At 60.7% G+C, this 40,823-nt stretch carries 39 protein-coding genes; 32 read left to right on the top strand and 7 right to left on the bottom strand.

Features of this window, described 5'->3' with window-relative positions:
- Positions 1-385 precede the first annotated feature (385 nt).
- Genes I2E45_RS07305 through I2E45_RS07295 form a run of 3 tightly spaced genes read right to left on the bottom strand, consistent with a single transcriptional unit; the run spans position 386 to position 4,608 of the window.
- The gene (locus I2E45_RS07305; RefSeq protein ID WP_195445319.1) at positions 386-2,305 is read right to left on the bottom strand and encodes an ABC transporter ATP-binding protein; all 1,920 of its coding nucleotides are present in this window, start codon (positions 2,303-2,305) and stop codon (positions 386-388) included.
- Complete coding sequence (locus I2E45_RS07300; RefSeq protein WP_229058880.1) at positions 2,298-4,112, bottom strand: ABC transporter ATP-binding protein; 1,815 nt, start codon at positions 4,110-4,112, stop codon at positions 2,298-2,300. The genes I2E45_RS07305 and I2E45_RS07300 overlap by 8 nt, the downstream gene beginning before the upstream one ends.
- Entirely contained in the window at positions 4,105-4,608 is a 504-nt protein-coding gene (locus I2E45_RS07295) for a MarR family winged helix-turn-helix transcriptional regulator (RefSeq protein ID WP_195445318.1), read from the bottom strand. Before I2E45_RS07295 ends, I2E45_RS07300 begins: the two co-directional genes overlap by 8 nt.
- Positions 4,609-4,822: 214 nt before the next feature.
- Between I2E45_RS07295 and I2E45_RS07290 the strand changes: the two genes are divergently transcribed.
- From I2E45_RS07290 to I2E45_RS07280, 3 genes are all read left to right on the top strand, one after another.
- The gene (locus I2E45_RS07290) at positions 4,823-5,647 is read left to right on the top strand and encodes a PfkB family carbohydrate kinase (protein WP_195445317.1); all 825 of its coding nucleotides are present in this window, start codon (positions 4,823-4,825) and stop codon (positions 5,645-5,647) included.
- Positions 5,640-5,969 (top strand): TIGR04076 family protein, encoded by a 330-nt coding sequence (locus I2E45_RS07285; protein WP_229058879.1) that lies wholly within the window; start codon positions 5,640-5,642, stop codon positions 5,967-5,969. The genes I2E45_RS07290 and I2E45_RS07285 overlap by 8 nt, the downstream gene beginning before the upstream one ends.
- Positions 5,970-6,153: 184 nt before the next feature.
- Positions 6,154-7,515 carry an ATP-binding protein gene (locus tag I2E45_RS07280; protein ID WP_195445316.1) on the top strand — a complete coding sequence of 454 codons (1,362 nt, stop codon included), beginning with the start codon at positions 6,154-6,156 and terminating at the stop codon, positions 7,513-7,515.
- 186 nt (positions 7,516-7,701) lie between these two features.
- Here I2E45_RS07280 and I2E45_RS07275 read toward each other — a convergent pair whose 3' ends face one another.
- From I2E45_RS07275 to I2E45_RS07265, 3 genes are all read right to left on the bottom strand, one after another.
- Positions 7,702-8,148 carry a low molecular weight protein-tyrosine-phosphatase gene (locus I2E45_RS07275; RefSeq protein ID WP_195445314.1) on the bottom strand — a complete coding sequence of 149 codons (447 nt, stop codon included), beginning with the start codon at positions 8,146-8,148 and terminating at the stop codon, positions 7,702-7,704.
- A 33-nt stretch (positions 8,149-8,181) separates the two neighbouring features.
- On the bottom strand, positions 8,182-9,552 hold the full coding sequence (locus I2E45_RS07270; protein ID WP_055286306.1) for an ATP-binding protein: 1,371 nt from the start codon (positions 9,550-9,552) through the stop codon (positions 8,182-8,184).
- A 195-nt stretch (positions 9,553-9,747) separates the two neighbouring features.
- Positions 9,748-11,010, bottom strand: coding sequence for an MFS transporter (locus tag I2E45_RS07265; protein ID WP_271742273.1), 1,263 nt, complete (start codon positions 11,008-11,010; stop codon positions 9,748-9,750).
- A gap of 158 nt (positions 11,011-11,168) precedes the next feature.
- Between I2E45_RS07265 and I2E45_RS07260 the strand changes: the two genes are divergently transcribed.
- The 12 genes from I2E45_RS07260 to prfA all read left to right on the top strand — a co-directional run bounded on the left by I2E45_RS07260 (position 11,169) and on the right by prfA (position 25,019).
- Positions 11,169-12,110, top strand: coding sequence for an isopentenyl-diphosphate Delta-isomerase (locus tag I2E45_RS07260; RefSeq protein ID WP_195445312.1), 942 nt, complete (start codon positions 11,169-11,171; stop codon positions 12,108-12,110).
- Positions 12,111-12,351: 241 nt separating this feature from the next.
- On the top strand, positions 12,352-13,809 hold the full coding sequence (locus tag I2E45_RS07255) for an SLC13 family permease (RefSeq protein ID WP_229058877.1): 1,458 nt from the start codon (positions 12,352-12,354) through the stop codon (positions 13,807-13,809).
- A gap of 142 nt (positions 13,810-13,951) precedes the next feature.
- On the top strand, positions 13,952-15,439 hold the full coding sequence (locus tag I2E45_RS07250) for a UbiD family decarboxylase (RefSeq protein ID WP_195445310.1): 1,488 nt from the start codon (positions 13,952-13,954) through the stop codon (positions 15,437-15,439).
- A gap of 33 nt (positions 15,440-15,472) precedes the next feature.
- Complete coding sequence (locus I2E45_RS07245) at positions 15,473-16,051, top strand: UbiX family flavin prenyltransferase (RefSeq protein WP_055286312.1); 579 nt, start codon at positions 15,473-15,475, stop codon at positions 16,049-16,051.
- A 91-nt stretch (positions 16,052-16,142) separates the two neighbouring features.
- Entirely contained in the window at positions 16,143-17,009 is an 867-nt protein-coding gene (locus I2E45_RS07240) for a MerR family transcriptional regulator (protein ID WP_195445308.1), read from the top strand.
- Between the two features lie 176 nt (positions 17,010-17,185).
- On the top strand, positions 17,186-18,052 hold the full coding sequence (locus I2E45_RS07235) for a hypothetical protein (protein WP_195445306.1): 867 nt from the start codon (positions 17,186-17,188) through the stop codon (positions 18,050-18,052).
- 113 nt (positions 18,053-18,165) lie between these two features.
- On the top strand, positions 18,166-19,059 hold the full coding sequence (locus I2E45_RS07230) for an aldose 1-epimerase family protein (protein ID WP_195445304.1): 894 nt from the start codon (positions 18,166-18,168) through the stop codon (positions 19,057-19,059).
- 263 nt (positions 19,060-19,322) lie between these two features.
- The gene (locus tag I2E45_RS07225) at positions 19,323-20,249 is read left to right on the top strand and encodes a transporter substrate-binding domain-containing protein (protein ID WP_195445302.1); all 927 of its coding nucleotides are present in this window, start codon (positions 19,323-19,325) and stop codon (positions 20,247-20,249) included.
- Positions 20,250-20,258: 9 nt separating this feature from the next.
- Entirely contained in the window at positions 20,259-21,407 is a 1,149-nt protein-coding gene (locus I2E45_RS07220; RefSeq protein ID WP_195234863.1) for an amino acid ABC transporter permease, read from the top strand.
- A 22-nt stretch (positions 21,408-21,429) separates the two neighbouring features.
- Positions 21,430-22,215, top strand: coding sequence for an amino acid ABC transporter ATP-binding protein (locus I2E45_RS07215; protein ID WP_195445300.1), 786 nt, complete (start codon positions 21,430-21,432; stop codon positions 22,213-22,215).
- Positions 22,216-22,287: 72 nt separating this feature from the next.
- Entirely contained in the window at positions 22,288-23,703 is a 1,416-nt protein-coding gene (locus I2E45_RS07210) for a M20/M25/M40 family metallo-hydrolase (protein WP_195445297.1), read from the top strand.
- Between the two features lie 248 nt (positions 23,704-23,951).
- On the top strand, positions 23,952-25,019 hold the full coding sequence (gene prfA, locus I2E45_RS07205) for a peptide chain release factor 1 (RefSeq protein WP_035138783.1): 1,068 nt from the start codon (positions 23,952-23,954) through the stop codon (positions 25,017-25,019).
- A 332-nt stretch (positions 25,020-25,351) separates the two neighbouring features.
- Here prfA and I2E45_RS07200 read toward each other — a convergent pair whose 3' ends face one another.
- Positions 25,352-25,615, bottom strand: a complete 264-nt coding sequence (locus I2E45_RS07200) for a hypothetical protein (RefSeq protein WP_195445324.1) — start codon at positions 25,613-25,615, stop codon at positions 25,352-25,354.
- Positions 25,616-25,651: 36 nt separating this feature from the next.
- Between I2E45_RS07200 and I2E45_RS07195 the strand changes: the two genes are divergently transcribed.
- From I2E45_RS07195 to I2E45_RS07115, 17 genes are all read left to right on the top strand, one after another.
- Entirely contained in the window at positions 25,652-26,902 is a 1,251-nt protein-coding gene (locus I2E45_RS07195) for a N5-glutamine methyltransferase family protein (protein WP_195445295.1), read from the top strand.
- A gap of 68 nt (positions 26,903-26,970) precedes the next feature.
- Positions 26,971-27,156 carry a type II toxin-antitoxin system HicA family toxin gene (locus I2E45_RS07190; RefSeq protein WP_152067890.1) on the top strand — a complete coding sequence of 62 codons (186 nt, stop codon included), beginning with the start codon at positions 26,971-26,973 and terminating at the stop codon, positions 27,154-27,156.
- A gap of 11 nt (positions 27,157-27,167) precedes the next feature.
- Entirely contained in the window at positions 27,168-27,614 is a 447-nt protein-coding gene (locus I2E45_RS07185; RefSeq protein WP_118260181.1) for a type II toxin-antitoxin system HicB family antitoxin, read from the top strand.
- Positions 27,615-27,748: 134 nt separating this feature from the next.
- Positions 27,749-28,492 carry an L-threonylcarbamoyladenylate synthase gene (locus tag I2E45_RS07180; RefSeq protein WP_117630040.1) on the top strand — a complete coding sequence of 248 codons (744 nt, stop codon included), beginning with the start codon at positions 27,749-27,751 and terminating at the stop codon, positions 28,490-28,492.
- Between the two features lie 13 nt (positions 28,493-28,505).
- Entirely contained in the window at positions 28,506-30,047 is a 1,542-nt protein-coding gene (gene glpK / locus I2E45_RS07175) for a glycerol kinase GlpK (RefSeq protein ID WP_195445293.1), read from the top strand.
- Between the two features lie 123 nt (positions 30,048-30,170).
- The gene (upp, locus tag I2E45_RS07170) at positions 30,171-30,818 is read left to right on the top strand and encodes a uracil phosphoribosyltransferase (RefSeq protein WP_040359658.1); all 648 of its coding nucleotides are present in this window, start codon (positions 30,171-30,173) and stop codon (positions 30,816-30,818) included.
- Between the two features lie 281 nt (positions 30,819-31,099).
- Positions 31,100-31,411 (top strand): hypothetical protein, encoded by a 312-nt coding sequence (locus tag I2E45_RS07165; RefSeq protein ID WP_022094264.1) that lies wholly within the window; start codon positions 31,100-31,102, stop codon positions 31,409-31,411.
- A gap of 3 nt (positions 31,412-31,414) precedes the next feature.
- The gene (gene atpB / locus I2E45_RS07160) at positions 31,415-32,218 is read left to right on the top strand and encodes a F0F1 ATP synthase subunit A (protein ID WP_022094263.1); all 804 of its coding nucleotides are present in this window, start codon (positions 31,415-31,417) and stop codon (positions 32,216-32,218) included.
- 124 nt (positions 32,219-32,342) lie between these two features.
- Positions 32,343-32,537 (top strand): ATP synthase subunit c family protein, encoded by a 195-nt coding sequence (locus tag I2E45_RS07155; protein WP_022094262.1) that lies wholly within the window; start codon positions 32,343-32,345, stop codon positions 32,535-32,537.
- Positions 32,538-32,552: 15 nt separating this feature from the next.
- On the top strand, positions 32,553-33,155 hold the full coding sequence (gene atpF, locus I2E45_RS07150) for a F0F1 ATP synthase subunit B (protein ID WP_195445290.1): 603 nt from the start codon (positions 32,553-32,555) through the stop codon (positions 33,153-33,155).
- Complete coding sequence (locus tag I2E45_RS07145) at positions 33,145-33,621, top strand: F0F1 ATP synthase subunit delta (protein WP_006235713.1); 477 nt, start codon at positions 33,145-33,147, stop codon at positions 33,619-33,621. The genes atpF and I2E45_RS07145 overlap by 11 nt, the downstream gene beginning before the upstream one ends.
- Complete coding sequence (gene atpA, locus I2E45_RS07140; protein ID WP_035138794.1) at positions 33,621-35,219, top strand: F0F1 ATP synthase subunit alpha; 1,599 nt, start codon at positions 33,621-33,623, stop codon at positions 35,217-35,219. The genes I2E45_RS07145 and atpA overlap by 1 nt, the downstream gene beginning before the upstream one ends.
- A gap of 5 nt (positions 35,220-35,224) precedes the next feature.
- Positions 35,225-36,133, top strand: a complete 909-nt coding sequence (gene atpG, locus I2E45_RS07135) for an ATP synthase F1 subunit gamma (protein WP_055310126.1) — start codon at positions 35,225-35,227, stop codon at positions 36,131-36,133.
- Positions 36,133-37,587 carry a F0F1 ATP synthase subunit beta gene (atpD, locus tag I2E45_RS07130; protein ID WP_006235717.1) on the top strand — a complete coding sequence of 485 codons (1,455 nt, stop codon included), beginning with the start codon at positions 36,133-36,135 and terminating at the stop codon, positions 37,585-37,587. Before atpG ends, atpD begins: the two co-directional genes overlap by 1 nt.
- Before the next feature lie 3 nt (positions 37,588-37,590).
- Positions 37,591-37,983 carry an ATP synthase F1 subunit epsilon gene (gene atpC, locus I2E45_RS07125; RefSeq protein ID WP_195445288.1) on the top strand — a complete coding sequence of 131 codons (393 nt, stop codon included), beginning with the start codon at positions 37,591-37,593 and terminating at the stop codon, positions 37,981-37,983.
- Positions 37,984-38,071: 88 nt separating this feature from the next.
- The gene (gene murA / locus I2E45_RS07120) at positions 38,072-39,355 is read left to right on the top strand and encodes a UDP-N-acetylglucosamine 1-carboxyvinyltransferase (RefSeq protein ID WP_035138796.1); all 1,284 of its coding nucleotides are present in this window, start codon (positions 38,072-38,074) and stop codon (positions 39,353-39,355) included.
- Positions 39,356-39,367: 12 nt separating this feature from the next.
- Entirely contained in the window at positions 39,368-40,603 is a 1,236-nt protein-coding gene (locus tag I2E45_RS07115; protein WP_195445286.1) for an LCP family protein, read from the top strand.
- Positions 40,604-40,823 lie beyond the last annotated feature (220 nt).

Here is a 40,823-nt window from a genome sequence, read left to right as displayed (position 1 = left end):
GTCTCAAGAAGGAGTAACATCGGGACTTGCAGCGACGGACCTCAGGACACTCTTACACCACGTCTGCGCGCGCGACCGGATGCGGCTTCCCAAAGGTGCCGTTAGGGGAAATCACATCCCGGTTTACCCCCTTGAAATGGGATGCCGTTTCCCGGAGGGGGTCCAGCGGGAAACGGCATCCCATTTTGGGCCCGAAAAGTGGGATACGGTTTCCGGCCGGCATGAAAAAGCCTCCGCAGCTCGTGTGGCTGCGGAGGCTTTATTCGTTGCGGCGCATTGTGTTTGGGTCGCTGAGATGAGTCGATTTGCCCCGAAAGAGGAGGGCATTGACCTTAGGGTCATGCCCGACGAATGAGCGGCAAATCGGCCGTCTCGGCGGGCCGAACTACTCCAGCTCAAACGCTCCGGTGTAGAGCTGGTAGTAATACCCGCGCTTGGCTATCAGCTCGTCGTGGTTACCGCGCTCGATAATGCGGCCGTGGTCCAGGCAGATGATCGCGTCGGAGTTGCGCACGGTGGAGAGACGGTGCGCGATGACAAACGTCGTGCGGCCCTCCATGAGCTTATCCATGCCTGCCTGCACGATGGCCTCGGTGCGGGTGTCGATGGAGCTCGTGGCCTCGTCCAGAATCATTGCCGGCGGATCGGCGACGGCAGCACGTGCGATCGAAATCAGCTGGCGCTGGCCCTGCGACAGCTGTGCGCCGTTGCCGGTGAGCATCGTGTCGTAGCCGTCGGGCAGGCGGGTGATAAAGTCGTCCGCGCCGGCGAGCTTTGCCGCCGCGATGCACTCCTCGTCGGTGGCGTCTAGGTTGCCGTAGCGGATGTTGTCCATCACGGTGCCGGTGAACAGGTTCACGTCCTGCAGTACCACGCCCAGCGAGCGGCGCAGATCGGCCTTGCGGATCTTGTTGACGTTGATGCCGTCGTAGCGAATCTTGCCGTCGGCGATGTCATAGAAGCGGTTGATGAGGTTGGTGATGGTCGTCTTGCCCGCACCGGTGGCGCCGACAAACGCGACCTTCTGGCCCGGCTTGGCAAACACGGACACGCCGTGCAGCACCTCGTGGTCGGGCGTGTAGCCAAAGTCGACGTTGTCCATGACCAGGTCGCCGCGCAGCGGTACGTACTCGATCTCGCCGGTTGCGCGGTGCGGGTGTTTCCATGCCCACATGCCGGTGTGGTGGTCGGCCTCCTCGAACTCCCAAGTCTCGGGGTTCACCTGCGCGTTGACGAGCGTCACGTAGCCTTCGTCGGCCTCGGGCTCCTCGTCGATGAGCTCAAAGATGCGGTCGGCGCCGGCGAGGCCCATGACCACGGCGTTGATCTGCTGCGAGATCTGACCGATCTGTCCGCAGAACTGCTTGGTCATGTTGAGGAACGGCACCACGACGGCGATGGACAGCGTCATGCCCGAGATGCTCAGGTTGGGCACGCCCAGCGCCAGGAAAATGCCGCCGGCAAGGGCCACCAACACGTAGAGCAGGTTGCCCAGGTTCATAAGGATAGGCATGAGGATGTTGGCGTACATGTTGGCCTTCTGCGAGACCTCGAAGAGCTTTTCGTTGCGCTCGTCAAAATCGGCCTCGGCGGCAGACTCGTGGCAGAATGCCTTGACGACCTTCTGGCCGTTCATGACTTCCTCGATATGGCCCTCGACCACGCCGAGCTCGGACTGCTGCGCAATAAAGAAACGCGCGGAGTTGGAGCCGAGCAGCTTGGTCATAAAGGTCATAAAGACGACGCCGGCCACAATGACCAGGCACATCCACACGCTGTAGTACAGCATGATAAAGAATACCGTGACGATGACGATGACCGTCATGAGCAGGTTGGGCAGCGACTGGCTGATCATCTGGCGCAGCGTGTCGATGTCGTTGGTGTAGTGGCTCATGATGTCGCCGCGCTGGTGCGTGTCGAAGTAGCGAATCGGCAGGTCCTGCATGCGGTTGAACATCTTCTCGCGCAGCTTCTCGAGCGAGCCCTGCGTGACGATGGCCATGGCGCGGTTCCAGAAGAGCGAAGACAGGATGCCGACGCCGTAGATGCAGGCGAGGGTGGTCACGAGCTGTGCGATCTTGGGCTGTGCGGCTTCCCAATCGCCCGACTGCCACGATTCGCTAATAATCTGCAGAGCGCTCTGAAGGAAGGTCGCGCCGATGGAGTTGATGATGGCGCAGAGCACCACGCCGACAACGACGAGGGGCAAAAGCACGGGGTAGAAGCCAAAGAGCGTCTTGATGAGGCGCGACATGGTGCCGCCCTTGCGGTTGAGCGCGCGCTCGGCGGTCGTTGCCTTACTCATGTGCCTCGCCTCCTTCCTGGGTCTGAGCTTGCGTTACGGATGCCTCGGTGTCGGCCTCGACGGCTTCTCCGCCCTCGGCAGACATCTTGTTTTGCGAGGTGAAGGTCTCGCGGTAGATCTCGCTTGTCTTGAGCAGCTCGTCATGGTTGCCGATCTGCGCGATACGGCCACCCTCCATGACGATGATGCGGTCTGCGTCCTGCACGGAGCTGATGCGCTGGGCGATGATGAGCTTGGTTGTGTTGGGCAGATAGCTTGCCAACCCTGCGCGGATCTTGGCGTCGGTCTTGGTGTCGACGGCGCTGGTGGAGTCGTCCAGGATCAAGATCTTGGGGCGACGCAGCAGAGCGCGCGCAATGCACAGGCGCTGCTTCTGACCGCCGGAAACATTGGAGCCGCCCTGCTCGATCCAGGTGTCGTAACCCTTGGGGAAGCCGTCGACAAACTCATCGGCGCAGGCCAGATGTGCCGCCTCGCGGACCTCTTCGTCGGTGGCGTTCGGGTCGCCCCAGCGCAGGTTCTCGGCGATGGTGCCGCTAAACAGCACGTTTTTCTGCAGCACCATGGCCACTTGGTGACGCAGTGCGTCCAGGTCGTAGTCGCGCACGTCCATGCCGCCCACGCGCACGGTGCCTTCGGTGGCGTCGTACAGGCGGGCGATGAGGTTTACGAGCGTGGACTTGGCCGAGCCGGTGCCGCCGATGATGCCGATGGTCTCGCCGCTCTTAATGTGCAGGTCGATATCGTCGAGCGCCTGGCGCTTCGCATGCGCGGAATACTTAAAGCTCACGTGGTCAAAGTCGATGGAGCCGTCGGCAACCTCGAGCACGGGCTCGGCGGGATCGGCGATCGTGGGCTCGGCGGCCAGCACCTCGGTAATGCGGTGCGCCGATTCGTCGGCCATGGTCACCATGACAAAGATCATCGACAGCTGCATCAGGCTCATGAGGATCTGAAAACCGTAGGTAAAGATCGAGGAGAGCTGGCCCACGTCGAACAGCGTGCCCTGGCTCGTGATGATGAGCTTGGAGCCCAGGTAGATGATGACGACAAACGCGCCGTTGACGCAGATGTTCATCATGGGGTTGTTAAAGGCGAGCAGCTTCTCGGCGCGGGTGAAGTCCATCTGGACGTCGCGCGCGGCGGTGGCGAACTTCTCCTTCTCAAAGTCTTCGCGCACGTAGCTCTTGACCACGCGCATGCCGGTGACGTTTTCCTCGACGGACTCGTTAAGGGCGTCGTACTTGTGGAACACGCGCGAGAAGATGGGGCGTACCTTAAAGATGATAAAGAACAGTCCAAAGCCCAGCAGCGGAATGATGACCAGGTAGACCATGGCGACGCTGCCGCCCATGATAAATGCCATGGTAAAGGCGAAGATCAAGACCAGCGGCGCGCGCACGGCGATACGGATGATCATCATAAAGGCCTGCTGCACGTTGTTGATATCGGTGGTCAGACGCGTGACGAGCGAGGAGCTCGAGAACTCATCGATGTTGGCAAAGCTGAACGTCTGGATCTTGTAGAACAGGTCGTGACGCAGGTTCTTGGCGAAGCCGCAACTCGCATGGCTGCAGGTGACGCCGGCAGCGGCACCAAAAGCAAGCGACGTCAGCGCGATGAGCACCAAAAAGCCTGCGGTGGGAAGCATCTCGGCTACGGTGGTACCGTCTTTGATGGCGTCGATCAGGTTGGCGGTGATAAATGGAATCAGCATCTCGCAGAGCACCTCGCCAAGCACGAGCAATGGCGTGGCAACGGTGACTTTTATATAGTCGCGGATGCTGCCCATGAGGGTTTTAATCATCCAGTTCCTCCCAGGTTACACGGATTTTCTCGAGCATTTCGGCGAGCTGCTCGCGCTCGTCGTGAGTGAGGGCACTAAAGGCCCGTTCTCTAAAGCGGATGCGGGCCGCCTGGTCGATGCGGGCGTTTTCCCGGCCGGTTTCGGTCAGGCGAATGGTGAGTTGCCGTCGATCCTTGGGGTTACGGCTGCGCTCGATGAGACCGTTGACCTCGAGCTTGGACAGGATCTCGGAAAGCGACCCCGGCTTGAGGTCAAAGTGCATGCCGAGTTCCTGCTGCGACATCTCGCCGCCGGGCTGCTTGGCCAGCAGGCAGATGATGGGCGCCTTACCAGATATGCCGCCGCCGTGAAAATGCATGTAATGGCCGCAAAACCCCAGCCCATGGAGGATTCTCTTGGCGAGACGGTCCTCCTTGGACTGAGTCTCGGGCTCGTCTGCCGGCCGTGAGGGGTCGCCGCCGGGTTCATGCGGATGGGCGTGTGGTTCAACACACATAATCGAAGCTTCGCTCCTTTCTTTAGTTAGGTAGAGTAATTGTTTTGTGCCTAACTAATTTAGGAGCGTGAGAAATAAATGTCAAGGTACCAAACTTATTAAGTTACGGCGTTTTGCCAAACGCCGTAACCGCTCGACGCTGCAAACGCTCCCTGCGCTACACTTAGTCGCACTGTGGCGCTGCTGCGCCGTGCCCGAACCAAGGGAGACCCTCATGAAGAACACTCAGCTGCTGCTGATCAACGATATGTGCGGCTACGGCAAGGTTGCGCTTTCCGCCATGCTGCCGGTGCTGTCGCACATGGGCTACCGTATCCATAACCTGCCGACGGCACTTGTGTCCGATACGCTCAACTATCCCAAGTTCTACATCCACGACACCACGGAGTACGTGCGCCAAAGCCTCGCTATCTGGGAGGAGCTCGGCTTTGAGTTCGACGCCATCTCGACCGGCTTTATCGTGACCGAGGAAGAGACGCGCATCATTTCGGACTTCTGCCACCGCCGCGCGCAAAAGGGCACTAAGGTTTTCGTCGATCCCATCATGGGCGACAACGGCAAGCTCTACGCCGGCGTGCCCGAGTCCACGATCGGTCTCATGCGCAGCCTGCTCGAGTGCGCCGACTATGCGGTGCCAAACTACACCGAGGCGTGCCTGCTTACCGATGCGCCCATTGCCGAGCAAATCACGCCCGATGAGGGCCGCGCTCTTGTGGATGCCGTGCGTGCCCTGGGCGCCAAGTCGGTGGTCATTACGAGCGCTGTGGTCGACGGTGCGAATGTCGTCATCGGTTACGACCATGTGGCGGGGGAGTACTTCACGATTCCCTTCGACCTGATCCCGGTTTACTTCCCGGGCACGGGCGACACGTTCTCGGCGGTGCTTGTCGGCCGCGTTATGGCTGGTTGGAGCCTGCAGCGCGCGACGAGCGATGCCATGCGCGTGGTAGCCGAGCTTATCGAGCGCAATGCCGACCAGGAGGATAAGTCTGCCGGCCTTCCCATCGAGGCCTGCCTGGATGTGATTGACCATGAGTAACGCCGACGAGAGCGGCACCGAGGCCACGGGCGAGAACAAGCCGCTCGGCGCACCGCGTGGCAAGCGCCCGCGTATTCGCATTAGCTATGTTGACCAGCTGGGCACATGCCGCTGCCACCACGGTCACAAGCCGGGTGACGTCTTCGACTTCGACCGCGACCGCGGCAAGATGTGCGCCATGGCCTGCCATGTGGGCTTTCCCTATATCGATATCCTGCGCTATGGCGGAACCGTGCCTGGCAACGAGCCCGGTACGGCAAAGTTCTGCTGCCCCGAAGTCGATACGTTGAACGTTTGGCTCGCCGAGATCGTCGACGAGTAGTTGAGCGCAATGTGACAAAGGGACAGTTCTTTTGTCACATTCGCCGGTGGTGCCCCTTCTACTATGCTTGTAATCTCAAATCTCTGCATTTCATCCGATTTTAGGTTCTAAAAATTCTGCGTTTCATTGATAATCAAGCGTATAAAACTTTGCATTTCATTTGATGACACCGAGGGGAGAGCCTATGCTGCGCAGGAAAATAGCGGCAGAGCTGGAGCGTTGGCTGAAGTCTGCCGAGCAAAAGGCCTTATTCATTACGGGTTCTCGCCAGATCGGCAAAAGCTATTCGATTCGCGCATTTGGCAAAGCCAGCCATGCAACCTACATCGAGCTTAACCTCATGGAAAATCGCCAGGCAAAAGATGCTCTTCTCGAGGCGCGGGATGCCGATGATTTCATCAGCAGGGTGACGCTTCTTTCGGGAAAGTCGATTGCACCAGGCAAAACGCTCGTGTTTATCGATGAGGTCCAAGAGGCCCCCGACATCATGACGATGGCAAAGTTCCTTGTTGAGGACGGGAGGTGCCGCTGGGCGTTTTCGGGGTCAATGCTCGGGACCCAGTTCAAGGGCGTCAGGTCCTATCCCGTGGGGTATGTCCACGAGCTTAGGATGTTCCCGCTCGATTTTGAGGAGTTTTGCTGGGCAACCGGGGTGAGCGAGGGGGCTCGCCAAACGATACGTGACGCGTGTATCAGCGAGAGGCCCATTCCTGATTACATTCATGACGCGATGATGGCAAACTTCAGGACCTATACCGTTGTCGGCGGAATGCCGGAGGTCGTGCAGCGTTTCCTTGACACGCAGGGCGACCTTGCCTCTGTTCGTCAGCTACAGTCAGAGCTCAACGAACAGTACCGGCGGGATATCTCCAAGTATGCAAGCGGGCGAGCCCTGCAGGTGCAGAGCATCTACGATCAGCTCCCTATTATGCTCGAGGGCGAACACAAGCGTTTCGTGCTCAATTCCATTGACCCCAAGGCGCATTATGAGAAGTACCAGCGAGATTTTGTCTGGCTTGTCGATGCCGGCGTTGCTCTCAAAGCCGATATCGTAACCGAGCCAAAGTCGCCCCTGCTCAAGACGGCACGGCCATCGCAGTTCAAGCTATACCAATCGGATACGGGCATGTTGATGGCGCGCTACCCCGTTGGAGTCGCCCAAGCGGCGTATCTTGATAGCAAGGAGCCCAATCTGGGCGGCATTTACGAAAACGTGGTGGCCCAGCAGCTGGCTGCCCAAAATCGCCAGCTTTACTACTATCAGACAAAAAAGCGCGGTGAAGTGGACTTTGTGGTCGACGGACCGGATGGGACGGCTGTTCCGATCGAGGTTAAATCGGGCTCCTATTACCACGCGCACGCTGCGCTCGGTCATGTGCTTGATACGGCTGAATATGGCGTAAGGCTCGGGATTGTTTTCTCGAGAGGCAACGTTGAGCGCAACGGAGCGGTTCTCTATTTGCCGCTATATGCGACCTGGGCCCTTTCGGATGTTTTGGGCGACTCCTGCGCCGAGGGGATAAAGCTGGAGGTCAAGCCGGTCTAGGGCCAGTCCCGGATGTGACAAAGGGACAGTCCCTTTGTCACATTCATGAGTGTGGATTTTCTCCCACCGAGATAACGAGCGTGGATTTTCTCCCGTTTAGAGCGCACTCGAACGCTCAAAGTGGGAGAAAATCCACGCTCGTTTTATGCCGACGGCGTGGCCCGTGTGCCCGCGCCGCCCGAGCGCCTACAGCTGCTCGAGCATGGCGGTGCAACCGGCGAGTACATCGCGGTAGGTGGCGTCGAAATTGCCGGTGTACCAGGGGTCGGCCACGTCGCCGGGGCGATCGGTCCAATCGAGCAGGCGCGAGATCTTGCCATCGGGGTCCTTCCCAAAAATTCGGTACAGGGCGCGGGCGTTCTCGTCGTCCATATAGACAATGTGGTCCCAGTCGCCATACTCCGCGCGACGTACCTGACGTGCGCGATGTGCGACGACGGGAATCCCGACCTCGCGTAGCTTGGCAACGGTACTGTGGTGTGGCGGGTTGCCGATCTCCTCGGTCGAGGTCGCCGCGGAATCGATGGCAAACTCCGCCTCGCGCCCAGCGCGGCGCACGAGCTCGGTAAACACCGACTCGGCCATCGTCGAGCGGCAGATGTTTCCATAGCAGATAAAAAGAATGCGTTGCATGAGCGGCTTCCTTTCTAGGCGGTCGCGCAGGGCTTACAGACTGCTCTTGAGGCAGTTTGCTCCAATAAAGCCCGCTGCGTACAAGGGGAGGTGGCGCAGCTCGCGCCCGTCATCGGTTTCGCTGCGGGAAAAATTGTTCTCGGACAAAATGTAGGCATATGGCGATCGGGCTTTGTCCATAAACGACCCGAGGGTTCTCGCGCGCACGTTACGTGCGGACTTTACTTCGACGGGCACAATTTCCATACGGTCGGTCTGAAGTAAAAAATCGAGCTCGCCGGTCGTCTTCCAAGACGACGGCGGCACCCAGTAATACGTCTGCAAGCTATTGCCCGAAAATGCTTGCATGACCGAGTTTTCCGCCAGGGCGCCTCGGAAGTCGGAAGATAGCGCTATGGCGGAATCCTCTTTGAGGTCGAGCCAGAGCCGCGGGTTGATGCCGAGTTTGTAGAACATGAGGCCGGTATCGAGAAGATAGACCTTAAAGAAACTTCCATCTTCGTCGTCGAAGGGAACGAGGGGAGGCTCGATGCCTTCGGTCAGGTTGTTGACCGATATGATGCCGGCGCCTTCGAGCCAGTCGAGCGGCTCGATAAGCTTGGCGCGACGGCCTCCGCGTTCGACCTCGGAGTACTTGAATTTTTTTGTGGACGATCTCAGCAGCTGGGACGGAATGGAGCGCCAGACCTTGCGCGCCGCCACGCCGCTGATCCCGTTTTCGGGGTCGGTCATATCGGCGGTATAGGTCTCGTCGATTTCGCGCTGCTCGACGCGCGCATCCTCGATGGATAACGTCTTGCGATATGCGTTGACGGCGGCGGGCATGCCGCCCACGATCTGGTATCGATGAAACAGGCTGAGCGCGGCTTGGTGCGCGGCGTAGGTCTCGAGCGTGCCGGCGTGGGTACGAATGGCATTGGCCATCTGCTCCTCGTCGAGCGCCCAGAGAAACTCCTCGAACGACATAGGATGCATGGTCTCTTGACGAACGCCGCTGGGAAAAGGCAACTTGCGCTTGCGCGTGGCGACGCCGAGCTGACTGCCGGTCGCGCATATGCGCCAGCCCGAACCCGAAAAAAAGCGAAGCGAGTTGAGCGCCCGTTCGCAGAGCTGCACCTCGTCAAACAGGATGAAGGCGGTTTCTTTGCGAATGGGGGTGCGTTTATAGTCTGAGATTCGCGCCACGATGGCGTTAACGTCGTCGGTGGGACAGTCGAACAGCGGAGCGATCAGCTCAAGATCGGTCTGAAAGTCGAGTTTGACAAACGCATCGCCGGCGATTCGTCTGCCGATTTCCTCGGCAACGTACGTTTTGCCTACGCGTCGCGCACCACGGATGAGGAGGGGGCGCGACGCGTCCTTTGTCGCCCATGATTCGATAACGGATTCGATTGATCTGCGCATGGGGCCGCCTTTCCAATTTCGTGTACTTCAGATACATAGTTTAGTACGATTTCATGTACTTGGAATACACGAAATAGTAGAAAAGTGTGTATCTGAAGTACACGAAATTGCACTGCTGGAGCTTGCAGGCGGATAAACACTACTCGTATGGGACGGTTTTCACCGGTTGCTCGCCACCTTGGGCTATGTTCGCCCCTATGCCTGCATCCGGGGCTGTGCAGATTGACGACGGCGCTCCCAGCGAGCCAACTTAATCGTCACCAGCGTGAGCGCCCAGGCCACAAGCGAGAACGCGGCGCCCACTGCACCCACGTACGCAATGCCAATGCTGCTTACCACGGCGCCGCCCACTGCGGTGCCAAACGAGATGCCGACGTTAAACGCCATGGGCTCAACCGAACTTGCGAGTACCATCGACTTGGGATGGCGGCTGCGTGCCACGTCCATAAAGTGCGTGATGCATGAGACCGAGAACAGGTACATGAGCATCGCCAGGCTAAAGACAAAGACCAGCGCGAGCGGCGTGGCGGCGCCCACGGCAAACAGCCCGAGCAGTGCCGCCGCCTGCAGCACAAACGTAACCAGCAGCGCCTTCATGCCAAAACGCGCATCGATCCATCCGCCCAGGATGTTCGAGATCAGGCAGAACACGCCATAGGCCATAAGTGTGGTGCTCGCCTGAACGGTATCCATGCCCAGCATCTGCTCCAGATAAGGCGTCACGTAGCCGTAGAATACGTAGACCGAGCCCACGCCAAACAAGAAGATGAGCATGCCGGTGATGATACTCGGCTCGCGTAGTAGCCCCGCCTGCTCGCGGAAGGTGGCGGGCTCATCGGTCTGCCCGGCGCGAGGCATAAACGCCACGAGCGCGCTACAGATCAAAACGGCAAAGGTCAGCGTGCCGTACATGGCCACGTGCCAATCGAGTGTGTCGGCCACAAACTTGCCAATCGAGGTCACAAAGACCATCGCCACGGAAAACGCGCCGTACACGACCGAGATGGCAAGTGAGGTTTGCTGCGGGGATAGCAGCTCAGGGATGTACGTCACGCCCACGGCGAGCAGCGCACCCGAGACAGAGCCCAGGACAATGCGTGAGATAAACAGCACCTGGAAGTTGGGAGCCAACGCCATGACCAGGTTGCCGAGCACAAAGACGACGCTATAGCACACGAGCAGCTGGTAGCGGCGAAAACGCCCCGTGCTGAGCGCAAGCACCGGCGTGGCGATAGCGTAGACGAGCGCAAACACGCTGATGAGCTGGCCCGCAGTGGCAAGTGATATGCCGAGTTCCGTTGCCAAGTCGCTTTCGATGCCGATGACCACGAACTCGGAGCAGCCGAGCGAGAATCCCAACAGCACGAGCAGCGCCAGGCAGAGCTTGGTGCGCGCGGGGGAGAGCGCGGCGGCGGTTGGCTTACTTTTAGGCGTGGTTGCGGCGGTCAAGGTTGTCACTCCAATGTCGCATGAATAAGCGGGATTCAATCCCTGCAACTCTAACAGAATGTGACAAAGGGGCAGTCCCTTTGTCACATGGAGGGCTTGCCTGTATAGTCGCAATACAGGCGAAGATGGTCTCAGGTACATCGCGGGCGGCAGGAGATCCCATGGGTATGCACACGACAAAGGTTGCAGTGGGCGAGGGCAAGTTTGCGCTCGAGGCCCAGCTGACGGTGACGCCGCGAGGCATGGCGGTGTACGCCTGCTCGCCGGAGTTTGCGCACCTGGGCGCCACGGCGCAGGCCATTCCGCGCCCCGAGCCCGGCCGTACGGCAACGGTGAGCATCCTGGCCGTTCCGTGCCATCGAGACGAGATCCCGGCGCACGATATCGCGGCGGCGCTGGCCACGCGCTTTGGCGTGCCGGTAGTTGCAAGCACGGGTTTTCATGTTGAACAAGCGAGCGGTGACGACCTGCAGCGCGTGCTCGACACCACCAAGGAGCTCATCGCCGCGCTCGAGGAAGCCGCAGCCCGCATTCTGCGCGCCGGCTGGGATGAGGGCGGTGCGGGCGCCGAGGTCGTGGCGGTCGATGCTGCGACCGGCGAGGCGCTTGGCCCCGTCGACCGCATCGAGGCCCATGCTGGTGAGGGCATCCTGCATCAGGCATTTCTGACGCTTTTGGTCGAGGGCCGGGGCGAAGACGCGCGCCTGCTGCTCTGTCGCCGCAGTCCGCTCAAGCGCCTGTGGGGCGGGGTGCTGGCCGATAGCTGCGCCGGCCATCCGCTCCCCGGGGAAGACGTCGCGGCCGCCACGGCGCGCCGCATCAACGAAGAGCTCGGCATTACGCGCGAGCCCGATCAGCTCAAGCACCTCGGATACGTGGTGTACCGCGAGGACCACGGCGACGGTCGCTGCGAGTGCGAATGGTGCGAGGTCTACCTTGCCCATGTTGAGCCGGGCGAGCTGCATATCAACCAAGAGGAGATCTCGGAAGTGCGTCGCGTGGCTCCGTCCGAGCTCAAAGGCTACCTGCAGGGTCACCCCGAGCAGCTGGCCCCCTGGCTCCGCGAGGCCCTCGGCGACCCATTCATCCGCACGGCCCTCGCTATGTAAAAAAGACAGTCCCTTTGCCACATCCAAACCGTCACAACATTCGGCGAAAATCTCGAAAACGAGGAAAAGCGTCGAATGTTGTGACGGTTTTTGTCTAGGGAATCGCTTCTCATCCAAAAAATCCGCTTGACTGTATTGCCGCAACACAGCGCAACGTAAGGGGTGTCCGATAACGGGCGCCCCTTTTTAAGCGGCAACATGGCTGCGAATTCGGAGCGCCCCCAACAAGAAAGGTGGGGAGATGGAAGCGGAAAAGAAGGCGTTTAAGATCACCAAGCGCGAAATTGGCTTTGTGCTGGGTATCGTTGTCTTTTTGCTGGTGAAGTTTCTTCCTTTGGCGGAGCTGAGCTCGACGGTCGAGCTCACGGTCGGCGGTCAGACCTGTCTGGCACTGACGCTCGCCACGGTGGTGTTCTGGGCATGCGGCGTGGCACAGCCGGGCTTTGTGGGCCTGCTCTACTGCGCACTGCTCGTCCTGTTCAAGGTGTGCGTGGACGACACGGGCGCCGCGAGCATCTCGGCGACGGTCGCCTCCACGTTTAGCTCGTGGACCAAGGCCACCATGTGGCTCGTCATCGGCGCCTACCTCATCGCCAGCGCGGTCAAGGAGTCGGGCCTGGGCGAGCGCATCGCCTACGCGTTCATGCTCAAGTTCGTGCGCGACGCCAAGTCGCTCATCATCTCGATCTTCGCGCTCACCTTTGTGCTGTCGCTGCTGATCCCGCATCCGTTCCCCCGCGCCTTCCTCATCCTCGCCGTCGTCTCGGTCATCGCCGAGTCCGCCGGCTACGGTGACGACGACAAGGGCAAGCTCGGCTTCCTCGTGTTTGCCGCTGCCGCCCCGGGTTCCATGTTCTTCCTGACGGGCGACTCCACGCTTAACCCGCTCGTTGCGCAGTACAGTGCCGAGGCCGGCGGCATGAGCCCGTCCTTCGTCGACTGGTTCCTGTACATGAGCGTGCCTATGCTGGTTGCGCTGCTGTGCACCCTGTTCCTGGGCCTTTTCCTCTTTAAGCCCAGCAAGGAGCTCGTCTACGATCGCGAGCAGATCGTGGCCAAGCAGGCCGCGCTCGGCAAGCTCTCCGTCAAGGAGATCCGCACCATCGTGTGGCTTGTCATCGCCATCGCGCTGTGGCTCACCGTCTCGGGCGACTATATCGGCTGGGTCACCCTGGCCATTGGCGTTGCTCTCGCCATGCCCATCATCGGCGAAGTCCTCGCTCCCGCCAGCTGGAACGCTGTCGACATCAAGTCCCTCATGTTCCTGACGGCCGCCATGGCCGTGGGCTCCGTGGGCGGTGCCACCGGCATGAACGCCTGGATCGCCGACGTCGTGCTCCCCAGCTCCGTGCCTGAGAACATCTTCCTGTTCGCCCTGCTCGTCGCCGCGCTTTCCATGATCATCCACATGTTCATGGGCTCGGTCATGGCCGTGCTCGGCGTGTGCGTGCCGGCATTTATCAGCTTTGCCGCCGGCTCCAGCGTGAGCCCACTCGCCGTGGCGCTCATCGTCTTCACGTCCATCAACATCCACTACATCCTGCCGTTCCATAACCTGCCGATCCTTATCGGCGAAGGCAAGGACGCCGGCGGCTACACCTCCAAAGAGGCTATGCGCATGGGCATCCCCCTCACCGCGGTCGTCTTTGTCGTCGTGCTGGTCGAGGCCGCCTGGTTCCACCTCTTTGGCCTGATGTAAGCGGTCGAGCGCCCCGGCTGTAAGCAGCCAAGCGCTTGAACTTCGAGTGGTCGAGCGCTCCATTTGTGAGCGCCGCGGCCCCATTACGTTACCCCGTCCGGCGGCACCCCGTCGCCGGACACTCTCCCGAAAGGAGTACGCCATGTCCACTACCGATGCTTCCCAGATCCACGACCTGCGTTCCGCGCTCGACTTTTTGCGTGAGATGCCGGGCCAGCTGCTCGAGACCGACACCCAGGTCGATCCCGATGCCGAGGTCTCGGGCGTCTACCGTCACGTCGGTGCTGGCGGCACCGTCATGCGCCCGACCAAAGAGGGTCCGGCGATGGTCTTCAACAACGTCAAGGGCTTTGACGACGCCAAGGTCTGCATCGGTATGCTTGCCAGCCGCAAGCGCGTTGCCGCCCTGCTCGACCTGGACGAGGAGCACCTGGGCCTCGAGATCGGCAAGCGCTTCGAGAACCTGATCGCCCCCGAGCAGATCGCCGAGGGCAAGCACGTCGACTGCCAGGAGGTCGTGTACAAGGCGACCGACGAGGGCTTTGACCTGCGCAAGATCGTTCCCGCTCCCACCAACACGCCCGTTGACGGCGGCCCCTACATCACCATGGGCCTCGCCTATGGCACGAGCCCCGATGGCACCCAGTCCGACGTAACCATCCACCGCTTCTCCTGCGTCGACAAGGACAAGCTCGCCATGTGGATCACCCCGGGCAGCCGTCACCTGGGTGCGTTCTTTGACGAGTACTGCCAGCGCGGCGAGGATATGCCCATCTCCATCTCCATCGGCCTGGACCCCGCCGTGTACATGTGCTGCGGCTTCGAGGCTCCCACCACGCCGCTCGGCTTCAACGAGCTGCAGATCGCCGGCGCCCTGCGCGGCCGCGCCGTCGAGCTTGCCGACTGCGTCACCGTTCCGCAGAAGTGCATTGCCAATGCCGAGTACGTGCTCGAGGGCTACCTCATGCACGACGAGACCATCAACGAGGATGTCAACGGCCACGGCTACGCCATGCCCGAGTTCCCCGGCTACACCGGTGGCGCCAAGGTCTGCCCGGTGATCAAGATCACCGCCGTCACCACGCGCGTCAACCCCATTATGGAGAGCTGCATCGGCCCTTCGCACGAGCACGTGTCCATGGCCGGTATCCCCACCGAGGCCTCCATCTACAAGATGGTCGAGACCGCTATCCCGGGCCGCCTGCTCAACGTTCACGCCGCTCCCTGCGGTGGCGGCAAGTTCGTTGCCATCATGCAGTTCAAGAAGTCGAGCAAAAATGACGAGGGCCGTCAGCGCAACGCCGCCATGCTCGCCTTCTCGGCGTTCTCCGAGCTCAAGCACGTCATCCTTGTCGACGAGGATGTCGACATCTTCGATATGAGCGACGTGATGTGGGCCATGACCACGCGCTTCCAGGCCGACGTGGACCTCATCACCATCCCCGGTTGCCACTGCCACGTGCTCGATCCGTCCAACGACCCCGCGTTCGATCCTTCGATCCGCGAGCACGGTATCGCCTGCAAGGCCATCTTCGACTGCACGGTTCCGTTTAACCTCAAGAAGAACTTCATCCGCTCGCAGTTCATGGAGATCGACAAGGACAAGTGGGCCGCCGAGCTCGCCTTCTAGTAAGTAGCCCTACCAAGTAGTTAAGGAGTTGTCATGCCTGAGTCTTCTGTTCGTCCCCGTCGCATTGTCGTTGGCGTGTCTGGCGCCAGCGGTGCGGCACTGGGCCTTGAATGCCTCAAATGCCTGCGCCAGGCCGGCGCTGAGTCGGCGCTTGTCGTCACGCGCGGGGGAGAGATCACCATCGAGCAGGAGCTCGGCATGACGCTCGACGAGTTTGCGTGCTATGCCGATGTGGTCTACGACAACAAGAACATTGGCGCTGCCATCGCAAGCGGCACCTATCCGGTCGACGGCATGATCGTGGCTCCCTGCTCCATGAAGACGCTCGCCGGCATCGCGAGCGGCTACAGCGAAAACCTGTTGCTGCGTGCGGCCGATGTGCAGATGAAAGAGCAGCGCCGCCTGGTGCTTATGGTGCGCGAGACGCCCTTCAGTGCGATCCATGTCGACAACATGGCACGCCTGGCGCGCGTGCCGGGTGTCATGCTCATGCCGCCCATGCTCACGTTTTACAACGGCCCCGCCACGCTCGATGAGGCGGTGCATCACATCGCCGCCAAGGCACTCGAGGCCGTCGGCGTGTCGTGCGCCAACTATAAGCGCTGGTCATAGGCATCTTTAGGGTAGGATACGAGTAGTGTTTGAGCCCGCTGCCCCTGTGGGCGGCGGGCTTTTCGTGTCAAAGGGTGTGTCGGGAGGACCTATGCAGACGGGTATGTATGCGATTAGCGAGATGGCGAGCTTGTTTAACGTTTCGCGCCAAACGCTCATCTACTACGACAAGATCGGTCTGTTTAAACCCGCCGTGGTTAACGAAAAAGGCTACCGTTTCTATTCGCCCACGCAGATCCCGCTCATGCGTCTGATCTGCATGCTGCGCGACTTGGGACTGGAACTCGATGAGATCGATCGCCTGACCTCGACGTTCGACATTGGAGAGATGACCGATCACCTGCGCTCGCGGGTGCAGGCGCTCGACGAGCAGATTGCCGGGCTCAAAGCCGAGCGCGCGAGCGTGCAGGAGCGGCTGAGTTTTTACGACGAGGCGGTCTATTGGCGCGAGCGCGAGGGCAAACCGGAGCTCAAGCAATTCGAGCGCCGCTACGTGGTCTTTGAGGAGTTCCCGAGCGATATCGAGCGTGGCCGCTCGATGCTGCACCCCACGCTCATGCGGGCGATTCTGCGCATGCGTGCGCTCACGGGCACACGCCCCATGCGCGGTTGGGGCGCCATGCTGCGTTGCGAGGCGCTGCATTCCGACGACCCCATCGCCGGTGCCGGTTCCTTTGCCGTGTTGCCGCGTGGTGCCGAGGAAATACTGCCGAGCGATCCTGCCGAGCTGGCGGAGATTGGCGTCGAGGTGCTGCCCGAGGGCACGTACCTGTGCATGAGTCGCTGGGGCATGCCGTACGAGCCCGAGGGTATCCGCGCCATCGTGGCCTGCATGGACAGGCACGCGCTCCAGCCCATCGGCAATGCTTTCGATTTTTGCTACCTGGACACCACGAGCTACGACGAGTCTCACCAAGAGGACTTCTGCTGTATCCAAATCCCCGTCGCCCTCAAATAACTTGCGGTGAAATAGTCCCTAAATAGCTCGAGTGGGCGTGCAAACAGGAACTATTCCACCGCAACTTCGATGCGACAAAGGAGCAGTCCCTTTATCGCATTCCGTGCGAGCTCCAGCGCCATCTGCGGGTATAAGGCTAACAAGTGTTTATTTGCGAGGCCTAAGGGGCGCCCCGTATGGATATCGATAACTTTGAATGGTGGTATAGCGAGGGTGAGACTCCGGACGAGGGGTGGGACGAGCCTACGCCGCGTGGCGTGTCGAGCGACGAGGACGAGACCGGCAACGCCGCCGCCGACTCGGACGCCTCCCTCGACCCCGTCGAGCCCCTGACCTTCGAACAGGCTTGGGCCCAGGCCGAGGCAGACGAGGCCAAGGCCGATGCCACGGCCACACTGGGCGAGCCAGCCGACATGTCCATCTCGCCGGCAAAGACCCCGCAGCCGCGTCACACCATCGACCCCGACAGCACGGCATCCTTCAGTATTCTCGACGTGCCCTCGCAGGGCGCCCAGGCGCCCGCACCCACACGTCGCCCCAATCTGTCTCGCGAGGAAGATGCAGGACGTCGCTCGCCGCTTGGCCCCATCCTTATCGCCTTCATAGCCGGCGTTATCGCATGCTCGGTAATTGGAAACGTCTGGAGCCATGTCGAACAACAGCGAAAAGACGCCGCCAAGGTCGAGATGTCTGTCGAGCAATCGCTCGGTCGCACGCGCTCGGTACATGTGTCGGTCGAGGTCAAGGACGGCGCGACGTGGGACACCGCGCGCGGCGACAGCCAAATGCTCATCCACATCGTGGGGCGCACGCTCAAAGGGCAGACGATTGACGAGTATCAATACGTCAATTCCGCTGGTGACGGCATCGAACTTAAGCCCGGCGACTACGAGCTCACCGTCGATGAACCGCCCGTCGCCACCGACGGCACGCGCTTCCGCGCCTCAAAGCGCATGGTTCCCGTGAGCTTTAACTCGCAGGCGCCCGATACGGTCGACACCACACCGCAGGGCGGGTTCGACCTTTACGTAGATACCCAGTAGGCGCTCGCCGCTCATTCCGCTATGGCTACTCAATAATCGCCTGCCGTCCCGTCCCGCCGCCAAGAGTGGGACAATAGCCCTCGACACTATTGTTTACTTTTGGAGGAAGTAGCATGTCTACCGTCACTACCATCAAGCGCGGCGGCCTCACCGCGGCCATCGATTCCATGGGCGCCCAGCTCACGAGCCTTGCCCTCAACGGCAACGAGTATCTGTGGCAGGGCGACCCCGCCTTTTGGGGCAAGCACGCGCCCATCCTGTTCCCCATTGTGGGCTCGCTGCGCAACAACACGGCAACGTCTGCGGCCGGCACCTGCGAGATGCCGCGCCACGGACTCGCGCGCATCGTCGAGCACGAGCTGGTTGAGGTTTCGGAGGACGGCTCCTCGGTAACGTACGAGATTACCGATACGCCCGAGTCGCTCAAGGCGTTCCCGTTCCACTTTAAGCTCAACATGACCTATGCCTTGACCGGCGACGCCACCCTCACGCAGACCTTTGCCGTCACCAACACCGGCGACGTGGACCTGCCGTTCTCGGTGGGCGGCCACCCCGCATTTAACGTGCCCGCCCCCGGTGCCGAGGACGAGGCGTTCGAGGATTACGAGTTGGCGTTTACCGAGGCTTGGACCAACGAGGCTCCCATCATCACGCCCGACGGTCTTATGACGTTCGAGGGCAGCTACAAGGCGCCCGATAACTCGGACGTGCTGCCCATCACGCACCGCAGCTTCGATAACGATGCCATCATGTTCACCGATACTCCGGGCTCCACGCTCACACTGCGCGGCCGCAAGTCGGGCCACGGCGTCAAGATCGACTTTGAGGGCTTTAAGTACATCGGCGTGTGGTCTGCCGCCAACGACGCTCCGTTTGTGGCGCTCGAGCCCTGGACCGGTCACACCACCATGGACACCGAGGACGACGTCTTTGAGCACAAGGTCAACACCATCACCTTGGCTCCCGGCGAGACGGATGTTCGCAGCTTTAGCGTTACCTTGCTCTAGAGGTTCCGCCGCTCGGTCGATGCTGCGCGTCGTCCAGAGCGACAAGTTGTCATTCAAAAGGCAAGACATAGACCTTCTGGTCATGCCTTGCCTTTTTCATGCCACTTGTTCGCTCTGGACGTCGCTCGCCGGCATTGCCAAAACATCGGCGTCCCCAATGGCTACCGTGTGTCTATTAATTTTTCGAGCTTGTGCTGCGCTGCTGGTCGCTGGCGTATATCCTGTTAAGTCGTCAGCATACGATTCAACAGGGAAGGCAGATTATGCATTCTCCCCATCAACGCGACGCGCATCCACAGCCGGTGTGCAGCCGTCGTATCTTCTTAGGCAGTGCGCTTGCTGCGAGCGCTACCGTTGTTGCCGGCGCACTTGCCGGTTGCCAGCGCCCCTCCACGCTGGAAGTAGTTCAGCCCACGACGGGCGGCGGTCGCGACGACCTGTCCGATTCCGTGATCGGCAAGGACAAGATCCGCATCGGCATGGAGGCGGCCTACGCCCCGTACAACTGGCAGGTCTCCGAAGCCAGCGAGTACACCATCCCCATCGACAACGTGCAGGGCGCCTATGCCGATGGTTACGACGTGCAGATCGCCAAGATCGTCTGCAAGGCCCTCGGTGGCGAGCCCGTCGCCGTTAAGCAGAGCTTCTCGGGTCTTATCGATTCGCTCAACAACGGCCAGATCGACCTCATCATTGCCGGCATGAGCGCCACGCCCGAGCGCGAGGAGTCCGTCGGCTTTTCCGACCCGTACTTCATTGGCTACTTTGGCCTGTTCGTAAAAGAGGGCTCGCCCTACCAAAATGCGACCAAGCTCAGCGACTTTAGCGGCGCTACGGTCCTCGGCCAAAAGGACACCATGCTCGATACCGTCATCGACGAAATCCCGGGCGTTGTGCACAAAAACCCGGTCGATTCGGTTCCCACGGTGTTTTCGAACCTGCTGCAGGGCACCTGCGACGCCGTGACCTATAACACCGAGAACGAGAAGGGCTATATGGCCCAAAACCCGGGTATCGTGCCGATTCAATTTGCCGAGGGCGAGGGCTTTAAGCAGGAGGTCACGGCAAACGTCGGCTGCCGCAAGGGCTCGGACAAGCTGCTTAAGCTCGTCGACAAGACACTCAAGGGCATTAGCCAAGAGGAGCGCGACCAAATGTGGGACGCGTGCCTCGACCGTCAGCCGGCATAGGGAGGCAGCATGAAAACCATTAATCGCCTGGCCTCCTTTATCAGGGCCGACCACCGTTATGTATACCTGGGCACGAGCGTTATCGCGGCGCTCGGCCTGGCGTTTAGCCAGCGCAACCCCACGCCGCTGAGCTTCTTGGCCCCCACGGGCGTGTTCCAAGATTGCCTTTGGGCGATCCTGTGGGCGTGGCTCGTCGTGTCGGCGGCGGCGCTGGTCACCAAGCTTATGCACTGGAGCGACTATCGCGAAAAGTCGCCGTTCGCATCCGAGCGTTTCCGTCGTGGAGCACGCTTGGGCAGCTACGTCGTGGTCGCCATCGCGGCAGTTTTCTTTATCGACCGCTGCGTCATGTCGTTTATCGACCTGGTGCAGGTGAGCATTGTCTCGGATTCCAACCCCAGCGACTTTTTGTCGAGCCTGGTCTACATGACCTACAAGAGCGGGGACTTCTTCATTCGCGGTATCGAGATCACCATCGCGCTTGCCACCTTCGGCACCGTCATCGCATTCTTCCTGGCGCTGCTCTTCGTGTTCCTACGCATTCAGACGTTCGACCGCGTGGATAACGACCTGGTGCGCTCCTTTAAGAGTATCGGCCGCGGCTTTGCGACCGTCTACTCCACCATCGTGCGCGGCACGCCCATGATGGTCCAGGGTCTGCTCATCTATTACGCGGGCTTCACCGTTTTGCGCGGCATGGGCTTCGAGACCGCCCAGGCCAACCAGATCTGGAGCACCTTCACCGCCGGCCTCGTCACCATCTCGCTCAACTCCACCGCCTACATGATGGAGGTCCTGCGCGGCGGCATCGAGTCCATCGATCCCGGCCAGGCCGAGGCAGCACGCTCGCTGGGCCTGTCGCAGTGGCAAGCTATGCGCAAAGTCGTGTTCCCCCAGGGCATTAAAAACGCGATTCCGGCGCTCACCAACGAGCTCATCATCAACATCAAGGATTCGTCGGTGCTCTCGGTCATCGGCGTGTTTGACCTCATGTACGCCACCACCACCGTCGCCGGCGTGTACTACCGCCAGATGGAGGTCTACTGCGTGGCGCTCGTGGTCTACCTGATCCTGACGCTCGTGGCGAGCCGCCTGCTCGAGGCCTTTGGCAAAAAGCTAGGCGCCGAGGCTCCGGTCACGCTGCCCAGCTCCAACTAGGCTCAAGACGAGGAGAATCATCATGGCAGATACCGCCACTACCGGCACCGCGGCCGCCGCACAGACCAATGAGCCGCTCATCCGCGTCGAGGGCCTGCGCAAGAGCTTTGGCTCGCTCGAGGTGCTCAAGGGCATCGACCTGTCCGTTAACCCCGGCGAGGTCGTCACCATTATCGGCGCCTCAGGCTCGGGCAAATCGACCTTTCTGCGCTGCCTCAACCTGCTCGAGACTCCGGACGCGGGCCATATCTGGTTCCACGGCCAGGACCTTACGGCCGAGCGCTGCAACATTAACAAGCTGCGTGAGGACATCGGCATGGTGTTCCAGGGCTTTAACCTGTTCAACAACATGGATGTGCTCGACAACTGCACGCTTGCGCCCGTCACGCTCAAAAAAATGAGCAAGGCCGAGGCCGAGAAGGTCGCGATGGAGCATTTGACGAGTGTGGGGCTCGAAAAGTTCGCGCACGCCGCCGTGGGTCGCCTGTCCGGCGGCCAAAAGCAGCGCGTGGCCATCGCCCGCGCCCTATGCATGAATCCGCAGATCATGCTGTTCGACGAGCCGACCTCCGCGCTCGACCCCGAGATCGTGGGCGAGGTGCTCGAGGTCATGCGCAAGCTCGCGGCCGACGGCATGACCATGGTCGTCGTTACGCACGAGATGGCCTTTGCCCGAACCGTGTCCGACCGCGTGGTCTTTATGGATAAGGGCGTGGTGCTCGAGGACGCCGCGCCGGCCGAGATCTTTGGCAACCCCAAACACCAGCGCACCCGCGAGTTCCTCTCGCGTTATCTCGAGGACAAGTAACCGACCGCAAATGTTTGCATGACAGGGCCGCTCCCGTGGGGCGGCCCTCGTCATCACAATCGAAAGGATGTCATGGCCGAGGTTTGGCGCTTCTTTGCGCATGAGGATGATTTTGCCGATTTGGACGAAGCTGGTGCGTGCGAGCGCCTGGGCCGCGTGCTGTCGTTTCCGACCATCTCGAGTATGGATGCCGAGGCGGTGAACTGGCAGCCGTTCGACGACCTGCGCGCGTATATGCAGCAGGCTTGGCCGCACGTATTTACGGCGGGTAAGGTCGAGCTTATCGACCATTCGCTATTGGTGACGCTTAGCGGTTCCGACCCTGCCCTCAAGCCCATTATGCTCATGGGTCACATGGACGTGGTCCCCGTGGTGCCGGGTACCGAGGACGACTGGACGTACGCCCCCTTTAGCGGGCATGTAGACGACACCTACATTTGGGGTCGCGGCGCCATCGATATGAAAGACCAGGTCGCAGGCATTCTCGAGGCGGTTGAGTATGCGCTGGCGCACGGTTGGCAGCACGAGCGCACGCTGCTCCTGGCCTTTGGCCAGGACGAGGAGACTACGCAGTACGGCGCAGGCGCCATCGGCCGCGCGCTCGAGGAGCGCGGCATTGAGCTTGAGTACCTGATCGACGAGGGCGACTACCGCATCGTTTCGGCTGCCGAGTACAGCTCGGGCGAGGACTGGCTCATGCACGCCGACCTTGCCGAGAAGGGCTATGCCGATATCGTGCTCAAGACGAAGAGTGAGGGCGGGCATTCGTCCAACCCCTACGGTGGCACATCGCTCGAGGTGCTCAGCCGTGCCATCACCGCAATCTGTGATATCGAGTGGCCGACGCGCGTGACCGACTTGCTTGCCGCCCAGCTCGTCGAGTTGGGGCTCTACACGGCCGATGAAATTGCCGCCAACGGGGATGCCATTGTCCGCGATTGCCTCGCCAGCAAAAAGCTCTATCCGCTGGTGACGACCACCTGCGCGCCCACGCAGATCGAGGGTGGCAGCACCGGCGCCAACGTAATGCCGCAGAATATGTGGGCCAATATCAACTTCCGCATGCTCGAGGGCACGAGCGTGGCCGACGTTGTGGCGCGCTGCTGCGAGTCGGTTGCCGCGGCGGGCCTTGTCGGACGTGTGGAGGTCGAACTCGGCCCCGGCAGCTCTGAGCCCTCGCCGTCCCCGCGCATCGGTGGACCGGGACTCGAGGCCGTTCGCGCCATTGCCGCCCGCTACTTCCGTGATCCAAAGGGGACGGAGGAAAACGGATCATTCGAGCCAGTGGCAATTGTGCCCTCGACCGTGATCGGTGCGACCGACGCTGCCAACTACCAGCACATTTGCCCTGAGTGCATTCGCTTCTCGGCCTTTGTAGTTGATGACGACGAGTGCGATCGCGGTGTCCACGGCACCAACGAGCGCATCACCCGCCGCGCCTACCTCCAGGGCATCCGCTTCCTCGTCGCTCTACTCCAAACGCTCTAGCCAAAAAGCAAGCCCTTGGTGCAATGGAGTCAGGTTTGTTTGCACCAATCATTCCGTGCGGGTTATATGCAGGTTTGCCTGCGCACGCTATCATGTATGGGTTAGACCGCAACTATGTACCCCATACGCGAAGGGATGCGCATGTATCTGAAGATCGACATGCTCTAGCTGGGCTTACCCCCGCAGTGGCGCCTCGCGCCCCATCAATTCTGCCGATTTTCGCCTTCACGCATATAAAGGAGTCCGTCATGCGCGACAAGCTCGAAAAGATCATCAAGGCCTACGAGGAGCTCGAGAAGAAGCTTTCCGACCCGGCCGTCGCCTCCGATATCAAGGAGTTCACGCGTCTCAACAAGGAGTATGCGCACCAGTCCGACCTCATTGCCGCCTCGCGCGAGTACATCGGCGCGCTCGATGACATCGAGGCTGCCAAGGAAATGCTGCACGATACCACCGATGCCGATGAGAAGGAGATGCTCCAGATGGACATCTCCGAAAACGAGGCCAAGCTCCCCCAGCTCGAGGAAGACATCAAGTACATGCTCATCCCGAGCGACCCCAACGACGACAAGAACACCATCGTCGAGATCCGCTCCGCCGCCGGTGGCGACGAGGCGGCCATCTTCGCCGGCGACCTGTACAAGATGTATCAGCGCTTTTGCGAGTCTCGCGGCTGGAAGACTACCGTGCTCGACTCCAGCCCCAGCGAGGCCGGTGGCTTTAAGTCCATTGAGTTCAAGGTCGAGGGCGACCGCGTCTACTCCGTCATGAAGTACGAGTCCGGCGTGCACCGCGTCCAGCGCGTCCCCAAGACCGAGTCCCAGGGCCGCATTCAGACCTCCACGGCTACCGTCGCCGTGCTTCCCGAGGCCGAGGAGATCGACGTCCAGATCAACCAGTCCGACCTGCGCATCGACACCTACTGCGCCTCCGGCCCTGGCGGTCAGTGCGTTAACACCACCTACTCCGCCGTGCGCATTACCCACCTGCCCACCAACACCGTGGTGCAGTCGCAGGAGCAGCGCTCCCAGATCCAGAACCGCGAGGTCTGCATGCAGATGCTGCGCGCCCGTCTGTACGAGATGGAACTCGAGAAGCAGCAGGCCGAGCTCGGTGCCGAGCGCCAGAGCCAGATCGGCCACGGCAACCGTTCCGAGAAGATCCGTACTTACAACCAGCCCCAGGACCGCGTGACCGATCACCGCATCGGTTTCAACTCCACCTACAACGGCGTCCTTCTGGGTGACCAGCTCGGCACCGTGATCGAGGCGCTCGCTGCCGCCGAGCGAGCCGAGAAGCTGGCACAGGCTGTGTAGGTTCCGCCGTTCTACCGAACGGCGGACCAGCCGACGCTGCGCGGGCCGCATTTGGACAATCTGACGTTCAACTTCAAGGGCGCGACCAGAAGGTCAGCGCCCTTTCGTTTCACGTCACCTTGTCTCAAATGCGACCCGCTCGCTGTCCGTCCTCTACCTGCGGCGCTGCCTTGCTCCGGATGCGGTATGCTCAACCTGCGGCGCCTTAGAGGTAGTCATTGGGGACGTTCTTAAATGACTAGGTTGGGCACATTGCTTTGAGATGTTATTCAATCGGCTTTGATGGCCATGAAGTCGGCTACCTGCTCAAAGAAATTAGCGGCATTCATCTGCTATTGAAAATAATGCTCGAAAAATCGTTCAAGAAGTCGCGGGGCGATTTTTGATGCGTCGCGCGTCAAGTGATTTGGCAAGTTCTTGGTTAGATATTGGTTAGTTTTGGGGCAACCTTGCCAAAAGCTTGACGAATGCAAATCTAGACGTCGGCGAATGAACACTTTGAGCGAGCTCGGTGCAAAAATCTGGGCTGATTCTCGATAATCGCCTTCAATCGTCCCTTGCCAAGCGCTGGCCTCGCGTACAATCTGCTCCGACATTCGCGCGCCGTCCGGCGCTTAAGAGGGGAGGGCCCCATGGCAAACGAGATTTGGACCATCAAGCGTTGTCTCGAGTGGACCAAGGAGTACCTGGCCGAGCGCGGCGAGGAGCACCCCCGTCTTTCTGCCGAGTGGCTGCTGTGCGCCGCCACGGGCCTGGCGCGCATTGACCTATATATGCGCATGGACGAGACGCTTAACGCGGCTCAGCTCGAGACCATGCACGCGGCCGTTGTTCGTCGCGCTAAAGGTGAACCGCTGCAGTACATCACCGGCAGCACGCAGTTTCGCATGATCGACGTCGCGTGCGCCCCCGGCGTGCTCATTCCGCGTCCCGAGACCGAGATGCTCGTCGAGGAAGTCCTCAATTATCTGGATGCCGAGGTGCTGAGCCCCGAGGCTGCCGCCCGTCAGCGCGTTGAGCTGCCCTGGAACGATGAGGTTGAGGAGGCACGCAAGGCCGAGGCCGCGCTGGCAGACGAACGCGCGACCGCCGAGCGCCGTGCCGCTAACCTGACGGCCGCCGACGAGGCGGCGCTGGGCGGCGATGTGCTGGGCAGCCGTGCCTATGCCGAGGAGCTGGCCGACCGCGAGGCCGAGGAAGCCGCCGCGCAGGCAGCAGAAGCCGAAGCCGCGGAAGCCGCCGAGCCCGAGCTCGACGAATACGGCATCGCCATCGAGGGTGCCGACCAGGAGACGGCTTCAGCTCAGGATGCCGCTTCGCCTGCCCCAGCCGAGCCCCGCATCGCCCGCGTTCTCGAGGTCGGCTGCGGCACGGGCTGCATTTCGCTCTCCCTTGCCTGGGAGCGCCGCGGCCACATTACCTGCACCGCCACCGATATCGAGCCGCGCGCTATCGATTTGGCCACCAAAAACCGCGATGCGCTTGGCCTCACGTCCGACGAGGTCGCCTTTAGTCTCACCAACCTGGTGAGTTCTATTCCCCGCGAAGAGTGGGGCACCTTCGACGTGCTTGTCTCCAACCCACCTTACATCCCGACCGGCGTCATGCGCTCGCTGCCGCACGAGGTCAAGGATTTTGAGCCCGACCTGGCGCTCGAGGGCGGCGCCGACGGCCTCGATATCTTCCGCCGCCTGCTCAATGCGGCGCCTTACATGCTGCGCGCCGGCGGCCTGTTTGCCTGCGAGCTCTACGAGGGTGCCCTCGATGCCGCGGCCGAGCTCTGTCGCCAGGCAGGCCTTTCGGACGTGCGTATCGTCCATGACCTCACCGATCGCCCCCGCATCGTCCGAGCCATCGTCACCGAGCCCAAACAGCGCCAGTAATATTTATTAACTGGTTAGCAAAAATTATAAAGTAGTTTATAATTAGGACGGCTGAAAGAGGTCGGCCCATGCAACCTCCTACCTTTCGGGAAATCATTGCCCTACTCAAGCACGATGGATTCGTGAAGGTCGCGCAAGTCGGTAGTCATGCTAAGTATGTTTCTGGTGACCGTGTTGTCACCGTGAACGGCTCTGGTGGTGATCGACCAAAGAAGGGCACGTGGGCAAGTATTCGTCGCCAAGCTGAATGGTAGTTGGAGGCAAAATGAGGCAGCGATTTACCTATGACTGCGTTCTCATAAAAGAAGACGACGGTTACTGCGCCAGTTTCCCGCAGATTCCCGGCGCCTTTGCCGATGGCGATACGCGCGAAGAAGCGATTGCCCATGCCACCGAGGCACTGATGGCGTTTTTGGCCGACGACCTCAACAACGGTTTGACTCCGGCAGGGTACGAACGCTCGGCCGAGGTCGTGGCCCTTTCAGTCGAAATCGACCACGAGGACGCTCGGGAAGCGGCGTGCCGAACATTTAAAGACGCAGCGCTGGACCTCAAAGTCTCCGCTCCGCGGATTACCGCGCTGGTCAAAGCCGGAAAGCTCGATGTTGAACTTGTCGACGGCCGTCGGATGATAACGATAGACAGCATCGAGCGCTACGCCGCCCAAGAACGCCACGCCGGCAGGCCAAAGAAGTTCGTCGCAGTCCAATAACCCCCTCACTTTCACCGACTACTAGAGCCGCTCACCAAACCAACATGCGCTCTGGGCAAATAGGTTGAATGTTTCGTGCGAGAATGCCCCACAGTAAACAAACTTGCACCGGAGCGTAAGGGGCTGGCATACACATGCAGACGGTCTATCGGGTATACGAGGGAACGCGCGAGCCGCATCGGCTTGCCGTCGAGCGCACGGCCGAGGTGCTCGGCCGCGGCGGCCTGGCCTTGATTCCGACCGAGACCGTCTACGGTGTCGCCGTGGCAGTCAACGCCTTCTCGGACGCCGTGCCCCAAGATACAAGCGAATTCCCATCGTGGCCGCGCGATCCGCAGGCTGCCGTCAATGGCGCCGCAGTTCCTGCGCTCGGCACCGGCTATCGCCGTATCTTCACTCTCAAGCAACGTGAGCTCACGCAAACCGTCGCTTGGCTGGTCGATGGCGTCGAAGCACTCGACCGCTATGGCGTGGATATCCCGGAAGAGGCCCGCGTGCTTGCCCGACGATGCTGGCCGGGCGCCCTGACTATCGTGGTCAAGGCGGCCCCCTGCGTGCCGACCTTTATGCGCGCCGCCGACGACACGGTGGCACTTCGCGCTTCGGCTTCGCCCGTGGTGCAAGCGCTCATCCGCGCCTGCGGCAGTCCCCTTGCCTGCACGAGCGCCAACACGCACGGCGCGCCTTCGCCGGCAAGCTTTGCCGCCGTCGAGGGTCGCATCCTGGAGGGGGTCGATGTTGCCGTCGACGCCGGTGAGACCCCGTGTCGCGACGCCTCGACCATCGTGTCGTTCCAGCACGGCGGGCTCCAGATCCTGCGCCAAGGCGCACTTCCCGCATCAGAGATCGAGCGGGTCCTGTCCGACCCGATGCAATAGAAAGGTGTAAGCGATGTCGTTGAATCTGGGCAGCCTGGGCATGGAAGATGCCTCGTTTAACTTTGGCGGTTCCTACATCATGGCGCTCGACTGCGGCACCACCTCGGTACTTGCGACCATCGTCGACGAGTATGGATGCATCGTCGCGCAGGCACGTCGCAGCGTCAAAACGAGTTTTCCGCGTCCCGGTTGGGTAGAGCAAGACCCCATGACGGTCCTTGCCAGCCAGATTGCCGTCATGATGGAGGTTCAGTTTAAGAGCGGTATCCATTCCGACCGCATCGCCGCCATCGGCATCTCCAACCAGCGCGAGACCACGGTGGTCTGGGACCGCGTGAGCGGCCAGCCCATCTATAACGCCATCGTATGGCAGTGCCGTCGTACCGCGCCGGCGATCGACGCGTTGGTTGAACAGGGTTGCGAGGAGCTGGTGCGCTCCCGCACGGGACTCACGCTCGATCCGTATTTCTCGGCCTCCAAGGTGCAGTGGATTCTCGACAACGTCGACGGCGCACGCGAGAGCGCGGCGGCGGGCGACCTCATGTTTGGCACCATCGACACCTGGCTCATCTACAACCTCACCGGCGGCCAGGTCTTTGCCACCGACTACACCAATGCCAGCCGCACGGCACTCTTTAATATCCATACGCTCGATTGGGACGACGACCTGCTGGCGCTCTTTGACGTTCCACGTTCCATGATGCCCGAGGTTCGCTGGAGCTCGGGCGACTACGGCCGCGTCGCGAGCGACATCATGACCAACATGCCGCCCATCATGGGCGTGGCGGGTGACCAACAGGCGTCGCTGTTCGGCCACTGTTGTTTCCGTCCCGGCCAGACCAAAAACACCTATGGCACGGGCTGCTTTATGCTCATGAACACCGGCGACGAGATCGTCGAATCCAAGAATGGCCTGGTCTCCACCATCGGTATCGCTGCGGACGACAAAGTCAGCTATGCGCTCGAGGGCTCTATTTTTGCCGCCGGCTCAACGATGAACTGGCTTCGCAACAACATGGGCATCATCTCGAGCGTGAGCGAGTCGGCACAACTCGCCGCTTCGATTAGCGACAACGAGGGCTGCTACTTCGTTCCCGCCTTTGCAGGTTTGGGTGCTCCCTGGTGGGACCCGCATGCCCGCGGTATCGTGTGCGGTCTGACCGGCGCCTCGAGCCGTGCGACCATCGTACGTGCCGCCTGCGAATCCATGGCATATCAGAGCTACGACGTGCTGCGCGCCATGGAGCAGGACGTGGGGCTTTCGATTGAGCGCCTGTCTGTCGATGGCGGTGCCTCGCGCAACGAGTTCATCATGCAATTCCAGGCCGACCTGCTGGATATCCCCGTGCTGCAATGCGAGACGGTGGAGACCACGGCAATCGGTGCCGCGTACTTGGCGGGTCTTGCCGTCGGCTATTGGGAAGACCTGGAGGAGCTGGAGCAAAATGCCCAGATCGTTAGGACCTTCCTTCCCCACATGTCCGCCGAGCGCCGCGAGCAAAACCTTGCGGGCTGGCGTGATGCCGTCAAGCGCTCGCTCGGCACCGCACAGTAGGGCTGCGATGGGCTGCTCGATACAACAAACCGCTAAACTAATGCATGGCGTGCGGCGGCAACATTGCTGCACGCCTTGTCAGCAAGGCCGTTTTGCGGCCGCAACGAAAGGGGCAATCAATCCATGACCGTCACCTACGATGCGTCCCGTGTGACGCTTGTCGATCACCCGCTCGTCCAGCACAAGCTGTCGATCCTGCGCGACAAAAACACCGGCACCAACCAGTTCCGTCAGCTCGTGCGCGAACTCGCGCTTTTTGACGGCTACGAGGCCATGCGCGACCTGCCTATGGAAGACGTCGAGGTCGAGACCCCCATCACTACCGCCACGTTCAAACAGCTTGCCGGCAAGAAACTCGCCATCGTGCCCATCCTGCGTGCGGGCCTTGGCATGGTCGACGGCATCCTCGACCTGGTGCCCTCCGCTCGTGTGGGCCACATCGGCATGGAGCGCGACGAGGTCACCCACGAGCCGCACGAGTATTACTGCAAGATGCCCAAGGATATCGACCAGCGCATCTGCCTGGTCGTCGACCCCATGCTCGCCACGGGCGGTTCGGCCGAGATGGCCATTAGCTACCTGCGCGAGCGCGGTGTCAAGGACATCCGCATGCTGTGCATCGTCGCGGCCCCCGAGGGCCTCAAGTCGCTGACTGAGAAGGACCCTGATGTGCATATCTATACCTGCGCCATCGACGACCATCTCAACGAGGCTGCCTACATCGTTCCCGGCCTCGGCGACGCCGGCGACCGCATCTACGGCACGCTCTAGTCGCTGGGCTAAGACGGCCGCGGCTGCAAATACGAAGAAACGGTGCGCGCGGACGAACAAAAGGCGACCGCGCGCACTCCTGTTAACGGACGTTTTGCCCTGCAGGGTTCGAGAAAAACGTATTACCGTACCTGCGGCATAAAGAAGGTCTTAAGAAAACGAACAGGTGCGTATTAACCGATGCTTTTTCGGTTGTACTTTAGCGATTGGCTCGTACAATAGTCACCAATGTTTGGCGGGAACTGTTCTGTGAAGCGTTAAAAAGGAAAGTGAGGACGCCAGTGTTTCAGATAGCCGATCTGCTCGCTATCGTTGCAGGCGCCATCGCGGGCGCAATTGCCTTCCTTCCCTTTGTCTTTACGCTCAAGCCGGTTCTTGACGATAAACAGAATGCGGACATGCTCAAGGGTATGGTGAGTCTGGCGGTCTCGGCAATCGCCCTGCTCGTCTTTACCTTGGTTGTGTTTGTGTTGTTCGGAGAGGCATTTCGCATGTTCCTCCTGGGCGAGGCGATCGGCTTCGTGGCCTTTATGGCCGCCTGCACGGTTCGCGTCGCCAAGGCGCTGCGAGATCCTCATGAGGTCGAAAGGTAAGTCGTGGAAATTTTTGAAAAGCTGCCTGATGAGATTAATCATCTGGTCAGCGAGTTCAGCTCCACCCCTGTCGTGGGCGATCTGAGCTGCGGCATCACGCAGTACTCGTTTTGGCTGATCGTCTCCACGATCGTGCTCCTGATCGTCCTGGCCGTGTTCAAGAAGAAGCAGACCCTGGTTCCCAAGGGCTTCTTCGTCAACGGTTTCGAGTACATCATCGAGTACGTCGAGAACGATATCGGCAAGGGCGTCGTGGGTGAGAACTGGAAGAAGCACTTCCCGTTCCTGTGCTCGCTTTTCCTGTTCATTCTGATCAACAACATGATCGGCCTGATCCCGGGAATGAAGCCCGGCACCGGCGCAATCGGCTCCACCGCCGCGCTCGCCATCTTCGCCTTCGTGTACTTCATCTACTACGGATGCAAGGCTCACGGCGTGATCGGCTACATCAAGAGCCTCGCCCCGCAGGGCGTGAGCTTCCCGATGAACGTGCTCGTGTGGGTCGTCGAGCTCTTCTCGACCTTCCTGCGCCTCATCACGCTCGCCGTCCGTCTGTTCTGCAACATGTTTGCAGGACACGTGGTCATGGGCTCGTTCGCCATCATGGCGAGCATGTTCATGCAGCCGCTGCTTCAGCAGGTTTCCGCGGCCCACGCCGTCGGCGCCCTGCCTTCGCTGGCCTGGCTTGCCATCCTCATCCTGATCTATGCGATCGAGCTTGTGGTCGGCGCCATCCAGGCTTACGTCTTCACGGTCCTTACCGCCGTGTATGTCTCCGAGGCAGAGGAGGTCGCGGAGGAGGAGTAGTCTTCCGTTCGCGCCTTAAAGGTAAGGCAATTCGTTAAACCGCCGGTGCCCGTACCCATGGAGCCCGGCAGTTATAAAAAGGTTATCCTGCGTGAAATAAGACACGCACGACAAAGGAGGAATCGTGGGAGTTATCGGTTACGGTCTCGGTGTTATCGGCGCTGGTCTTGCTATCGGCCTGTCTGCTCTGGGTGCTACGGGTGCTATGGCCCGTCAGCCTGAGGTCCAGGGCCGCGTGTTCACCGTCTTCATCATGGGCTCCGCCTTCGGCGAGGCTCTGGCTCTGATCGGCTTCGTTGTCGCGCTGATCGTTAAATAGCACGGAGCGTCAAGTATGAATCTTTCATCCCAGAAGAGCGCGATCGCACTCTCCGCGTCCGCGGCCGCGCTGCTCATGCCGGTTTCCGCGTTCGCTGAGGACGGCGCTGCCGGTGCGGACATCCTCATCCCTAAGATGGCGGAGTTCATCCCGGCGCTTATCGCCTTCCTGATTATCTGGATCGTGCTGGCCAAGGTCGCCCTGCCGGGCATCATGAAAACCATGGAGGAGCGCGGCAAGAAGATCGAGGAGAGCCTCGACGAGGCCGAGAAGACCAAGCAGGAGGCTATCGCCAAGCGCGCTGAGTCCGACTCGATCGTCACCGACGCCCGTCGTCAGGCTGCCGACATCGTTCTCGAGGCCCGTAAGGACGCCGAGTCCGAGCGCGCCCGCATTATCGAGGCTGCTCACAAGGAGGCCGAGGAGATCATCGCCAAGGCTCATACGACCGTCGAGGACGAGCGCAAGTCCATCTACGCCGGTGCCGCGAGCTCCATCGCCGACCTGTCCGTTGCCGTCGCCAACAAGATCGTGGGCGAGGCACTCGAGGACGATGCCGAGCAGAAGAAGCTCATCGAGCGCTACATCCAGGAAGCAGGTAGCCTGAATGCCGACTAGCCGCTATCAGGACAAGGTGCTCGAGACCTACGCGCGCTCCCTTCTGGAAGCCGCTAAGGCCGAGAACCATGTGTTCGAGGACCTCGAGATGATCGAGCGTCTGGCTAGCGCCAGCCCCGAGATCATCGCCGTGCTCGACACCATGTCCAAGCGCGACCAGCTCGACCTTCTTCCCAAGGTGGCAGCTGCCTTTAAGTATGTTGCCGAGGAAGACGAGGATGTAGTGGGCGTGACCGTCACCACGGCGATCCCGCTCGACGACGAGCTGCGTCAAACCATCACTAAGAAATGCGAGCAGGACTTCGGCCGCAAGGTATTCCTTATCGAGCAGGTCGACCCGTCTATCGTGGGCGGCCTGGTGCTCGAGGCCCGCGGCGAGCGTCGTGACATTTCCGTCAAGACGCAGCTGCGCATCGCGCAGGAGACCCTCGCAAACTCTGCTAATTCGTACGGAGGTGAAGCCTAATGTCCGAAACCCTCAATGCCCAGGATATCGCCAAGAAACTGCAGGAGCAGCTCACGAGCCTCTCCGCGACGGTCGATACGCATGAGGTTTCAACGGTCGACGAGGTAGGCGACGGCATCGCGCGCGTCTCCGGCCTCAAGAGCGCCATGGCAGGCGAGCTTCTGGAGTTCAAGAGCTCCGATACCGGTGAGACCGTCTTCGGCCTTGCCCAGAACCTTGACCGTGACGAGGTCGGCGCCGTTCTGTTTGGTGCCGTCGACTCCATCAAGGAAGGCGACGAGTGCCGCACCACTGGCCGCATTATGGATATCCCTGTGAGCCGCGCCATGCTCGGCCGCGTCGTCAATCCGCTCGGCCAGCCCATCGACGGCCTGGGCGACATCGTCGCCACGCACCGTCGCCCCATCGAGTTCAAGGCCCCCGGCGTCATCGACCGTACCCCGGTGTGTGAGCCGGTTCAGACCGGTCTGCTCGCTATCGACTCCATGGTGCCTATTGGCCGCGGTCAGCGTGAGCTCATCATCGGCGACCGTAAGACCGGTAAGACCGCCATCGCCATCGACGCTATCCTCAACCAGCGCGGTAAGGGCATGGTCTGCATCTATGTCGCCATCGGCCAGAAGGCCTCCACGGTTGCCAACATCCGCGAGACCCTCGCTCAGCACGGTGCGCTCGACTACACCATTATCGTTTCGGCCACCGCTGCCGATTCCGCCCCTATGCAGTACATCGCGCCTATGGCCGGTGCCGCTATCGGCGAGTTCTTCATGTACAACGGTGAGGACGGCAAGCCCGCCAGCGAGACCAACCCCGGTGGCCACGTGCTCGTCATCTACGACGACCTGTCCAAGCAGGCCGTGGCCTACCGTCAGATGTCGCTGACGCTGCATCGTCCGCCCGGACGCGAGGCCTATCCTGGCGACATCTTCTACCTGCACTCTCGTCTGCTCGAGCGTGCAGTCAAGATGTCCAAGAAGAACGGTTACGGCTCCATGACGGCTCTTCCGATCATCGAGACCCAGGACGGCGACGTCTCGGCCTACATTCCGACCAACGTCATTTCCATTACCGATGGTCAGATCTACCTGCAGTCCGAGCTTTTCTTCCAGGGCCAGCGCCCGGCAGTCGACGTGGGCATTTCCGTGTCCCGCGTCGGTGGCGACGCACAGACCAAGGCCATGAAGCAGGTCGCCGGCAACCTCCGTCTGGACCTTGCTTCGTACCAGGAGCTCGCCGGCTTCACACAGTTCGGCTCCGACCTCGACGAGGCCACGCAAAAGCAGCTTACCCACGGCGCTCGCATGACTGAGCTCCTTAAGCAGCCGCGCTACAAGCCGTTTGAGGTTGGCGAGCAGATCGTTACGCTGTTCGCTGGCAACGAGGGCTTCCTGGATGACCTGGAGATTGCCGACGTGCTGCCTTTCCGTGCCGAGCTCATCGAGTACATGGACAATGGCTTTGGCTCGCTGCTCGACAAGGTTCGCGCCAAGAAGATCGATGATGACACCAAGGCTGAGCTCTTGCGCGTCATCGGCGACTTCAAGCAGCAGTTCATGGCCAAGCACCATTCGGATGTTTCTGGATCAGAGGAGAACTAAGCCCCATGGCCAACCTTCGCGACATTAAGAAGCGAATCTCCTCGGTTACCACGACCAAGCAGATCACGCGCACGATGGAGATGGTCTCTACGGCCAAGATCCGTCGTGCTCTCGATCGCTCCAAGCAGGCCGAGCCCTATAAGGAGGCGCTGACCGACGTCATGTTGACGGTCGCCGGCGACGCCTCCTGTTCGGGCACCGATCCCATGCTGCAGAAGCATGAGAGCGTCAAGCATGGCCTGATTGTCGTTATTGCCTCGGACCGCGGCCTTGCCGGCGGTTTCAATACGACGGTGGAGCGCACGGCCGAAAAGCTCGCCGCTTCTTGGGCGAACGACGGCATCGAGTGCGAGATCATCGCGTGTGGGCGCAAACCGGCCACGTATTTCCGTGACCGCGAAAACGTCGTCATGCACTTTGAGGGCAACTCCTCTGAGCCCGATTTCAATCAGGCCCGCATGATCTCCTCTCATATCTGCGATGCGTATCGTGCCGGTGAGCTTGACCGTGTCGAGCTTGTCTACCACCACGCCAAGAACCGCGTGGATCAGGAGCTTCGCGTCGAGCATCTGTTGCCGCTCGACCCCGAGATGATCGCTATGGCCCACGGTCCGCGTAAGAACGAGACCGACGCCCCTAAGCGCATCTCGTCCACGTTCGAGTTCGTGCCCTCTCCCGAGCATGTTCTCGGCAAGCTTGTGCCGTCTTATATCCTGACGGTCATCTACCAGGCCCTGATCGATTCGGCGGCTGCCGAGCAGGGTGCACGCCGCAAGGCCATGCACTCCGCGACGGAAAACGCCACCGCGATCATCTCGACCCTTACCCGCACGTATAGTCGCGTGCGCCAGGCTTCGATCACGACCGAGATTAACGAGATCGTCGGCGGAGCCTCAGCATTGGAGGAACAGTAATGGCTAATAACACCGTAAAGCTTGCGGTCGAGGAAGCCACCAAGAAGACGACTGCCGGTGATGGTCGCATCGTGCGAATCATCGGCCCTGTCGTCGACGTCAAGTTTGACGGCGCGGTGCCCCCGATCTACAACGCGCTCACGGTCGAGGCCGAGACCCCGATCGGTCACCTGAGCACGATCCTCGAGGTCGAGAGCCAGCTTCCGGGCGGCGTCGTCCGCACGGTCGCCATGTCCTCGACCGACGGCCTGCAGCGCGGCCTCATCGCCACCGATACCGGTGAGCCCATGAAGATGCCCGTTGGTCCCAAGACGCTCGGCCGCATTTGGAACGTCATGGGCAAGCCCGTCGACGGCAAGCCCATGCCCGAGGTGGAGGAGTTCTACCCCATCCACCATGCAGCGCCCCGTTTCGACGAGCTCACCACCAAGACCGAGATCTTCGAGACCGGCATCAAGGCTGTCGACCTGCTCGAGCCCTACATCCGTGGCGGCAAGACGGGCCTGTTCGGCGGCGCCGGCGTCGGCAAGACCGTTCTGATTCAGGAGCTCATCAACAACCTCGCCCAGGAGCACGGCGGCACCTCGGTGTTCACCGGCGTCGGCGAGCGTACCCGCGAGGGCACCGACCTGTTCCTCGAGATGAGCGAGTCTGGCGTTATCGACAAGACCTGCTTGGTCTATGGTCAGATGAACGAGCCGCCCGGAGCGCGTCTGCGCATCGGTCTGGCCGGCCTTACTACCGCTGAGTATTTCCGTGATCGTGGCCAGGACGTTCTGCTGTTCATCGACAACATCTTCCGCTTCTCCCAGGCAGGTTCCGAGGTTTCCGCACTGCTGGGCCGTATGCCGTCCGCCGTTGGTTACCAGCCCACGCTGGCAACCGAGATGGGCGACCTCCAGGAGCGCATTACCTCGACCAAGACGGGCTCCATTACCTCCGTCCAGGCTGTCTACGTCCCCGCAGACGACCTGACCGACCCGGCGCCTGCCACAACGTTTACGCACCTCGACGCCACCACGGTTCTTTCGCGTAGCATTTCGTCGCTCGGCCTGTTCCCGGCTATCGACCCGCTCGCATCTTCCTCCGACGCTCTCGATCCCTCGATCGTCGGCGAGGAGCACTACCGTGTCGCCGTCAAGGTCCAGGAGCTCCTGCAGGAGTACTCCGACCTTCAGGACATCATCGCCATTCTGGGTATGGACGAGCTGTCCGAGGAGCAGCGCCTTACGGTCAACCGTGCCCGTAAGATTCAGCAGTTCCTCTCGCAGTCCTTCCACGTCGCCGAGAAGTTCACCGGCAACCCCGGTGTCTACGTCCGCGTCGAGGATACCGTCCGCTCTTTCGCCGAGATTGTCGACGGCAAGGCCGATGACCTGCCCGAGCAGGCTTTCCGCTATGCTTCCACGATTGAGGACGTGCGCGAGCGCGCCCGCAAGATGGGGGAGAAGTAGGTTATGCGTATCCGCATCGTGTGCCCCGTGAGCTGCGCCTATGAGGGCGACGCTGCGTTTGTGTCGATTCCGTCCACGGATGGCGAGTTTGGCGTTCTGCCTGCTCACTCCAGCGAGATCTGCACGATCGACCGCGGTTACGTTCGCGTTTCCGATAAGGCCATGGGCACTGTCGACCACACGTTTGCCGTGGCCGGCGGCTATGCCCAGGTTGCGGACGATGTCGTGACCGTTCTCGCCGAGCGCGCTTGCGATTTGGCGACCGTCGATGCCGACAAGCTTAAAGCTGATATTCAAGGTTTTGAAGAGAAGCTGGGTAATTTGTCGGAGGATGATGCACGCCGCGCCTACCTCTATAATGAAATCGCATGGTGTAAGCTCAAGCTTACCCAATAGTCAAACGATTTAGCGTTCGACCATTTGCGAACACATCATGCCCGGGATGGCTCAGCCATCCCGGGCATGCTTTTTGAAAGGGTAGACCTTGGATATTATCCGCGTTGAGGGTGGCCACGCCATCGGAGGCTCCGTGCCCGTTTCGGGCGCCAAGAACTCCGCACTCAAACTCATGGCGGCAACGCTTCTGGCGCCGGGCAAGACGACGCTGCAGAACGTGCCCGATATTTCCGATGTCCACGTGATGGGCAAGGTGCTCAAGGGCATGGGCGCTACGATCGATGTTCTCGACGAGCACACGCTCGAGATTGATACCTCTCAGGTCGATTCTTGGGAGGCCCCCTACGAGCTCGTCGCCAAGATGCGTGCTTCCACCGCCGTGATGGGACCCCTGCTGGGCCGCTTCCATCGCGCCAAGATCGCCATGCCGGGCGGCTGCAACCTGGGTGCTCGCAAGATCGATATGCACATTCTTGGTCTCGAGGCCCTGGGCGTAGAGTTCGATACCGCCCACGGCTACATCAACGCTAATGCGCCCCAAGGTCTGCGCGGTACCACCGTTACGCTCGAGTTCGCCAGCGTCGGTGCGACCGAGAACCTCATCATGGCATCCGTGCGCGCGCAGGGCACCACGGTTATCGACAATGCCGCCCGCGAGCCCGAGATCGTCGATCTCGCCAACATGCTCAACGAGATGGGCGCCAAGATTGTTGGCGCCGGTACGCCTGTCGTGACCATCGAGGGCGTGGAAGAACTGCATCCTGTTACCCATCGCGTAGTGGGCGACCGCATCGAGGCCGGTACCTTTATCGTTGCCGGTGCGTTGATGGCCGACGATCGTGGTGTCGATGTCACGGGCTTTTGCCCCATTCACTTGGGCATGGTGCTCAAGAAGATGGAGCTCATGGGTATCGACTGCGAGCGCGTCGAGGATGGCGTCCATGTGAACCGTGCCGAGCGTATCAAGCCGGTCGACATCCAAACGCTTCCGTTCCCCGGCTTCCCGACGGACATGCAGGCGCAGATTATGGTGCTCTCCGCTCTCGCCGACGGCAGTTCCGTTATTACCGAGAACATCTTCGAGAATCGCTTTATGTTTGCCTCTGAGCTGGTGCGCATGGGTGCCGACATTCGTATCGAGAGCCATCATGCCATGATTCATGGCGTCAAGGGTTTCTCGGGTGCACAGGTTACCTCGCCCGATCTGCGTGGCGGAGCGGCCCTCGTCGTAGCGGGCTTGATCGCCGACGGGACGACCGAGGTTTCGGCTATCCATCACATCAAGCGCGGCTACGAGCAGTTTGTCGAAAAGCTGCAGGCGCTCGGCGCGCATGTCGAGCATGCTACCGTCCCCGATCCCGTCATCTACTAATACAGGTTGCCTATGTTTAATAAAAAGCCCCTCGCGGATACCACCGCCCGAAGACCCTCAACTGGTGCGCAGGCCAAGATCTACAGTCGCGATAACGTGGCTCGCTATTCCGAGCGCGCTCGTCAACGTCGTCGTAGCCACACGATTCGTCACGTCGCGCTCATTGTCGTGCTTGGTGTGCTGCTGAGTGCCACTACCGCTGCCGGCCTGTGGTTTGCCACCATTATGGGCAAGCTCGGCGATTCTAATGTCATTACCGACAATCTGCGTCGGGTTCTGGTTGACACCGATGAGGCAAAGGATCCGTTCTACGTGCTGCTTCTTGGCACCGACGGCCGTCCGGGCGAGGATACGTATCGTGCCGACTCGATTATCCTGGCACGCATCGACCCCACGCAAAAGCAGGCGACGCTCATTTCCGTTCCGCGCGACACCAAGGTCGAGTACAAGGGCGAGACCATGAAGATCAACGCCTGCCATACCGTTGGCGGCGCCGAGGCCATGGTCGAGGCGGTCAACGAGCTGTGCGGTGTTCAGATTTCCCACTATGCCGAGGTCAGCTTCGACGGTATGCAGGCGCTGATTGATTCGGTTGGCGGTATCGACATTAACGCAACCGATGATGTTGACGACCCCGAGCACCTGGATATTAAGATTACCGCTGGCCAGCAGCATATGGACGGTACCACCGCCCTTACCTATGCCCGCTGCCGCTACACCTATGCCGACGGCGATTACACACGCATGCGCCACCAGCGTCAGGTGCTTGGCGCCCTTGCCAACCAGATTCTCAATAACTTCGATGCCACGAAGATTTTTGGCCTGGTTAATTCGCTGTCCGATATGCTCGTAACCGATATGAGCGTTCAGGATATCGTGGCTACGGTCAACGCCATGCGCGGTATGGATGTCGACGGTATCTACTCGGCCAACCTGCCCTCGTACGCCGACGACAGCACCATGATCGACGGTGTGAGCTACGTCTTTGTCTACGAGGACGAGCTCAAGGAAATGATGGAGCGCGTCGATGCCGGCAAGGATCCCAAGGGTCCCAACACCATGGGTCTTTCCGACGGTTCCAGCTCTACAATCGGCGACCTGAACAACAACACGTCTGACGACTACGCAAACGGTACCGCAACCTCATCGGTCAGCTCTGACGATTCCGATGACTCAAGCGATTCGAGCGATTCGGACTACTACGAAGAGCCCACCGGCGACGGCAACGGCTACGAAGCCAATTATTAGGGTTACGCGGGCTTACCAGCCCGCGTAACCAGTTGACGCTGCAAACCCGCCAGAGTGGCAATCTGCCTTTCAACTTCGGCGGCATGACCAGAAGGTCAATGCCGCCTCGCTTCAAGGCACCTTGCTCGCTCTGGCGGGCTTTCGCTCATATGACCCAATCCGCTGTCAAGAGCCACAATGGCCCCGCCGACCGCTTGCAATCGGTCGGCGGGGCCTGCCG

Origin of the sequence: Collinsella aerofaciens (assembly GCF_015555045.1) — a bacterium.
GTDB lineage: Bacteria > Actinomycetota > Coriobacteriia > Coriobacteriales > Coriobacteriaceae > Collinsella > Collinsella aerofaciens_W.
The sequence above is the reverse complement of the archived record's forward strand: the minus strand, read 5'-3'. Positions and strand labels throughout refer to the sequence as shown.

Coding starts and splice junctions, on each gene's coding strand:
- I2E45_RS07305 (WP_195445319.1), bottom strand. CDS start 2,305: ATGAGTAAGGCAACGACCGCCGAGCGCGCGCTCAACCGCAAGGGCGGC.
- I2E45_RS07300 (WP_229058880.1), bottom strand. CDS start 4,112: ATGATTAAAACCCTCATGGGCAGCATCCGCGACTATATAAAAGTCACC.
- I2E45_RS07295 (WP_195445318.1), bottom strand. CDS start 4,608: ATGTGTGTTGAACCACACGCCCATCCGCATGAACCCGGCGGCGACCCC.
- I2E45_RS07290 (WP_195445317.1), top strand. CDS start 4,823: ATGAAGAACACTCAGCTGCTGCTGATCAACGATATGTGCGGCTACGGC.
- I2E45_RS07285 (WP_229058879.1), top strand. CDS start 5,640: ATGAGTAACGCCGACGAGAGCGGCACCGAGGCCACGGGCGAGAACAAG.
- I2E45_RS07280 (WP_195445316.1), top strand. CDS start 6,154: ATGCTGCGCAGGAAAATAGCGGCAGAGCTGGAGCGTTGGCTGAAGTCT.
- I2E45_RS07275 (WP_195445314.1), bottom strand. CDS start 8,148: ATGCAACGCATTCTTTTTATCTGCTATGGAAACATCTGCCGCTCGACG.
- I2E45_RS07270 (WP_055286306.1), bottom strand. CDS start 9,552: ATGCGCAGATCAATCGAATCCGTTATCGAATCATGGGCGACAAAGGAC.
- I2E45_RS07260 (WP_195445312.1), top strand. CDS start 11,169: ATGCACACGACAAAGGTTGCAGTGGGCGAGGGCAAGTTTGCGCTCGAG.
- I2E45_RS07255 (WP_229058877.1), top strand. CDS start 12,352: ATGGAAGCGGAAAAGAAGGCGTTTAAGATCACCAAGCGCGAAATTGGC.
- I2E45_RS07250 (WP_195445310.1), top strand. CDS start 13,952: ATGTCCACTACCGATGCTTCCCAGATCCACGACCTGCGTTCCGCGCTC.
- I2E45_RS07245 (WP_055286312.1), top strand. CDS start 15,473: ATGCCTGAGTCTTCTGTTCGTCCCCGTCGCATTGTCGTTGGCGTGTCT.
- I2E45_RS07240 (WP_195445308.1), top strand. CDS start 16,143: ATGCAGACGGGTATGTATGCGATTAGCGAGATGGCGAGCTTGTTTAAC.
- I2E45_RS07235 (WP_195445306.1), top strand. CDS start 17,186: ATGGATATCGATAACTTTGAATGGTGGTATAGCGAGGGTGAGACTCCG.
- I2E45_RS07230 (WP_195445304.1), top strand. CDS start 18,166: ATGTCTACCGTCACTACCATCAAGCGCGGCGGCCTCACCGCGGCCATC.
- I2E45_RS07225 (WP_195445302.1), top strand. CDS start 19,323: ATGCATTCTCCCCATCAACGCGACGCGCATCCACAGCCGGTGTGCAGC.
- I2E45_RS07220 (WP_195234863.1), top strand. CDS start 20,259: ATGAAAACCATTAATCGCCTGGCCTCCTTTATCAGGGCCGACCACCGT.
- I2E45_RS07215 (WP_195445300.1), top strand. CDS start 21,430: ATGGCAGATACCGCCACTACCGGCACCGCGGCCGCCGCACAGACCAAT.
- I2E45_RS07210 (WP_195445297.1), top strand. CDS start 22,288: ATGGCCGAGGTTTGGCGCTTCTTTGCGCATGAGGATGATTTTGCCGAT.
- prfA (WP_035138783.1), top strand. CDS start 23,952: ATGCGCGACAAGCTCGAAAAGATCATCAAGGCCTACGAGGAGCTCGAG.
- I2E45_RS07200 (WP_195445324.1), bottom strand. CDS start 25,615: ATGTCGGAGCAGATTGTACGCGAGGCCAGCGCTTGGCAAGGGACGATT.
- I2E45_RS07195 (WP_195445295.1), top strand. CDS start 25,652: ATGGCAAACGAGATTTGGACCATCAAGCGTTGTCTCGAGTGGACCAAG.
- I2E45_RS07190 (WP_152067890.1), top strand. CDS start 26,971: ATGCAACCTCCTACCTTTCGGGAAATCATTGCCCTACTCAAGCACGAT.
- I2E45_RS07185 (WP_118260181.1), top strand. CDS start 27,168: ATGAGGCAGCGATTTACCTATGACTGCGTTCTCATAAAAGAAGACGAC.
- I2E45_RS07180 (WP_117630040.1), top strand. CDS start 27,749: ATGCAGACGGTCTATCGGGTATACGAGGGAACGCGCGAGCCGCATCGG.
- glpK (WP_195445293.1), top strand. CDS start 28,506: ATGTCGTTGAATCTGGGCAGCCTGGGCATGGAAGATGCCTCGTTTAAC.
- upp (WP_040359658.1), top strand. CDS start 30,171: ATGACCGTCACCTACGATGCGTCCCGTGTGACGCTTGTCGATCACCCG.
- atpF (WP_195445290.1), top strand. CDS start 32,553: ATGAATCTTTCATCCCAGAAGAGCGCGATCGCACTCTCCGCGTCCGCG.
- I2E45_RS07145 (WP_006235713.1), top strand. CDS start 33,145: ATGCCGACTAGCCGCTATCAGGACAAGGTGCTCGAGACCTACGCGCGC.
- atpA (WP_035138794.1), top strand. CDS start 33,621: ATGTCCGAAACCCTCAATGCCCAGGATATCGCCAAGAAACTGCAGGAG.
- atpG (WP_055310126.1), top strand. CDS start 35,225: ATGGCCAACCTTCGCGACATTAAGAAGCGAATCTCCTCGGTTACCACG.
- atpD (WP_006235717.1), top strand. CDS start 36,133: ATGGCTAATAACACCGTAAAGCTTGCGGTCGAGGAAGCCACCAAGAAG.
- atpC (WP_195445288.1), top strand. CDS start 37,591: ATGCGTATCCGCATCGTGTGCCCCGTGAGCTGCGCCTATGAGGGCGAC.
- I2E45_RS07115 (WP_195445286.1), top strand. CDS start 39,368: ATGTTTAATAAAAAGCCCCTCGCGGATACCACCGCCCGAAGACCCTCA.